Consider the following 53,828-nt stretch of genomic DNA (forward strand, 5'->3'; position numbering starts at 1 on the left):
TGAGTTTCGCAGGCTCGTGGATCGAAAATCACCTCGACGGATTCATTCAGAAGTTGCGTTAGTCACTATCGCGACGGCGTGCCCCTTGCAGATTCCCACCACTGCCGTCGGCAGACGCAGTCGGGCGTTCGCACGGCGAACGCCCGAATTCATCACGAGGTCCTCTTCGTGGAGTATCCCCGACGTAGAATGGGTCCGTGTGATAGGCTGTCTGGCAGACACCGCTGTATGAGGCTATGCGCGCGAGCGGAACGAGCGTCTTTTTTGCCAAGCGTTTGCGAGGAGCGCCCTCCGAAGTGACCCCGACGAAGTAACCGGTCGCGTGCTACCCGAGGTGGAACGACTCCTCCGCTTCGCTTTCGAGGTCGTCAAGATGGACGACGTCGTCGACATCCTCCGCCGCTTCGAGTTCGTCGCGGAGGGCGTTGATGTACGCCTTGTGCTCGTCGAGTTGCTCGCGGAGGTGCTCGGCTTCGAGTTCGAGGCGTTCGTGCTCGCGGACGAAGCTCTTCGGGACTTCGACGTTCGGCGGGAACTCCTCGTCGACGGGCTCGCCGACGTCATCGGTCGGGACGACCTCTACGCGGCCGTCGTTCGCGACGAGCGCGTCGACGTAGTCGCGGAAGACGGCGGACAACGAGAGGTCGCGCTCCTCGGCGATGTCGCGGAGCGCGTCGAAGGTGTCCTCGTTCACGCGGAACGAGACGGTCTTGTTCTTGTTGCCCATACGAACGAAATCCCGTAGAGGCTCTTAATTCTTCGTCAGACGATGGGTTAGACGGACTCGGTGACTTCCGTGTCGGGCGCGTCCTCGTCGTCGCTCTCGTCGAGCGACTCGAGGGCGTCGATGGCGGCCTGTTTGTAGCGCCGAAGCGGGAGGTCGTACTCCTCCTCGGCGCGGCGGGCGTACTCGTTGCCTTCCTCATCGAAGGCACCGATGCGATCGAGGGTGCGCTCGGCCGTCTCGACGACCCAGCGGTCGCGCGTCGCGGTGTCGACCTCGGTGATCGATTCGGGGCGAACGGAGACGTTGACGGTGCCGTCCTCGGTCTCGTAGGCCCGGGGCTTTCCGACGATCGAGACGTACGCGGGCGTCTCGAGTTCGCGCAGGGCGTTCGCGGCGTCCGGCTGGTACTGGCCGGCGTAGACGAAGAACGTCCCGGTCGGATCGACGACGCGGCCGCGCCAGTATTCGGAGTCCTCGCCGACGTCCTCGGTCTCGGTGAGGGTGCCGACGAGGAAGACACGGTTCGCCTTCGCTCCCGTGGGAAGGAGGCTGTAGAGCGGCGCGCGCTCGTCGTCGGACTCTTTGAACGTGAACGTGGCGTCGTTGAACTCGTCGGCGAAGACGCGGCGGGCGACCTCGCGCGTGGGTGCGGATTCGGACATCTTACATCGACCTCGCTTTGATCAGCACGGATTCACCGTCGACCGGATCGTTCAGCTCCTCGATATCGTTCGCGAGAACGTAGCGCCCGAGCGTCGGGCCGCTCACGCGGTAGTACTTCCCGAGCAGCGTCTCGCGCATCTCGTCGGCGACGACGGTCGTGTCGAGGGCGTCCATCGCCTGCTGTTTCGCCTCCTCGAGGGTGACGCCTGTGAGGTCCGTGGTCGCCTCCTCGTTCAGGATGATCTCGTGGACGTCCATCCCGTCGTCGAGGACGCCCTTGATGCGGAGGTCGAACTCGCCCTCGACCTCGCCGTGCTCGCTACATCGGCCGTTCTGGAGGACGCGGGTGCAGTCCTCGTGTGGACAGCGCTTGATGAGGCCGCTCCCGGACTGGATGTCCACGAGCGCGCCCTCGACGGTCGCCTCGTCGTCGCCGACCTCGATGTCCTCCTCACTTTCGGTGATCGTCGTGGTGCGGTTGAGATTCACCGAGTAGCGGCCCTGGTATTCGTCCGTGACGACGTTTCCGAGGTGGTAGACCTGTCCCTCGTCGAGTTCGTCGAGGTCCGAGGCCGCCCACTTCGTGAACTTGATCGTCCCGGACTCGTCGCCGAGCAGGCCGACCTGCGCGACGCTGTCGCTCCGGGGCTCCCAGAGGTCCACGACTTTCGCGGTGATATCGACCCACTCGTCGGGCGCGTCGACGTCCGCGGCCTGTACGGTGGGGTTCCCGCCGCGGCCGAGCTCGTCGCGCTCGATGTCGGCCTCGTCGAGGTAGTGGCTCTCGACGGAGCGCCGTGCCTCGTCAAGCGGGATCTTGTACTCATCGACGTACCGTTCGAGGCGCTCCTCGATCTCCTCGACGTCGACGTCGAGGTGCTCCGAGAACTGATCGTGTAGCTGCTGCGCGGTCTGCTGTATGTCGCTCATGTTCGGGTTTCCGTCTCCGCGTGTGTTTCAGTGGGAGACGCCCCGAAGTATGCCCTACCGCTGTATAAACCCTCGCGTACCGTAGTGAAAGTGAACCGGCTGGCGGGCACAACCCTATGCACTTCGACCCGCTATGGAGGCCTATGAGCGAGGACGACGAGGGGTTCATCGACCGACTCGCGCGTACCGCGGGACGGCGGTACGCGGAGACCGTTACCGCTTACCGTGACGGGCGACGTGACCCGTCGCGGGACGACGCTGGGCGCGTCCGCATCGTCTGCCGTCGACACGCCGAAAAACGCGCCGCCGCGCTCGACGAAGCCGGGAAGCCGGCGTGTTTCGATGCCGACCATCCGGCGTGCGAGGGATGCCTCGAAGACCTCCGCGACGGACAGATCGAGACGTGGTGAGGGCGGTCCTGACCGCTATGCTCACTCCAGCAACACGCCGCCGTCGATCGGAAGCGAGACGCCGTTGACGTAACTCGCACGCTCGCTTGCGAGGAACGCGACGACGTCCCCGAGTTCGCGCGGGTCGCCGACGCGTCCTTCAGGAATTCCCACTCCCCACTCCTCGATGCCGCTCTCGTAGTCTGCGTAGTCGCCGCGTTCGACGCCCTGCTCGACGAGGGAGCCGATCCGCGGCGTTTCGAACGTTCCGGGGAGGACGGCGTTCGCGCGGATCTCGGGCGCGAGTTCGACCGCGAGCGTCTCGATGAGTCCGATGACGCCGCGACGCACGGCGTTCGAGAGCACGAGCCCCTCGATCGGTGTCTCGACACTCGTGGACGTGATCGCCGTGACGGTGCCGGCGTCGCTCTCCGAGAGGTACGGGTGGGCCGCCTTCACGGCGCGGACGACGCTCATCACGAGCAGGTCGTACGCGTCGTACCAGTCGCCCTCGTCGGTGTCGAGGAACGGGCCGGACGGCGGCCCACCAGCGGAGAGCACGAGGTGATCGAGCCCGCCGAAGGCCTCGACCGTTGCGTCCACGAGCGCCGCCATGTCGTCGGGGTCCGTGATGTCGGCGCTGACGCCCTCGACGTTCCCGACCGCCTCCTTGCGGACATCGTCGAGTGCGGCATCGAGTCGTTCCTCGTCGCGCCCGCAGAGCACGACGTTCGCTCCTTCCGCGGCTAGCGCAGTTGCTGACGCCTTGCCGAGGCCGCTCGTGCTCGCCGTCACGAGCGCCGTCTCGTCGTCGAGTTCGAGATGCACGTCCGTTCGATCGATGCCGAAACACAAAAGCGGTTCTCCTGACAGCTGTCGTTCGTTTCCTCCGAAACGCTTGACCCCGTAGGGTCCGTCACGTCCTCCGTGAGCGTTACGTCAGGGGGTCAGACGCGGGCCCGTTGGGCACCGGCGTCTTGGGCCCGTTCCGAATGGCGAGGTGGATGTCGGCGGTGAACGTCGAGTTCCGACCTGTCGACGGCGGACTCCGGGTCCACGACCACATCGAATCCGTCACGTACGAGATCGGATTCGATTCCGATACAGCGGTCGAACCCGCCGGAACGGACGTCTTCCGCGTCCCTCTGACACGCGCCGTCGCCGTGACGGCGCGTGAACTCGTCTTCCCTTCTCTCACCGGTGTCTTCGTCCACGAGAACGATCGATTGGCTCTCGATGTGCCCCCCGGCGAGCGAGGCAATCGGGGACCTGGTGCGTACGAGATCGACGTCTCCGCCGTCCCGTTGAAACTCTTCTTTCGCGTCGAGAACGCGCCGATCAACGTTGACTCGACGGCCGACGTGACGGTCGTCGACTTTGGAGAGTCGACGCGCGTTCGGATTGGCGTCCGTTCGCTCCACGAGCACCCTGCGGACACGGTGACGATCACAGATACGCCTAAGGACCTGATGCACGCGGTCTCGACGTTCGGCTCCGCGATGAAGACGACGAGCCCTGAGCGGTCCTTCCCGACGATGCGGGGCCATCCCCCGACGATCGACCGCGGCGACGCGCTCGACATTCCGGACAATCTCGCTCCACCCGACACCGACATCCGCATCGAGGTGCCGGCGCGCTACGACGATGTGTACGCCGTCTCGACTCTCGCCTACTACCTCTGTGCAAGGGTCGTTCCGGGATCGACTCCCTGCGTCGTCGCCGATGGCCACTCGTTTTCCTTCCCGTACGACGATGTCTCGCGCTCGGCGAACGCGTTCCTCAGACATTGTTTCACGCTCGACTGTGTCGTCCGGACGGAGGGGCTCTATCCGGTCGACCTCGCGGAGCGCGACACCGTCACTGAGCGTGCTGACCTCGATCTCGCCGCGCTCTACGAGCGCCCGCTCGCGGCGCGGACCGCCGCGTACCTCAACGTCCCGCTCGCCGTCACTGACGGCGTCTTCGCGTGGCATCTCACTGCGGATGTCGAGCCGTCGATCGAGCACGCCGAGTTGCTTCCGTACCTCGTCAACGACCTCCCCTTTGTCCGCTCTCCGGCACCCGACACGGGCGTCGCCGCGACTGCACCGGATCCGGCGACCGTCTCCGAGTTCTTCCGAGGAACCGATGTCGACGCGTTCGTCCGCTCCACGCGCCCTAACGACACGGATGACGCCCGTGGGGCCGACTTGGATCTTGACGGCGGCGGGCGCGTCGTCTCGCCCGTCGATGCCGAGACGGTGGGGCACGCGTGGGTCGGCGAGGATTATCCCCGCGGTGCCTCGAAACCGACCGTCGAGTCGTATCGTCGCCGGATCGACCGAACGGTGGCCGAGGACACCGTCATCGACGTCACCGTTGTCTGCAACGATTCGGAGATGCGCAAGGAGGCCGCAAACCTCTATGGATTTCGCGACATGATCGACTTCGATATCGAGACGCACTTCGACCTCACGGCCGCCGAGACCCGCGCGGCGCTCGAATCCGAGACCGACCTCATCCACTTCATCGGCCACATTACGGAGGACGGGATCCGTTGTCGCGACGGCACCCTCGACGTACGAAGTCTGCGTGGGGTGTCCGCCGACGCTTTCATCCTGAACGGCTGTCGATCGTACGCGCAGGGGATGGCGCTCGTGGACGCGGGCGCGCTCGGTGGCGTCGTCACGCTCGCGGACGTCTACGATCACGTCGCGACGCCGGTGGGTCGATCGGTTGCGCGCCTCCTCGACAACGGCTTCGACCTCCACGGGGCCCTCCACGTTGCTACGGAGAACGTCGCCACCGGCTCGCAGTACACGATCGTTGGGAACGGTGGAGTTACGCTCTGCCAGCACCATATGGGCTGTCCGAAAGTCGCTGTCGTCGACACAGACGAGATCGGCCCAGAGAGACTCACCGTCTCGATCCGCGACTACGTCACCCGCGACATCGGTCCGGGGACGATTACGTCACCGATCGTTTCAGACTCCCCAATACGGTATCTATCCAGTCCGTCGAATCACGAGTTCGAACTGTCCCATGCGGATCTCGATTCGGTCCTCTCGTCGGGACGCGCGCCAATACTCGTCGACGGGGAGCTTCTCTGGAGCGATGAAATCGATGTCGCGACGCTCAGGGAGTAGTCGCAATCCTAGCTTGGATTGACTAGCAATCAGAAAGATACCGAACAGCCGCTCCTTAAGCTCTTTCCGAGCCGATTTACGGCCCGTAGAATGTGGTACCCCAGCCAGCCGCCGAGTTGCCGGCCTGCGTGAGCAACAGGACGAGGGTGAACAGCGCGCCGATCTTTCGCGGGTTCTCTGCCAGGTACGTCGTGATGTCTTTGTCAGACATACACGGGTCGAGGACCGCGCCGATTGAGAATTTATCTCATAGGTTATGGAATAAAATCAAGACAATTTTCGGCCGATATTCAACGAACGTCGGCGCAGCAGCTGTCTGGTCGGCGTGTACAGCAGAAAAACCCCGAGACGTGCCCACTCGCGCCGACGTTACTGTCCCCAGAAGTTTTCGCGACTCCCCAGCCGCTCGCGGGCAGGGCTGGAGTCGTCGCTCTCGTCCGCCGCGTCCGCCTCCTCCGCGTCGTCACCCTCCTCGTCGGCGTCGTCGCTCTCCTCCTCGATCCGCTCGACGAGGTCCGCGCGGGCGTAGTTCGATTTCACGGTCGTGACCTCGACCTTCACGCGTGCCGGGGGGAGGACGCCGTCGACCATCACGATGAAGCCGGTCCCCTCGTGGCGGCCGACACCGGCACCCGACTCGTGCATGTCGTCGACGTCGACGACGATCTCCTCGCCCGGCACGACGGGTGCGGTCTTCAGGTCCTCGATCGGCTGGTTGTACTGCTGACACCAGTCCATCCCACCGCGATCACCGAGGTGCTGGCATCCCATGCCCGAGATGCGCTCTTGGAAGTTCGGACATTCGTCCGCGAGTGGACACTCTGCCATGCGGATAGCTAGCCCCGGCGAACGCAAAACGCTATCGGAGGCCCGGAGACGTGATCGCCGACGACGCTACGATTCCTCCGCGTCCGGGAGTGAGATCAGGTTCTCCCGGCCGATACGGAGTTTCTCCACCCGCCCCTCCTCCGCCATCGACGAGAGGAGTTGCGAGACCTTCGCGTCCGACCACTTCGTCTCCGTGACGATGTCCCCCTGTTTCATCCGGCCGCCGTTCTCCCGCAGGAGCCGCTCGACGCGCTCCTCGTCACTCAGTAGCTCCGCCGACTCCTCGTCCGCCGCGCTCTCCGCCGCCGTCGTCTCGCCGGCCGCTTCGGACGCCTCGCTGACCGCTTCCGCCGTGGTCGTCGTCTCCGTTCCGTCGACGGCGTCGGTCGCACCGGCCGTGGGTTCCGATGGCGATTCGGTTGAGGCCACCGTTTCCTCCGTGCCGTCCCCGTTTCGGCCCCGGACTTCGAGGCTCCCGCGACCGCCGAACCCGCGCCAGACGTACGCGCCGAGGACACCGACGACGAGCGCGAGCACGACGAGCCCGCCGACGAGGTACCACGGGAGCCCGGCGTCCCTGACGAACACCATCTGCGGGCCGTCGTCCGTGAACGTCTGGGGGCCGCGCCACATGAGCGCACCGTCAGCGCGCTGTGCTGACGGTTGCCAGCTCTCGGCCTGGTAGCTCTCCGGGGGGTAGACGCGGAGGGTCTGCCCGGCGTCGAGTCCGCCGAGCCACCCCGACGTGAAGACGTCGTCGACGACGACGCGTCCCTCGGTGACGTTCGCGAAGCTCGTCCATGTGAACGCGAGCGTCAGCGTCCCGACCGCTGTCCCGTCGTCGCGCTGGGTGACGTCGTGGCGTCGCGTTACATCGGTGATCTCCATCGACCGGTTCGTCCGGGCGGCAGCGACATCGGCGGCCGTCCGGAACACCGTGACCGACGGGCCGACGTCACCCGCCTCGAACTCGCTCGCCACTTGCTCGAACCCGTCTCGCTCCGCGGACTCGTTGAGGACGTATCGAATCGAGACCTGCCACCGCGCGTCGCCGTCCGACTGGACGTGCGCGCCGAGGACGGCGTTCGTGGTCTCGGTGTTGTCACTCTGTGCAGCGACGGTCCCCACGGGGGCGACGGCCGCGAGGGGAGCGACGGACGCGAGGAGGACGACGGCGAGCACGAGGAGGGCGGCGTGCCGCATAGTCAGTTTCGGGTGGAGTCCGTGGTGGCAAAACGCTTTCCATACCCCTATCGAAAGCGTCCGCTACACGCGCTCCCGCGAGTGCGAGACATAGAGGAGTTCGCGACACGCGAGTAAGAGTCCGCGACACGCGAGTTCTTCACGGAGCACGACGCGACGCCCGACCGTGATAGACCGAACCCGTGCGCTCGCTCCCGTCGTGGGGACGATCGTCCTCCTCGCGTGCTGCGTCGCCGTCGGCGGCGTCGCCGCGGCGTCTCTCGCCGACACCGGCACGGACCTCGCGGCCCCGACGCCCGCGGCGTTCGATCTCACCGCGTCGGCAGACGGGACGGTACGGCTCGTCTATGTGACCGGCCCGCCTCTCGACGTCTCTGCTCTCGCCGTCATCGTGACCGTCGACGGCCGCCCGCTTCGCTCTCAGCCGACGCCGCCGTTCGTCGGCCGTCACGGGTTCCACGGTGCGCCGACCGGGCCGTTCAACGCTGCGAGCGATCCGACGTGGGACGTCGGCGAGCGTGTCGCCTTCCGGATCGCCGCGACGAACACTCCTCGGGTCCGGGAAGGGGTTCGTCTCACGGTTCGCCTCACCCGCGACGGCCTTCCCCTCGCGACCGTCCGAACGCGCGTCGCTGCCTCGCCGTAGTGCGCGTGGTCTCGTCGCCCCCAAATCGTCGCCGCGCCACCTCAGTCGTCGTCCGGGACGTGTGCGAGCGTCGTGATGGCGACGTCCGGTTTGTACGCCGGGCCCATCGTCCGGTGTTCGAAGCGCTCGAAGCCGGCCTCACGGAACATCCGGTCGGCCTCGGCCTCGTCGTAGAAGAGCATGATCGCGTCCGCGAGCTTCTGGAAGACGGTCGATCGCGGGTAGTTCGGGCCGACGACGAGCACGTTCCCGCCGGGTTTCACGACGCGACGGAACTCCCGAAGCGCCGTCACGGGATTCGGCCAGTATTCGATCGACCCCGACGACCAAATCGCGTCGAAGCTGTCGTCGGCGAATGGCAGGCGCTCGGCGTCGCCGAACGTGAAGGCGACGTGGTCCGTCTTGCCGAACTTCGCCCACGCCTTCTCCAGTTGCCCTTCGCTCTGATCGAGCCCGTAGACGTGGTCCGTGTGCTGGAGGAGCCCCTCGGTTCCGAAGCCGGTGCCACAGCCGACGTCGAGCACATGGTCGTCGGCGTCGAGCGCGAGCATCTCGAGGGCTTGTGTGCGCATCTCCTCGTTCCAGATGAACGGGTTGATGCGATCGTACACCGTCGAGAGGTACCGGTAGAAGAGCCGGGCCCGCCCTTTGTCTTCGAGGACTCCCATCCCCAACTCGTAGCATCGCGCGGAACATAAGTTCCCATCTTTCGGACGCTCGTTCCTTTCGCAACTACCTTATACGCGTTCGTTCAATTCCCACGCGTTAGCCCATGCCGAGGCCAGAGGTTCTAGAACGAATTCAGGAGGCTGAGCAAGACGCCGACGACATCGTCGCCGACGCCGAGCAGGCCCGCGAGGAGCGCCTCGCCGAGGCCCGGCAACGGGCCGACGAGATCCGTCAAGAGGCCGAAGAACGTGCGAAGGAGCTGAAGGAGGAACGCCTCGCCGAGGCCCGGGAGGAGATCGAGGCCGAGAGCGAGCGAATCATCGAGGAGGGCCACACGGAGCGCAACCGACTCCGCGAGACGGCTGCGGACAACCAGTCCGACGCCGTCGAATACGCCCTCGGCCAGTTCGAGGAGGCGGTAGATGCTCAGACCTGAGCGGATGAGCAAGGTGTCCGTGACGGGCACCAAGAACGTCGTCGAGGACGTCATCGACGTGACGCACGATCAGCGCGTCCTCCACCTCTCCGACTATGACGGCACGATCGAGGGGTTCGACGCTGGGTCACCGCTTGAGGGTGCCGACGCCGCCTCAGAGAAACTCGTCACCGTCCGCTCGCTGATCAACATCCTCGACGTCACCGAGGACGACGCCGGCCCTGCCCGTATCGTCACGGACGAAGCACTCGAAGACGAGTTCGAGGGCGTCCGCCAGCAGGTCAACGAACTCGACGACGAGCGCGCGGCCCTCGAGGACGACCTCGAAGCCATCGACGAGCGAATCGCAGCGGCCGAGCCGTTCGTGACGCTCGGAATCGACCTCGACCTGCTGTGGGGGTACGACACCCTCGACGTCGTCGTGGGCGAGGGCGACTCCGACGCGGTCGGGCACGCGCTCGCCGACGCCGGGTCGATCCGGTCCTACGAGGTGTTCACCGAGGGCGACGTCTTCGCGGCCGTCGCCTACCCCGAATCGGGTGCCACGGAGGACGCCCTCTCGGAGGCTCTCGTCGGGCTCGAAACCGAACGTTATGAGGTGCCCGAAGCGGAGGGGTCCCCCACCGATTACCTCGAACGCCTCGAACACCGCAAGCAGCAACTCCAATCCGACCTGGAGAGCGTCGAGAGCGATCTGCGAAGCCTTCGTCTCGAACACGCCGGATTCCTCCTCGCGGCCGAGGAGAAGCTCAGCATCGAGGTCCAGAAGGCCGAAGCGCCGCTCAGCTTCGCGACGACTGAACACGCCTTCTTCGCGGAGGGGTGGATTCCTACCCAGGATTACGAGTCCTACGCGTCGGCGCTGAAGGACGCGCTCGGCGAGCGGATCGAAATCGAGGAGCTCGAACGCGCGGCGTACGAACCGCCGGAACACGCGATCGGCCACGGCGAACAGGAAGCCGTCGCCGACGGCGGCCGGGCCGACCAGCCGCCGGTCGTGCAGGACAACCCAAAGGTCGCGGAACCCTTCGAGATGCTCGTGCGGGTGATCAACCGCCCGAACTACTTCGATCTCGACCCGACGATCATCCTCTTCCTGACGTTCCCGGTCTTCTACGGCTTCATGATCGGTGACGTCGGCTACGGGGTGCTGTACGCCGTCGCCGGCTGGCTGATGTACACGCGCCTCGACAGCGATGCGCTGGCCGCGCTCGGTGGCGTCGCCGTCATCTCTGGAGTCGCGACGATCGTTTTCGGGATCTTCTACGGGGAAGTGTTCGGCTTCCACCTGATCAGCGAGTACGTCTGGAACGGTTCGCCGCCGCTCCACAAGGGACTAATGCCGGCGAACGCGGAGTGGGCGCGCCTCTGGCTCGTCGTCTCCGTGCTCGCGGCGCTGCTCCACCTCACCCTCGGGTACGCCATCGACACGTACAAGCGCCTCCGCCACGGCGCGTGGGAGGCGCTCACCGAGGGCGCATCGTGGGCCATCCTCATGGTCGGGCTGTGGGTCTGGGTCTTCAGCCGTGCCATGGAGACCGCGAAGCCCGAACTGCTGTTCACCTCGCTCTCCGGCCAGCCGCTTGGCTTCACCGGCTTTTCGCCGACCGTCGGCTGGGCGGCACTCGCTGTCGGTCTCGTCGGCTACGCCCTCCTCATCTACGCGGAGGGTGCCATCGGGGCCGTCGAGGGCGCGCTGAACTCCCTCACTCACGTCCTCTCCTACACGCGGCTCGCCGCGGTCATGCTCGCCAAGGGCGGAATGGCGTTCGTCGTCAACCTGCTCTTCTTCGGTGCGTACCAGACCGAGGAGGGCGAGTTCCACTTCATGACCGGGACGACGTGGGACGTGGTACAGACACACCACCATAGCGCCGAGCTGATGTTCGGCGGTCTCGTCCACGGCCCCATCGCGGCGGTCGTCGGCGGCGTCATCATCTTCGTTCTCGGCCACGCCTTAGTGCTTGCCCTTGGCGTCACCAGCGCCGGTCTACAGGCCGTTCGTCTGGAATACGTCGAGTTCTTTGGGAAGTTTTATGAAGGCGGTGGGGAGAAATACGAACCGTTCGGCCACCAGCGAACCTACACCACGCAGGATTAACTAATAATGTACGAAACCCTCGTCGCAGCCATCAACATGCTCGGACTGATCGCACAGCAGACCGCGGAAGCCGGTTCCACGGTCGCGTTCCCCGCGAAGGCGGGCGCGGCACTCGGCGTCGGTATCGCCGCGCTCGGTGCGGGGATCGCGGAGGGTGGCATCGGTGCCGCCGCCGTCGGTGCCATCGCGGAGGACAGCGACTTCTTCGGTATCGGCCTGCTGTTCACGGTCCTCCCGGAGACGCTCGTCATCCTCGCAATCGTCGTCATCTTCATCGTCTAAGCCACGATGAGTCTCGAAACGGTCGCGGAGGAAATCCGATCGGAGGCCGAGGAACGAGCCGAGGCCATCCGTCAGCAGGCGGATGAGCGAGCCGAAGAGATCGTCGCGGAGGCCGAAGCGGACGCCGACGAGATCGTCGCCGACGCCGAAGCCGAGGTCGAGCAGGAGATCGACCAGCTGCGCGAGCAGGAGCTCTCCAGCGCGAAGCTCGAAGCCAAACACGAACGGATGAGCGCCCGTCGAGAGGCGCTCGACGACGTCCGTGACCGTGTCGAGTCGCGTCTCACCGACCTCGACGCAGAGAAGCGCCGTTCGATGACTGACTCGCTCCTCATCGACTCCCTCGCGGAGTTCGACGAGGACGAACAGCTCGCCGTCCACTACGCGCCCGGTGACGAAACGCTCATCGACGAGCTCGTCGCCGAGCGCCCGAACGTCACGACGGCGGGCGAGTACGACTGCCTCGGCGGCGTCGTCGTCGAGAGCGAGTCGTCTCGCGTGCGCGTGAAGAACACGTTCGACAGCGTCCTCGCGGACGTCTGGGAGAACGAACTGAAGCGGATCTCGGACCGGTTGTTCGACGACCGATGAACGTCATCAGCCGCGACGCGTCGAACTACTCGTACGTGAACGCGCGGGTGCGCTCGCGATGGGCGCTCCTGCTCGACGCCGACGAGTACGACACGCTCACCCGAATGGGCCCCAGCGAGATCGCCCGGTTCCTCGGTGATTCCGAGTACGAGCCGGAGATCGACGCGCTGGGCTCTCGCCACTCCGGCGTCGACCTCGTCGAGCACGCGCTCAATCGGAACCTCGCGCGACACTTCGACGACCTTCTGGAGTGGTCACAGGGGACGCTGTACGACCTCATCTCGCGCTACCTTCGGAAGTTTGACGCGTGGAACGTGAAGACAGCGCTCCGCGGCGTCTACTCGGATGCCGAGGCGAGCGTCGTCGACGACGACTTCATCCGCGCCGGGGAGTTCGACGACACGCTTCTCACGACGCTCGAGGAGTGCGACAGCGTCCAAGCGGTCGTCGACGCGCTCGCCGAGACGGTCTTCGGCGACCCGCTCGCCGACGCGATCGGCGACTTCGAGGAGACGGGTGCGCTCGTCCCCCTGGAAAACGCCGTCGACAGGACGTTCTACGACACGCTCCTCCGCGGGCTGAACGCCGCGACGGAGAGCGGCACGCGGGAGTTCGTGAAGTTCCTGCAGGCCGAAGTCGACTTCCGGAACGTCCGCAACGCGTTCCGCCTCGCACGCAGCGGCGCGGACATCGACCCCTCGGAGTACTACATCGAGGGCGGCCGCCTCTTCGAGGCCGCCGAACTCGCGTCGCTCGTCGAGAACCGCGACGAGCTCGCCGCCCGCCTGCGCGAGAGTCGGTACGGCGACGAGCTCGGCCCGGCGCTCGAACGCCTGGAGTCGGCGGACACCCTCATCGGGTTCGAGCACGCGCTCGACGCCGCGTTACTGGGGTACGCCGACCACCTCTCGCACGTCTTCCCGCTCTCGGTCTGTCCCGTCCTCGCGTACGTCCTCGCAAAGGAGCGCGAGGTCGACAACGTCCGCGCCATCGCGCGCGGCCGCGAGGTCGGCCTGAGCGGCGAGGAGATCGAACAGGAACTGGTGATGCTATGAGCCAGGAGATCGCCGTCATCGGCACTGCCGAGTTCACGACCGGCTTTCGCCTCGCGGGCGTCCGCGAGTTCCAGAACGTCCCCGAGGAGGAGAAGGCGGAGCGACTCGACGACGCCGTCGAGGACGTCTTCGCCACCGAGGATATCGGCATCATCGTGATGCACGCGGACGACCTCGACTACCTCTCCCGGGGTGTCCGGGAGACCGTCGAGACGAGCGTCGAACCGACGGTCGTTACCATCGGTGGTGGTGCCGGCGGGAGTAGTGGAATGCGCGAACAGATAAAGCGGGCCATCGGGATCGACCTGATGGACCAAGACGAAGGTGCGAACGAATGAGCCAGACAGACACCGTAACTGACACCGGCGAAATCGCGAGCGTGAGCGGTCCGGTCGTGACCGCCACGGGCCTCAACGCCCAGATGAACGACGTCGTCTACGTCGGCGACGAAGGGCTGATGGGCGAGGTCATCGAGATAGAGGGCGAGACGACGACGATCCAGGTGTACGAGGAGACCTCCGGGATCTCGCCGGGCCAACCGGTCGAGAACACGGGCGAACCCCTGACGGTCGACCTCGGCCCCGGGGTCCTCGACACCATCTACGACGGCGTGCAGCGCCCGCTCGACGTCCTCGAAGACGAGATGGGCGCGTTCCTCGACCGCGGGGTCGACTCGCCCGGGATCGACTTGGAGGAGTCGTGGGACTTCTCCCCGACCGTCTCCGTCGGCGACACCGTCGAACCTGGTGACGTCGTCGGGACCGTCCCCGAGACGGTCAGCATCGAGCACAAGGTTCTCGTCCCGCCGGATTTCGAGGGCGGCGAGGTTGTCGAGGTCAACGACGGCGAGCACACCGTCACCGAATCTATCGTCGTCCTCGACAACGACGAGGAAGTGACGATGCACCAGGAGTGGCCGGTTCGCCAGGCCCGTCCCTCCCAGGAGAAGTTCACGCCAACCGAACCGCTCATCACGGGCCAGCGCGTGCAGGACGGCCTCTTCCCCATCGCGAAGGGCGGGACGGCGGCGATCCCCGGGCCGTTCGGCTCCGGGAAGACGGTCACCCAACAGCAGCTCGCGAAGTGGAGTGACGCGGACATCGTCGTCTACATCGGCTGTGGCGAGCGCGGGAACGAGATGACGGAGGTCATCGAGGACTTCCCCGACCTCACGGACCCAAAGTCCGGTAATCCGCTGATGGCGCGGACGACGCTCATCGCGAACACTTCGAACATGCCGGTCGCGGCCCGCGAATCCTGCATCTACACGGGCATCACCATCGCGGAGTTCTACCGTGACATGGGGTACGACGTCGCGCTGATGGCCGACTCCACCTCCCGGTGGGCCGAGGCGATGCGCGAGATCTCCTCGCGACTCGAGGAGATGCCCGGCGAGGGCGGGTATCCCGCCTATCTCGCCGCGCGTCTCGCACAGTTCTACGAGCGCGCCGGGCGCTTCGAGACGCTGCGCGGCGAGGAGGGGTCCGTCTCCGTCGTGGGCGCGGTCAGCCCGCCCGGGGGGGACTTCTCCGAGCCGGTCACGCAGAACACGCTCCGTATCGTGAAGACGTTCTGGGCGCTCGACGCCGACCTCGCCGAGAGTCGTCACTTCCCGTCGATCGACTGGACGGAGTCGTACTCGCTGTACAAGGACCAGCTCGACCCGTGGTTCGAAGACAACGTCGCTGGCGACTGGCCGGAGGAGCGTCAGTGGGCGGTCGACGTCCTCGACGAGGAGGACGAACTGCAGGAGATCGTCCAGCTCGTCGGGCGTGACGCGCTCCCGGACGACCAGCGCCTGACGCTCGACGTCGCGCGCTACCTGCGCGAGGCCTTCCTCCAGCAGGACGCCTTCCACGACGTCGACACCTTCTCCCCGCCGGAGAAGACGTACGAGATCCTCACCGCGATCCACACGTATAACGACGAGGCGTTCGCCGCCCTCGAGGCCGGTGCGCCCATCGAGGAGATCACCTCCATCGACGCCGCGCCCCGGCTCAACCGGATCGCGACGCAGGAGGAGTACGAGGAGTACGTCGAGGAGCTCGAGGCAGAGATTACGGAACAGCTGCAAGCCCTCTACTAATGAAAGAATACCAGACAATCACCGAGGTTAGTGGCCCGCTGGTGTACGTCGAGACCGACGAACCGATCGGCTACGACGAGATCGTCGAGATCGAGACGCCGGACGGCGAAGTCAAGCGTGGCCAGGTCCTCGAAACTGCACAGGACTACGTCGCGATCCAGGTCTTCGAGGGGACGGAGGGCGTCGGCCGAGACGCGTCCGTCCGCTTCCTGGGCGAGACGCTCAAGCTCCCCGTCACCGAGGACCTGCTCGGACGCGTTCTCGACGGCTCCGGGAACCCGATCGACGGCGGCCCGGAGATCGTCCCGGACGAGCGCCGCAGCATCGTCGGTGCCGCGATCAACCCGACCGCCCGCGAGTATCCCGAGGAGTTCATCCAGACGGGGATCTCAGCGATCGACGGCATGAACACGCTGGTGCGCGGACAGAAGCTCCCGATCTTCAGCGCATCGGGGCTGCCCCACAGCGAGCTCGCACTCCAGATCGCCCGCCAGGCGAGCGTCCCCGAGGACGTCGCAGAGGAGGGCGAGGAGACGGAGTTCGCCGTCGTCTTCGCCGGCATGGGTATCACGCAGGAGGAAGCCAACGAGTTCATGGACGACTTCGAGCGCACGGGCGCGCTCGAACGCAGCGTCGTCTTCCTCAACCTCGCGGACGACCCCGCTGTCGAGCGGACGGTCACGCCGCGGATGGCGCTGACGACGGCCGAGTACCTCGCCTTCGAGGAGGGGTACCACGTCCTCACGATCCTCACGGACATGACGAACTACTGTGAGGCGCTGCGCGAAATCGGCGCGGCCCGTGAGGAGGTGCCGGGCCGTCGTGGCTACCCGGGGTACATGTACACGGACCTCGCCCAGCTCTACGAGCGCGCCGGTCGCCTCCAGGGCGAGGAGGGGTCCGTCACGCAGATCCCGATCCTCACGATGCCGGGCGACGACGACACGCACCCGATCCCCGACCTGACGGGATACATCACCGAGGGGCAGATCATGCTCGGCCGCGAGCTGAACAGCCAGGGCGTCGAGCCCCCGATCGACGTGCTCCCGTCGCTCTCCCGCCTGATGGACGACGGGATCGGTGAGGGAGTCACCCGCGCCGACCACAGCGGGGTCTCCGACCAGCTCTTCGCCTCCTACGCGGAGGGGAAGGACCTGCGTGACCTCGTGAACATCGTCGGTCGCGAGGCGCTCGACGAGCGCGACAACAAGGTCCTCGACTTCGCCGAGGCCTTCGAGGAGCAGTTCGTCGATCAGGGTTACCACACGAACCGCGATATCGAGGACACCCTCGACATCGCCTGGGACATCCTCTCCATCCTCCCGAAGAACGAGCTCTCACGTATCGACGAGGAGTTCATCGCGGAGTACTATGAGAGCGAGGAGTCCGCCGACGCGGCGGACGAGACCGAGGAAGCGGAGGCCTGATCGACGATGGCCGAGGACGTCAAACCGACGCGTAAGAACCTGATGGAGATCGAGGACCGCATCGACCTCTCCGAGCGGGGCCACGACACGCTCGAGCAGAAGCGTGACGGCCTCATCATGGAGTTCATGGACATCCTCGACCAGGCCCAGGACGTCCGCGAGGACGTAGAGCAGGACTACGAGGACGCCCAGCGGACCATCAACATGGCACGCGCCATGGAGGGCGACGTCGCGGTCCGCGGTGCGGCGGCGGCGCTGCAGGAGCACCCCGAGATCACGGTGCGCTCCCACAACATCATGGGCGTCGTCGTCCCGCAGATCGAGGCCTCGCGCGTCTCGAAGAGCCTCGATCAGCGCGGCTACGGCGTCATCGGCACCAGCTCCCGTATCGACGAGGCCGCGGAGGCCTACGAGGACCTCCTCGAAACCATCGTCCTCGCCGCGGAGGTCGAGACGGCGATGAAGAAGCTCTTAGACGAGATCGAGAGCACGAAACGCCGCGTCAACGCCCTCGAGTTCACCGTCCTCCCGGACCTCTACGAGTCCCAGGACTACATCGAGCAGAAGCTCGAAGAGCAGGAACGCGAGGAGATCTTCCGCATGAAGAAGGTCAAAGACAAGAAAGAAGAGGAAGAGGAGCGCGCCGAAGCCGCAGCCGAGGCCGAAACGGCCGACTGACCCCCGCTCCCTTTTCACGACCGCGCGGCAAGTGTGGGTATGACCTGCCCGCGCTGCGACGCCGCGACGATCGCGTTCTCGATTCCGGCCGCTCTCCGCGCCCACCTCCCGGACGACCGGCCGGGCGCGGCGCTCTGCACGCACTGTCTCACCGTGACGCCGCTCGACGACCCGCCGGACGATACGCCGTCATTCGAGCGCGTCAGCGACGCGTTTCCGGCGAACGACGAGGCGGCCGTCGCGTTCGCCTGTGTGCTCGCGCTGCTCGACTCGCTCGTCCTCTACCGGGCGGAACTCGACGCCGTCGCGACGTACGCGGAGACCCACGGGGCGGACGTCCTCCGCGCGCTCGAACGCCTTGATGCGGACGACGGCGTGGACGCGCACTTCGACGTCGCGCGCCGAACGCGACAGCTTGAACAGTTCATTTGAGCGCCGCTATCGACGGGAATGGCTGCGAGAAACGCCGCGAAAAACCTGGTGGAAAACCGCTCAGGCGTAGTGTTCGTCGAGGTACTCCACGATGTCGTCGCTCTCGTACATCGTGACTTCGCGCTCGGTGTCGACGAGGTACGGAACCTGATCCTCGCCGCCGGCGACGAGCTCGTCGTGCGTGACCTCGTTCGTGACGTCGCCGCCCTCGCCGCCGGGGAGGCGCGGATTGTGGATGACGTAGGACGCGCCGATGTCGCTGAGCTTCTGGCGCACCTTCGCGCAGTGCGGGCAGCCTTCGGACTGGTAGAGTTCGAGCATACAGGTACATCGAGGGCGAGGAGCCTCGAAAGCGATTTCGTCGCGGCGAGCGCCTCGGTCCGTCCGTTCCCGGTGCAGAGTGAAAGTGAACGAAGTCGGCTCGATGGCGGCGTAGTCGGGCGGTTTCCACGCGAAGGCATGGGGTCCGATGGAACGTCAGCTACTCGTCGCTGCCGGTTACTCGCCACCCGCCGTGAGGCCGGATCGCTTAGGCGAGGAAGACGTGGCGCGGTGTGTCGTCGAGGACATCCCGACCCCAGCTGACGGTGTCGCTGAACGCGTCGGAACGGAAGAACGCCATGGCGTCTTCCTTGGACTCCCACTGGCTGGCGATGAACATGTCGTTCTCGTCCTCGACGTTCGCGAGGAGTTCGGTCTCGATATGGCCCTCCATGTCGGCGAGGAGGTCGCCGACGTCGCCGAAGGTCTCGACGAACTCCTCGCGGTATTCGGGCTTGACGGTATAGAACATCCCCATCGTTCCCCAGCCGTCCTCCCGCTCGCCGGCCTTCCGCGTCACGCCGGGGAGGTCGGTGAGAAAGCCGGCGGCGGTGTCCGCGGCGGACTGCGTGTCCCAGAGGCTGACGACGGCGTGCTCGCTGCCGCCCTCGTAGACGCTCGTGCGGACGTGCGTGTCGTAGTGATCGAAGCTCTCCGTGAGGGCCTCGACCTCCTCGGTGAGGTCGACGACGTCCTCCTCCGAGTAGACGACGACCGCGTAGACGTCCTCGCCGTGCGGCTGGCCGGCGTACACGTCGAGGTCGTCGAGCTCGTCGCGGATGTCGCCCTCGTCGCCGGTGTGTCCGTCGCCCTCGGCCGCGCCTTCATCACTATGGCCGTGGTGGTCGCTCCCCTTCGCGTGATCGCCATGGCCGCCTTCACTGTGCCCGTGCCCGTGTGTGCCCTCGTCGCCGCCGCGCTCCGACGTCGGCACTGGCTCGCCGGCCAGTACCGCAGGGAGGTCGCTGGGCGGGAAGCGTCGGCCGATGTAGAAGGAGCCGAACTCGCCGTACTTCGACGTCGACTCGTCGAAGCGCATCTCGTAGACGATGTCCTTCAGATCGACGGGGTCGTTGCCGAAGAGCGTCACACCCCACTCCCAGTCGTCGAGGCCGACCGAGGAGGCGATGACTTGCCGGATCTTCCCCGCGTAGTTGCGGCCGATGTCCCCGTGTCCACTCATGAGCTCGGCGCGCTCCTCGTAGGAGAGGTCGTACCAGTTGTGCTCGGGCCCGCGGCGCTTACTCATCGGGTAGAAACAGACGTAGGCGTCGTCAGGCACGTCGGGAGTGAGTTTCCCCTCGATGTAGCGTCGAATGCCGGGATCGACGCTCTCCGGGTCCTCGAAGTACTCGTCGCTGACGTACCCCGACACCTCCGTTACGGAGACGTAGGAGTAGGTCCGCTCCGTGTACTCGGCGAACGCCGTCGACTCGAAGGAGCGCTCGATGGCGTCGAGATCGTCGAGTTCGGGGCGAAAGTGGAGGAACAGCAGGTCGGCCTCGTGGCCGAGTATGCTGAACACGGCGGAATCCCCCTCCTCGGCGTTGACGAGCGCTTCGCGGTCCGCGAGGAACGCCTCGGCTTCCTTGAGGGCGCGTTCGCGCTCGCGCTCGGGGGCGTCCCGCCACGCGTCCCAATCTATCGTCCGGAAGTCGTGGAGGGAGAACCATCCCTCCGCCGTCTCGGGCGCGTCTACCATAGGTGTCCGTTGGGCCAGCGGGCCCAAGGGTCTTTCCAGTCCGCCGCGGCCTCAGCCGAGGAGCCGCGGCCCGAAGACGAGCAACAGGAGGCTGACGCCCATCACGAGTCCGACGCCGGTTGTCACCGTCCGGACGGCGCGGCGTTTGTCGTCGATCGGGAGCCGCGCGATCACGGCCTCCGCGCTCGTGCGCAACAGGTGTCCGCCGTCGAGCGGGAACGCCGGGATGCAGTTGAAGAACGCGAGGTTGAGGTTGATCCACCCGGTCCAGAAGAGGACGTTCGCAAGCAGGAACGTCAGCCCACCGAGCGCCGCGAGCGGCCCCTCGACGACGAAGAAGTTGAGGTTCCACCCGTAGAAGCCGGCGAAGTTGAACGAGAGCGTCGGATCGACGAGGCTGATGAACGGCAGGATGAGCGTCGCCGCGATTGCCCGGATGAACCCGGAGAGGCCGTCACCGCCCACGCTGCCGCTCACGTAGTCGAGGTACGCCCCCGCGTCGTAGAGATGGACGCCGAAGTCGGTGAACGACATGCCGGTCGTACCGTACGTCCCGAGGACGCCGAGATAGCCGACGTCCGCGTTCGGGTTCGTTCCGAGCGTCACTGTCCGCTCGACGAACGCCCCGTTCACGGACGCGGTCAGCGATACGGTGTCGCCGTCTTCGGTATCCGCGAGCGCCGCGCTCACGTCCTCGTACGCCGTGACGCGCCGTCCGTCGAGGCGTGTGATCACGATCGGCTCACCCGTCGGGAGGTCGGTCGACGCCGCGGTCGGGCCCTCGGGCTGCACGACGACGAGCGCCCCGATCGGTCCCGTCACCGTCGTCGTTCCACCTGTCGTCCCGTTTCGCACCGTCAGCGTCGCCATCGATCGGTTCGCGACCGCGGTCGCGAAGCCGGCCCGAGTGTAGACCGGCGTTCCGTTCACCGCGGTGACGGTTGCGTTGCGTGAGACGGTCGCGAACGGCCCGGCGGTCGGGGCTGCCCGCACGAGGAGCGAACGGTTTACCGTCGTCGTCTCGCCCGACGCGAGGCCGACTTGGAGGTGTCGTACCGTCGACGACGTGACCGTCGCGTCGAAGTCGGAGTTGTTCGCGATCGACTCGTTGCCCACGGTGACGATGCGATCGCCCTGTCCGACACCGGCCTGTGCGGCGGGCGACGCTGTGAACGCGCTGCCGACCGCCGCGCCGGACGCCATTGAAATGCTACCTGCGACCGGCCCGAACAGGAGGAGGAAGACCAGCGCCGTCAAAAAGAAGTTGTTCGTCACGCCCGCCGCGAACATCCGCGCTTTCGACCCGCGTGCGGCCTCGCTCTGACTCTCCTCGTCGGGCTCGACGAACGCACCCATCGGAATGATCGCGAGGAGGACGACGCCCATCGAGGCGACGTCGATGTCCTCGACACGGCAGAGGATCCCGTGACCCCCCTCGTGGACGAGCATCCCGATCAAGAGCCCGAAGACGATCTCCGGGGCGACATCGAGCGGCAGGAAGTCGTTCACGCCCGGAATGACGAGGACGTTTCGGGGTTGGGAGACCGGCGACGTCGCCGCCGGCGGGTGTTGGACGATGTTCAGCGCGCTCACGACGAGGAACGCGAACATCGCCACGCCGACCGTCAGCGCCGCGCCGAGCCCGAGGTTCCCCCACGCGCGCCACGCCCGCTTCGGCGTCGCGATCCGATCGAGGAGTACCCGCCCCCGTTTCGTGTGCACGGTCACCATCGGCCCCATCGCCCCGACGTATTCGGGGAGGTGGCCGTTCCGGTCCAGTGACGCCACTCCCATCCACACGACCAATACGGCGGCGAGGACCCACAGCCAGGCGTCCATCGACCCACCCTTTCCGTGCCGCACCGATAAGCCTACTCAACGACCTTTTTCCTTCTCGGGTCGCCTTCGGCGACCACTCGAAGCAAAAAGCTCGACCAAAAAGACCCGCGCGCCGGCGGCGCGCGGTCCGAAAACGGGGACACTCCACGCACCCCCACGACCGCCGCCCACCTCGTCCGACAGCCATCGACCAATCCCCCTCGCTGTCCGATCCGCCCCGTCCCGTTCTTTTCGTCCCCTCTCGTTCAGTCCGCTTCGCCCTGCGCTCGCCCCACGCGCGCGCTCAGATCGCGTCGTCGTCGCGCTCGTCCGCCATTCCGTCCGGCTTCTCCGTCGAGCCGTCACGCTCCTCGCCGTTCTCGTGCTCCGTCTCGTCGAGGTATTTCGAGACGTCGTTCGCCCCGGCCGTGCTGCTGCCGAACCCCGCCGAGAGGACGCGTGTGAGCGCGTCCTCGGCGCTCTCGCCGGTCTCGATGACGTCGTCGGGATCGATCTCGACGACGTACCCCGAGGTGATGTTCGGTGACGTCGGAATGAAGACGATCTCGCGGCCGTCCGGGGCGCGCTGGCCGGTGCGGAAGGCCGTCATCCGCATCCCGTCCCACGGTTCGACCTTTACGGGCTTCTGGAACTCCTCGGTCCCATTCAGCGCCGTCTCGACGGCCATCTTCGAGGCGTTGTAAACGATTCGGAGGCCGGGGAGCCTGTTGATCACGTCGTCGAGGCGATCCTCCAAGAACCGCCCGAGCGCCGTCCGCATCAGATAGCCGACGGCGAACACCACGAGGACGAACACGACGAGCGTCAACAGTACTGCGAGGTACGGGTTCCTGATCTGTGTCGCCACGAGCGCCACGCTCGCGAGTGATCCGAACACCCAGTAGATGATGTAGAGCGTGACGAGGACCGGGATAATGACGATGAGTCCACTCGCCGCGTCCCGCTTCCACGAACTCATTATCGAAGAAATGCGCGAGGACCGGGATAAACCTCTAGCGTCGGCGGTGGCGACGACCGCGTTCGCCGCCGTCGGCCGGGCCGAGATCTAAGGCGTTAAGCACCCGGCGACGCACCGAGGAGCCATGCACGCAGTCGAGGCTGTCGTCGTCGCGTTCTGGACGATGCTGCCCGCGTACGTCCCGAACAACGCGGCCGTCCTCGCGGGCGGTGGCCGCCCCATCGACGGCGGTCGGACGTGGCGCGACGGCAACCGACTCCTCGGCGACGGCAAGACGTGGCGCGGCACCCTCTTCGGGACGCTCGCCGGCGCGGCGCTCGCGCTCGTCCTCAACGCCGTCGCGCCGGCCGTCTCGAGTGGCCTCGGCCTCGCCCTCCCACGGTTCCCGCTGGTCGTCGCCCTCACGCTCCCGTTCGGCGCGATGCTCGGCGACATCCTCGCCTCCTTCCTCAAGCGGCGATCGGGGCGCGAACGCGGTGCCGCCTTCCCCCTCCTCGACCAGCTCGACTTCGTCGTCATCGCTCTCGCGCTCACGGCCGTCGCCGCACCCGGCTGGTTCCGCGATACCTTCACACTTACCGTCGTCGTCGTCGTGCTCGTCCTCACGCCCGCCCTCCACGTCCTCACCAACGGGATCGCGTACCTCCTCGGGCTGAAGGACGAGCCGTGGTAGCCGTCGCGTAATCGCGTCGTTTATCGGCCTCCCCACCCCCTCTTTGGCTAATGACGGACGACGCGCTCATCGCGGCCCTGCAGGACGCCGACGCGGTCCAGTACGGCGAGTTCGAACTCTCACACGGCGGGACCTCCGAGTACTACGTCGATAAGTACCTCTTCGAGACCGACCCCCGTTGTCTGCGCCTTATCGCGGAGGCGTTCGCCGAGCGGCTCGACGCCGACGCGAAACTCGGCGGCGTCGCGCTCGGCGGGGTCCCGCTCGCCGCCGCGACGGCGATCACCGCGGACGTCCCGTACGTCATCGCGCGCAAGAAGGCAAAGGAGTACGGCACCGCGAACCGGATCGAGGGCCGTCTCGTCGAGGGCGAGGAGATCGTCGTCGTCGAGGACATCGCGACGACCGGGCAGTCGGCCGTCGACGCCGTCGAGGCGCTGCGCGACGCCGGCGCGGAAGTGAACCGCGCGCTCCTCGTCGTCGATCGCGAGGAGGGCGGCGAGGAACGCCTCTCGGAGCACGGCGTCGAAATGGACGCACTCGTCACCGCGAGCGACCTCCTCGACGTCGAACGGTAGCACTTCACACGCCCTGTGTGACCGCACGCTCCCGATCGACGGCTCGCCTCACCGATCGGCCCTCACCACCCCTCGCTGGTTGGTCCTCACTGATCGCGCACGCGACCGAAATCGTCCTGCCCTCACTCGCTTCCTACCCCCTCGCTCGTGTACACACTGATCGCGTGACGTCGCCACTACACGTTTGCGCAACACTGACCCTTTCCCCGGGACATTAATTCGAGATATTCATACCTCTGCAATCATGACTAGCTGTATGAACCGCGCAGAGAAGGCCGCCCTCCAACTGCAGGCCGTCTCCGTCCTGCGTACGCTGAAGGAGACGCGAACGTACGACGAACTCGCCGAGGAGACGGACCTCCCGGCGGGCGACCTGAACCGCTACGTGAACGGCCACGTCCTCCCGAGTGCCGACCGCGCCCACGCCGTCGTCTCGGAGATCGGCGAGCGCGTCCTCCGCGACGAACTCGCGGAGCGGGTTCGCCTCGACGACGAGGGGTACGTCGATAACTCCGGCGTCGTCTTCGATCAGGCGTTCCTCGACCTCGTCGCGCCCGTCGCCGCCGAGTCGTTCGACTTCGAGCGGCCGGACGTCGTCCTTACGGCCGCCACCGACGGGATCACGCTCGCCGCCGCGCTCGCCTCGTACTACGACGCGCGCTGTGCGTACGCGAAGAAATCGAAGGAGACGGCGGTCAACGAGTTCATCGAGGCTCGCAAGCGCCTCCAGTCCGGAATCGAACTCACCTACTACCTTCCTGCTGCTGCGATCGACGCCGGCGAGACCGTCCTCGTCGTCGACGACCTCATCCGATCGGGCGAGACCCAAGAGCTCCTCCTCGACATCGTCGCGACCGCCGAGGCCGACGTCGCGGGCGTCTTCGCCCTCATCGCCGCGGGCGACGAGGGGATCGAGCGCGCTCGGGCCCGCACCGACGCCACGACCGGCGCGTTGGCCGAACTCGACTGATCTTCCCGTATTTTCAGCACAAACGTGTCGAACGTATCGAGTGAACCGATCGATACCAACAGTGTCGTGCAAGCGAGGTGGGAACAGTTAAGTCCACACGACGGGGTATCCACGGACGTACCGTATGGGGTTCACCGATTCACTCGCGGACTACTTCGGCTTCGAGGAGCACAACACCGACGTACGAACGGAGGTGATCGGCGGCATCACGACGTTCCTTGCGATGTCGTACATCGTCGTCGTCAATCCGAGCGTCCTTGCGGCTACGCACAATCCGGACGGCTCGCTCGCCAAGCCCGGTATCGCCATCGCCGGCTACACGGACGCGCAGACGGTCCAGATGATCGCGGTCGTCACCCTCGTCGCTTCGGCCGTCGCCATGCTCGTGATGGCGTTCTACGCGAACCGGCCGTTCGGCCTCGCGCCCGGCCTCGGCCTCAACGCCTTCTTCGCGTTCACCGTCGTCAACCCGAACGTCCTCGGCATCTCGTGGCAGACCGCGCTCGCAGCCGTCGTCACCGAAGGCGTGATCTTCATCCTCCTCACCGCGGTCGGTGCCCGTGAGTACGTCATCAACCTCTTTCCCGAGCCGGTCAAGTTCGCGGTCGGTACGGGTATCGGGCTCTTCCTCGCCATCATCGGCCTTCAGGCGATGGGTATCGTGGTGAACTCGGGGGCGACCCTCGTCACGCTCGGCCCCGTTGCCAGCGACCCGCGCGCCCTCCTCGCCGTCCTCGGTCTCCTCCTCACGCTCGCGCTCTACGCCCGCGGCGTCAAGGGGTCCATCGTCATCGGCATTCTCAGCACGACCGCCGTCGCCCTCGTCCTCACGCTCGTCGGCGTCGTCACCCCCACGACGCTCATTGGGGGGTGGGCCCAGCCGGGTGGATTCGACGCCAGCGCCCTCCCACAGGCCCAGTACGATATTAGCCCACTCGTCGGTGCTTTCGCGCAGGGATTCGGGAACATCGAAGCGTTCGGCTTCGCGCTCATCGTCTTCACGTTTTTCTTCGTCGACTTCTTCGACACCGCGGGCACGCTCGTCGGCGTCGGGCAGGCCGGCGGCTTCCTCGACGACGAGGGCGACCTCCCGGACGCCGACAAACCCCTGATGGCGGACGCGATCGGGACGACCGTCGGTGGCATGCTTGGGACCTCCACCGTCACGACGTACGTCGAGTCCGCGACCGGCGTCGAGGAGGGTGGCCGAACGGGGATGGTCGCGCTCGTCGTCGCGCTCCTCTTCCTCGTCTCCCTCGTCGTCGTCCCCCTCGCCGCCGCTATTCCGCAGTACGTGAGTCACATCGCGCTCGTCGTTGTCGCCATCCTCATGCTCTCGAACGTCACCGCGATCGACTGGGACGACCTCACGCACGCGATCCCCGCCGGCCTCACAATCCTCGTGATGCCCTTCACCTACTCCATCGCGTACGGCATCGCCGCCGGTATCATCTCCTACCCCATCGTCAAGACCGCCGTCGGCGACTACGACGAGGTTCGCCTCGGTCAGTGGCTCCTCGCACTCGCCTTCGTCGTCTACTTCTTCGTCCGTACCAGCGGCATCCTCCAGAGCACGGTCTGAGGCGGTCTTCGCGGTCGCATCTCCCCCGTCTATCTAGTGGATGAATCACGAGGAGGAGGGCAGTCGTAGTACGACACGGGCGGCTAGATACTGTACCGCGAGCCTTCGGCTCGCGGGAGTTTTCCCCTCGCGGGACCTACGGCCGCTAGTCCCGCACTCGCTCCGCTCGCGCGGACCGTGTTTTTGCGGGGAGCGGGTGCGCGGAGCGCACCCGAGCGGGAAAAAGATGGAAATGCACCGGCCGGGAATCGAACAGCGGCAGACGTCTCGCCTCGCGCTGCTCGGCGTTAACAGAACTCTTCGAGTTCTGTTCGCTCGAAAACCGCTCGCGATTTTCGAACGCTGCGACTGCCTGGCTCAATTCCCGGCGGGCGATTTTACTGCTCACCTGCGTTCGCAGTAGAAATGCACCGGCCGGGAATTGAACCCGGGCTATGAGCTTGGGAAGCTCATGTCCTACCACTAGACCACCGGTGCACTCGTTTCCCTCGCGCACCGTGCTCCGCGGAACGCCGTTCCGCACAACACCAGTGCCCGATGCACGCTTTCGTAATCCGTTCTCCCACTTGAACGTAGCGTTTCGCTACTGGACGCGTGTCCACCGTTTCGCGTCGGCGAGTGGGTTTTAGTCGTCGCCGGGTGTAGCAGCGTACATGTCCGACATCGAGCCGCTCGACCTGCGGTTCTCGGAGAAGGAACTCGACGCACAGCGCGCCCACATCGAGACGTTCATCGAGGGGCAACTGGCGGACGCCGACGCCGAGCGCGCGGTCATCGGGCTTTCGGGCGGCGTGGACTCGACGACGACGGCGTACCTCGCGGTCGAGGCCCTTGGCGCGGAGAACGTCCACGGCCTCGTGCTGCCGGGCGAGGTGAGCGACGCGGACAACATGAGCGACGCCGAGCGCGTCGCCGAGTCGCTCGGGATCGAGTACGATGTCCTCGAGATCAACCCCATCGTGGACGAACTCCTCGACGCCGTCCCCGAGGTGGAAGGTGATCGGCTCGCCGTCGGGAACGCCCGTGCGCGAACGCGGGCAGTCCTCCTCTATCTCGTCGCTAACCACGAGGGGGCGCTCGTCATCGGGACGGGCAACCGCACCGAGGCGGCGATCGGCTACTTCACGAAGTACGGCGACGGCGCAGTCGACTGTCACCCGCTCGGTACGCTGTATAAACAGCAGGTTCGCCAGCTCGCCGCCGACCTCGGCGCGGCGACGGAGCTCGTCGAGAAGACGCCGACTGCGGGCCTCTGGGCCGGTCAGACGGACGAGGAGGAGATCGGGATGGATTACGACACCCTGGACGCGATCATCGCGCTGACGATCGACGGCGGGGTTCCGCCGGGGGCCACCGCGGAGATCGCCGAGACGACCGTCGAGAACGTCGAGCACGTCCGAGAGCTCCACGCGGCGAGCGAGCATAAGCGCCACGTCCCGCCCGCACCGGACGCGCTCTTCTGAGTGCAAAACGGGTCGTGCGGCGTGCGTCCGTGCTTTCCAAAGGCCTTTGCCGTTCGCCGGGCTACATCGGAGTAATGGAAGAGGCCGACCGGGCCCGGGCCGCCGCACGCGATGCGGTTCGGGACGTCGAACCGTCCGACCTCCAGCGCGCGATGGTCGAGCGCCTTTCGGACTGCTCGGCCGTTCCGGGTGCGCTCGTCTTCTTCGCCGCCGACGCGACGTCCGGCCACACTGACGACGGGCTCGCCGAGCGTGCCGCCGGCGTCCTGCTCGTCTACGAGGGACTCGCGCTCACTCGCGAACTCGTGACGGCGGTCCCGTGGACGGCCGACGGTGACGATGCGGACACGCCCGCGGATCTCGACGTGCTCGCCGCGGACGTGCTCGTCGCGAAGGGCTTTCGCCTGCTCGCGCGCACGGAAGCGGCGGACGCGGCCGTCCGCACCGTGCGGGAGTTCGGCCGCGAGCGCACGGACGTCCAGGCGGGTCGCGAGTCGTCGACCCGATCGCTCGAAGCGTCGGTCTTCGACCTCGCCGTCGTCGCGGGCGCGAGTGCCTCCACGACGGACGTCCCGCTCAGCCTCCGGCAGTACGCCGTCGGCCTCGCGGACTCGTGGGGCGAACGCCCGCTCGGCGCGCCCGAGGACGTCCTTCCGGAGCACCCCGCGGAGGTCATGGCGCGCGTCGCCGGCCCGTCCGCGCCCGACGGTGACGACGCGGTCCGCCCTTCGGCGACCGATCACTGACGATCGCGGATCGAAACCCCTAAAGTCGAAACCGGGCTACGGAAGAGTGCCTGCCTGGGTAGCTTAGCGGTAAAGCGCGTCCTTGGTAAGGACGAGACCCCGGGTTCAAATCCCGGCCTAGGCTCTTTCTGGCGTACACCCCTTGTGCGCACACTTTTCTGCCTACACTCGTCTGAACGAAACCCGTTCAAGATTCACTTCTCTCGCTAAACAGGCCATCCCTCGCCGTACTGCGATTCGCTAAATTGTCAGGACACACAAAACAATCCACAGACAGCGGCGGGATTGCCCCCAAATCGACCGGGGGCGCGTCCCCCCAAGTGACACCCCGAATTTCGCTAATCCACACTCACAGGACGGACGATGAACCGTAGTCAGGAATGTGATAGAAAAATCCCCTCGATGCGGCTATCCACGTCGGTCACGCGGTGAGTGATGTTCCGCCGAAACGACTATTGGTAAGACTAACGTATTACGTCTATATGTCCGAAGCGGCCACAAACGGCGACGGCGGGGACGATATCGCCACAGTGAATTTCAAACTCACCGAGTCCTTCCTCGAACAGATAGACGATACGTGGCAGGGACGCGGGTTCAACAGCCGAAGCGAGTTCATCCGGTACACGCTTCGGGACGCCGTCGAGTTCCCGACGTTCGACCGCGACGAACTCGTCGCCCTGCTCGAAGCCGAGGAGGACATCCGCGAGGGACGGACGACGAGCGCGGAGGAAGCCCGCGAGCGGTTCGGCACGAGCGATGAGTGACGACGGGTGGACGTGGGAACTATCCTCGACGGCTGAAGACGACCTCGACGGGCTGTCCCCCGCCGACCAAGACCGGATACTCGACAAGCTCGATGAAATCGTTTCCTCGCCGTGGCGCGACCCGCCGGACTACGGTGAGCCGCTCCAGAACAGCCCGTACAAGAAGATACGCGTCGGGGAGTTCCGGCTCTCAGTGAGCTTCCGGCAGGACGACCGACGGCTCATCGTCGCACGTATCAAGCGTCGGGGCGGCGCATACACCGCTGACGACGACTAAACGACGAACCGCCATCGATGTGGCGAGTACCTTCGGTACGTACAGCGGGAGAGTCTATCGTGGGTCAAACGCATAGTAGACGACCACCGTCGTAACTCCCATCATCACTGCGTGGACAGTGTTCACTCCTTGGAAAAACAGACTCGCAGCAAATACACCGATGAAGCTCGCAATACCCACTGCGATGGCGAATTTCAGTCGTGGGAGGTCTTCGGCCCACGCCTCCAAACGGTAGTATGATTCCAACACCATCGCCGTGATGTTGCTTGAACAGGGGTGTACAAAAATCAGACGCTGATACATATACACGCTCTCCTTTCCAGCTGGTTCACCCCAGTATTTCTGAAACGAACGGGGGTACTCCCCTCGATGAAGTGGGGCCACACATATGAACCACACAACACCCCTCACAATTATGGTGTGTCGAGTAGGGCAACACTCACCCGAACACGTTTGTCGATTTCCGGTGTCCACAGACGGCATACGGGGCCGAATACCCAATTATTTTATAAGTAGGGTTGCTAATGGATAGATAAGAAGCACGCAAAGTGGGCGTTTGCGGCAAAGGTAGCCGCTTTCAGGGCCGAAGGCCTCCTCGGTAAAGCGCGTCCTTGGTAAGGACGAGACCCCGGGTTCAAATCCCGGCCTAGGCTTCCTCCGTTTTGCTACTCCGTATTCCGTCGTTCACGCCTCCCGCGGCGTCGCGCGCGTCGCAGTGGCTTTGAACGACGCGACCACCGACGCTCCCTCCCCGATGCCGAGTCGATCGACGCTGTCCGCCGTGAGCAACGCGTCCAGTGTTTTCCCTGCACCGATGTCCACACCGACGCGGGCGACGGCGTCACCGCGTTCGACGCGTGTGACGACGCCCTCGAAGCGATTGCGCGCGCTCGTGGCGTCGGCGGCCGGCGTCTCGTCAGGATCGTGGAGCGTGACGGCGTCGGCGCGGACACTCACGGCGACGCGGTCGGTCTCGGGTGGGACGAGCGCGCGGATCGGCCCCGCGTCGGTATCGACGACGCCGAGCTCGCCCGTTCGCTCCGTCACGGTGCCGTCGAGAACGGCGACGGTCGTTTCCGCGATGGCGGTGTAGCCGGCGCGGAGGCGCTCGAAGCGCGCGACGAGCGCGCGGCCGCCGTCCGTGAGCGTCGTGCCGCCGCCGCTGGGGCCGCCGCGCGTCCGTTCGACGAGCGGGCCGAAGGCGTCCTCCAGCACGTCGAGGCGCTCGTGGGCGCGCGAGTAGGAGCGCCCGAGTCGGTCGCTTGCGGCGTTCAGCGATCCCGCGGCGTCGATTGCGCGGAGGAGAGCGGCATCACGCGCTCCGAACGCCACGTCGTCGGCGCGAAGACTGGCGTCGAAGCCGGCGTCGGCGTCCATACGCGTCGTACTCGTCGGCCGAGCAAAACCGTTATGTCGATTCGACCACCCGTTATTCCCATGTCGAAACAACGCTCGCGCCGGGACGTCCTGGCGGCGCTCGGAGCGGGAAGCGTCGCGGGGGTCGCGGGCTGTGTGGGCGCGGGCACGGCCGACGTGGGGGGCGATGCCACGGGGACACGAACGGCCGCCGACGCGCTCACGGTCTTCCACGCCGGGAGCCTCACGGCGGCGTTCGCCGACCTCGAGGCCGGATACACCGCGAGTCACAACGTCACGGTGGCACAGGAGTCCGCGGGGTCGGTGCGTTCGACGAAAAAGGTCACGCAGCCGCCACACCGCGCCGCGGACGTCCTCGCAGTCGCGGACTTCCGGCTCCTCCGCGACGGCCTCCTCCCCGACTACGGCGATTGGTACGCGGTGTTCGCGACGAACGCGATGACCGTCGCGTACACCGAGAAATCGGCGTACAGCGAGGAGTTCGGTCCCGAAACGTGGTGGGACATCCTCGCGCGCGACGACGTGGCCGTCGGTCACTCCGATCCCGCGGTCGATCCGAACGGCTATCGCGCCATCATGTCGATGGATCTCGGTGCGATCCCCTTCGAGGGCGAAGCGCTCTACGACGAGGCCACTGCGTCGGCGCTGACGGAAAACGCCACGATCCCCGCGAGCGATGAGGTCGATCTCATCGGCCAGCTTCAGGCCGGCAAACTCGACTACGCGTGGTCGTATCGCTCCTTCGGCGCGACCCACGATGTCGAGACGGTCGATCTCCAGACGGCCGTCGATCTCTCCGGATCGACGAGCGCGTACGCGGACCACTACGCGGAGGTCACGGTCGAGGCCGGCGGGACGACCTACACCGGCGCGCCCATCGCCTACGGCGTCACGGTCCCGAGCACCGCTGCACACCCCGACGCGGGCGCGTCGTGGATCGCGTACATGCTCAGCGACGGCGCGGCGACGCTCGACGCGGACGGCTTTGCGGCCCTCGATACCGCCGCCGTTCCGGCGGCCCACGCCGATGCCGTGCCCGAGCCCGTGATGGCAGCAGCCGAGGCACAGTCCTCGCTCGGCCCGCTCTCCCTCTGAGCCGTGCTCGTCGACCGTGATCGGGTGACGTCGATTTCTCCCCGCGCGCTCGTGCTCGCCGTCGCGGCCGTCCAGCTCACGGCGTTCCTCGTCGCGAGCGCGCTTGGCCGCCCTACTTGGTACGTCGCGTTCGCCGTCGCGAGCGCCGCGTGTCTCGGCGCGCTCGCCGATCGCGGCACCTTCGGTATCGCCGCCGCGATCCTCGGCGGCGCGCTCCTCGTCGCGCTCGTCTACCCGCTCGTCACGCTCGTCAGCTTCACGTCGCCGGGCGCGGTGCTCGCAGCGCTCGCCCGCCCGGACGTCCGTCGGACGCTCTACGTCTCCCTCTATGGCCCCCTGCTCGCGACCCTTCTCGCCTGCCTCCTCGGCGTTCCGCTCGCGCTCCTGTTGCGCCGCGACTTTCCTGGCGGGCCGGTCGTCGAGGCGCTCATCGATCTCCCGCTCGTCGTCCCGCACAGCGTCGCCGGCCTCGCCGTCCTTCTCGCGTTCGGCGAAAGTGGCGCGTTCCCGACGCTCCCCGTGCTTGGTGCCGTCCCGGGCCTCGTCCTCGCGCTCACGTTCGTCAGCGCGCCCTACGCCGTCAACGGCGCGCGCGAGGGGTTCGAGGCGGTCGATCGGGACGCCGAACGCGCCGCCCGCTCGCTCGGCGCGTCGCGCTTCGAGACCTTTCGGCGCGTCACCGCGCCGCTCGCCGTTCGCGGCGTCCTCTCCGGGGCCGTCCTCTCGTGGGCGCGTGCCGTCTCCGAGTACGGCGCGGTCGCCGTCGTCGCCTACAACGTCTCCGTCTTCTACCCGCCCGCTGGCGAGCGCGTGCAGGCGATGTTCGGCTCCGTCTTCGTCGTCCGCGAACTCGACGTGAACTTCGACGCCGCCGTCGCCGTCGCCGTCTGCCTCCTGGCCGTCTGTGTCGCCGTCTTCCTCGTCGTCCGCACGCTCACCCGCGAAACCGGGAGGTGGACCTGATGCTTCGCTTCGACGTCAGCGCCGACTTCCGTGACGACGCGACGACGTTCGACGTCGCCGCCGACCTCTCCGTTGACGACGGCGAGACGCTCTGTCTGCTCGGCCCCTCCGGGAGCGGTAAGACGCTGCTCCTCCGACTCCTCGCGGGGTTCCACGACTACGACGGGACGGTGACGCTTGAGGGCCGCGCGCTCGACGATTCGCCGCCCGAGGATCGCGGGTTCGGCTTCGTCTTCCAGCAGTACGCGCTCTTCTCTCACCTCTCTGTCCGCGAGAACGTCGCCTTCGGGACGAAGTATCACGACGACGCACGCGACCCCGACGCCCTCCTCGCGCGCCTCGGTGTCGCGGATCTCGCCGAGCGCTCCCCCGAGACGCTCTCGGGCGGGGAAGCCCAACGCGTCGCGCTCGCTCGCGCGCTCGCCGTCCGCCCGGACGCCTTCCTCCTCGACGAACCGCTCTCCGCACTCGACGCGCCGACGCGCGAGCGTCTCCGCGCCGACCTCGTCGACGTGCTCGCCGACGAAACCGCGGTGTACGTCACCCACGACCGGACGACCGCGCGCGCCGTCGCCGACCGGATTGCCGTCCTCCGGGACGGTCGCGTCGCACAGGTCGGCCCCACCGACGAGGTCTTCGAGCGCCCCGCGACCCGCTTCGTCGCCGAGTTTACCGGTGCGAGCGTCGTCGACGGACGCGATCTCCCCGCGTCCCTCGACGCCCCCGCTTCTACGCTCGCCGTGCGGCCCGAGCACGTCCACGTCGGGGCTGACACACCCGACAGCGTCCCCGCGCGCCTCATCCGAACCGTCCGCGAACCGGCCGCATACCGGGTTACCCTCGCCGTCGGTGACGCATCGCTCGTCGCGTACACGCAGACGCAACCTGCCACCGAGACGACTGTTGGCGTCCCACCCGAACGCTGGCACGCACTCCCGAACGACGGGGAGCGCGACGGCGGCGGATGAGTTTATCAGCGCGCCGCCCCTCGCCCCGCGCATGGAACGCTGGGACGCGCTGTTCGACCGCGCCGCCGACTACGACGTCGCGATCGACGACATCCGCGACGCGCTCGCCGAGCACCGGAGTGCTGATGACTGACCCGCGCGAGGCGACCGGCCCATGCGACCGCGACGGGTCGCCGGTCACTGACGGCGGACGCGAACCGAACGCCCCCGACGTCTCGCGTGTCGTCGCCGATGCCGACGTCCTCGCCGCGGACCTCCTCGTCGGTGGCAGTGCCCGCGACGCCCTCGACGTCGTTCGTGCCCACTCGTGGGTCACGCTCGTCGCGAGCGAGCCGCTGCTCGACGACGCCGAAGCCACCATCGCGGCGCTCGCCGACGTCGACCTCGCCGCCGACTGGCGTGAGACGGTCGAGACGATGGCGACGCTCGTTGAGCATCCCGTGGGCGATCATCCGGCGCTCGCGTCGGCCGCCCACGGCGATGCCGCACACGTTCTTACACTCGATGAGTCGCTGCGGAGCGCGAAGACGAACGCCACCGTGAAGCAATACGTCACGACGAGTTTCACGCCGCCGGATGGGTTCGCGCGCCTCTTCGACCCCGAGCGCCTCCACCCCGAGATCGTCGGGGGCGACTACCCCGGCCCGGATCACGACCCGCGCGCCTGACTGGCTGTCGGTCCCTACTCGCGTTCCGCCAGCCAGTCCGCGAGCGACGCGAGCGCGCGCCCGCGATGCGAGACCGCATTCTTCGCCGCTGTGTCCATCTCCGCGAACGTCTCCCCGTCGTGCTCGAAGATCGGGTCGAAGCCGAAGCCACCCGTCCCGCGCGGTGCGACGATCCGCCCGGGCACCTCGCCCGTGAACGTCTCGACCGTCTCGCCGTCCGCGTACGCCACCACCGAGCGGAACGCGGCTGCCCGGTCGTCGAGATCTTCGGCGAGTTTCCACACGCGCTCGATTCCGAGCGTGTCCTCGACGTACGAGGAGTACGGCCCCGGGAACCCCTCAAGGCCGCCGACGAACAGCCCCGAGTCGTCGACGATGACTGGCTCGTCGCCGCCCGCGGCCTCGAAGGACTCGCGCGCGCCACGCGCCGCAATCTCGGCGAGCTCATCGCTCTGGATCTCCGCGTAGTCGTAGTCGAACTGCTCGACGTCGGCGTCCAAGTAGTCGCGCGCTTCACGCACCTTCCCGGCGTTCGTCGTCACGAACAGCAGGCTCATGCGCGTATCTACACCGCGGCGCTCAAAGGACGTTCGAAAAGCGAACGGTGAGGTCGCTACTCGTCGACGACGACTTCGACGGCCTCGTCGACCGCGCCGTCCTCGCTCTCGCCCTCGCCCTTCTGTTGCTGCCAGAGGAGGACGCCGGCGACGCCGAGGACGATCCACGAACGCCAGTTCGCGAGGTTCAGCGTGTAGCCGACGCCGAACGGCTTCTCGACGAGCATCCCCTCGCCGGGCTGCCAGTACGCCTTCAGCATGTTCGAGAGCGACGGGCGCTCGAAGTTGTACGGGACGCCGAACAGCTCGCCGGACGTGGGCTTCTCGGGCATATCCCGGGATACGACGGGCGGTGGGAAGAAACTTTCCGCTTTCCTACCTGAATCGAGGAGAGAGTCCCGCCGTTTACGGCGAGGAGGATGTTATTGGTAGCGTCCGCGCTCTTCGATCTCGCGCAGTCGCGCGACGACGTCGGGATCGCCAACCGCCCGATAGGCCGCTTCGATCGCCGCGACGAAGGGTTCGGGGTCGCTCGCTGTCCCACGGATCGACCCCTCGAAGACCCGGAGGTCCATCGCGTAATCCTCGACGTCGTCCGTGTAGTAGCCGAGGCCGAAGTCGATGAGGTGGACGCGATCGCTTTCCGCCGTACGACCCCCGGCCGCCGTGCCGTCGCTCTCCGCCCCGCTTCGCGAAACGCGGGCGTTCCGCGTCGTCGGGTCCCCGTGGACGAACCCTGCGCCATGGATCGCCGCGAGATGTTCGGCGACGGCCGCCACGCGCGCCTCGGTCAGCGCGTCGCGCAGATCGGCGTCGCCGACGCGCTCCAGCGTCAGTGTGCTCTCCGGGACGTCCACGTCGTACACGACCGGCGTCGGTACGCCGACGCGCCGTGCCTCCGAGAGCAGGCGCGCTTCCTGCGTCGTCCGCTCCCGGCGGAGACGCGCGTCGAGCGCGTCGTGGCGATACCCCTTCGGTCGGCGGGTCTTCGTCACCGTCGCGCCCTCGCCCTCGACGATCGCTTCCGCACCGCGCAGGTCGGTGCCGTCCGAGCCGCCGAGTAACACGTCCTCCGCGTCGCCGCGCCACGTCACCGGCACTTCGTCCGGCCGGTAGTCCGGGTTGACCGCCGACTCCGCGATGGCGAGCGTATCGCCCGCCCGGTACATCTTCGCGCCGAGCACCGCGATCATCCCGGCGTTATCCCGCAGGAAACGCGGTTCCGGCGCGTAGAAGTCGGCGTCGCGCTGCTCGCACATCGACGCCAGCATCTCACGGAGGCGTGCGTTCTGCCCGACCCCACCACCCAACACGAGCTCGTCGCGCCCCGTCAACGAGAGCGCGCGCTCGGCGACCTCGGTGAGCATCCCGAACACCGTCTCCTGTAAGCCACAACAGACGTCCTCGACCGGCGTCCCGTCGTCGTAGGCGTCCTTCGCGGCGCTCATGATCCCCGAGAAGGAGAAGTCCATGCCCTTCACGACGTACGGGAACTCGACGTAGTCCCCCCGTTTCGCGTGTTCTTCGACCTTCGGGCCGCCCGGATGCGACCAGCCGACGTGGCGTGTGAACTTATCGAGGGCGTTGCCGACGCCCGTGTCCATCGTCTCGCCGAGCACGCGATAGCGGCCGTTGTGATACCCCAGTACGTGCGCGTTCGCGCCCGAGGCGTTCAGACACACCGGCGAGTCGAACCCCGAGCGGTGTCGCCCTATTTCCAAGTGCGCGACCATGTGGTTCACGCCCACGAGCGGTACGTCGAGACCCTGTGCGAGCGCACGCGCCGCCGATCCGACGATCCGGAGACACGGCCCGATGCCCGGTCCGCGTGCGAACGCTACCGCGTCGATCGGCCCTTCGGCGTTCGCCAGGGTCGCCTCGATCACCGCCGGGATCGCCTCGCGCATGTGCTCGGCCGCCTCCCGCGGATGAATGCCGCCGCTCTCCGGTTCGTACGCGTCCGACTCGATACGGACGCGATCGCGCTCCGTGTCGAACACCGCGGCGCTCGCACACCACGCCGTCCCTTCGATCCCGACGACGCGCATGAAAAGACGTTAGCGCGTTACTTCCACTCGGTGTACCCGCACTTCCCGCAGTGCTCGCGGTCCGAGTGCTCCGCGAGGAAGGTGTCGCCGCAGCGCGGACACTGGTTCTTCTGCGCCTCGCCCTCGTCGTCGTAGTAGTCGGCGCGGGACATTATTCCTCAGCCTCCGCTTCCTCGGCCGCGTCGGCCTCGATCTTGTTCCGCTCGAGCATGTGGCTCTGCTCGACGTCGATCGCGGCGTCCGGGGACTCGTAGACCTTCGCGTAGCCCACGGTCTTACGCATCCCGAACTTCGTGTCGAGGCTGCGGACGACGACCTCGTCGCTGTTCTTATCCAGCGTCGCCGCGAGCGAGTCGCGGACGGAGAGGCGCGACGGCGTCGCCTCATCGTGTGTGATCTCGAACTGGACCTCGTCTCTGTGGAGGAGCGGGTTGCCCTCCTCGCTCAGGATTTCGATTTCCATGGTCAGTTGTCATTCACTAAGGTGCCGAACCGAGTAAAAGCATTACGAACGACCTTTTGCCGCGCTTGAGCGCGCCGGCGGCGCGCTCTGCGCTGGCAAAAGCTCGACCAAAAGCCCCGTCACCCCACCTACGGTGGGGTTCGGGGCCTCGCGGCGTCGCCGCGAGCGGGTACGGAGTGGTCCGCCCCGCCCCGCCCCGCCCCGCCCCGCCCCGCCGCCTCCGCACCGCTTCGCCGCCTCCGCACTGCCCCGCCATCCTCGGTTCCGCACCGCATCCACTTCTGCCTCCGCGTCCACCACCGAACGCTTTTCGCGCCGTCGCCCGTCCCGGTTCGTATGCCCTCCACGGTGGTTCGATGAGTACGGCATCGCTCCAGCGTCTCGGCCTCGGCGTGATCCTCGTCGGTGGCTTCCTCACGACGGGTCGTCCGGGGACGTTCTACGTCATCGGCTTCCTCGCGATGCTCTTCGGGCTCGTCGTCGTCACGATCGCGTGGCTCCACGACTTCGAGTCCCGGGAGTAGAGCCGAGTTGCGGATGACTACCGCTCGACGAGCCGCCAGAACTCTTCGGTCGTCTCCAACTCCGCCGCCAACTCCCGCACCCGCTCGCGGAGGCCCGCGGTGACGTTCGCGCGCACCATCCCCTCACCGGGCTGGCCGTAGACGACCGTCGCATCCGCGGGCGCGAGGAGGACCGCCGGGACCGTCGCGAGATCCTCCTCGCCCTTGACCTCGATCCGCGTCGGGCCCTCGGCGTCGATCGCATCGCGGAGCGCTGCCACTAACTCGGCGGAGAGCGTCCCCGGCTCCGAGGCGACTGTGACGGTTCGTGGCGTCTCGGGGATGTCCGCGAGCACCGCGTCGGCGACCGTCTCGCGCTCGGTCTTCCCGTCGACGACCGTGACGTGCGGCGTGACGCCCGCCCGTCCGAGGTGCGCGCTCACGACGTCGCCGACCGCGACGATCGGCTCGCCCGCGCCATCGAGGAGTTCGTGTGCGTCGGTGAACACGGGGCCGAGCGGCTCCTTGAACGACGCGCGCGCGCTCTTCGGGAGCGTCGCGACGGTCTCCATCGTCGCCTCAGCGGACCTTCAACGCGTATTCGCCCGCCTCGGTGACCTCCATCTTCTCCGCGATTTCGGAGGACTCCGGATGCGTGATGACGACGTATCCCGCCCAGTCCTCCGTGAGGTCGTTCGACCCGCAGTAAGGACAGACGTCCTCGTCGGGCTCGACGATCCGGTGGCAGTCGTGGCAGGCGAGGCGGTTCGACGCCATCTACTCGGCCTCCGGGTTCTCGTCGGCCTTGCGGAGCCACTCGTGCTTGCCGAGGCCGGGCTGTTTGGCGGTGAGGCCGATCTTCGACTCGCGCGGATTGCGTTCGTCGATGCTCTTTGTGACGATCCGCGCGCGGACCGCGTCGTCCACGCCGAGGATGTCGCTCGACTCGCGACTGGCGAGCTGTTGGTTCTGCTCGTCGTACGCGAGATATTCGTCGCTGATCTGACTGACGTGCAGCAGGCCGTCGACGGGGCCGATCCCGACGAACGCCCCGAAGTTCACGACCTCGACGATCTGACCGTCGATGACCTCCTGCATCTCGGGGTCGAACGTGACGGCGTCGAACTCCGCTTCGTAATACACCCCGGGCCGGTTCGGGAGGACCGCACCGTCGCCGATCTCGTGGACCTCCGTCACCGTGACGACGCTGCCGAGATCCTCGTCCATGCGCCCCTCGAGCTTGTCCTGGAGTAAGCGTTTCACCAGGTCCGGCGAGACGTCCGCCAGGTGCTCCGGGGGTACTTCTACCGTGTCCTTCAGGCGTGCGCGCTTGTACATCTATGGATGCGTGCGTGTGAGTCGGTTCCGGCCCCGGAGGTGGATCACCGGGGTCCCGGCCGCGAGCACGCGCTCGCGGAGTGGGCCGTCGTTCGTGCAGACGACGTCGACCGCGCCCGCATCGGCGAGCGCGACGAGTTCATCGTCCGCGTACTGTCCGTCCGTCTCCTGTTCGTCACAGCGGGTCGCGAGGTCCGCGCCGACCGCCGCCGCGGTCGCCGCTTCGCCGTTGCCGGCCGCGAGCGTCGCGAGCTCGTCGGCGACGACGTCGGGTACGACCGGGTCGTAGTCGCCACAGACCCGATCGAGCTCGTCGAAGACGCGAACGCCGACCTCGACCGGCATCATCAGCGCGTTCGCGTCGATTGCGACCCGTTCCGTCATGTTACCCCTGTAGACGGCCGATACCGATGAGCCGCCAGCGAGCGCCGACACGCCGGTTGATGGCGATGACGTCGCCCGTCTCGGCACAGACCGGGCGTTTGAGGTTCACTTCACACTCGCCCTCGCGGGCGGACGTGACCGCGCCGACGGTAGTGGCGGTCCCGACGGTGAGCATCAGCGGTTCCCCGGTGTTGATCTCGTCGATGGTCTCGCCCTCCTCCGCGCCGACGAGGCGTTCGAGGAGGTCGACCTCCATCTCGAAGGACTCCCACGTCGGCGGGAGCGCCTCGGGGTGGCCAGCGACCTGCCCGGCGAGCGCGTCACCCTTCGTCATGCTCGGGTCGAGGCCGGTCCCCACACCAAGCAGGCCGCCGGGCGTCACGGTGTCGACGTCCTCACCGCCCGCCTGCAGCGAGCGGACGGTCGTCGAGATTGACTGCCATTCGGATTGGCCGCCCTCCTCGACCTCCCGGCCGGGGCGGAGTTCGAGGTCGTCGTCGACGTCGAGTTCGCCCGCGACGAGACTGCCGCCGAGGACGCCGCCGGTGAGGCCCTCCCACGTCGTGCCGGGGCGGTTGATGTCGAAGGAGCGCGCGACGTACATCCGCGGGTCGGCGTCGGGGTCGCGCTCCGGCGTCGGGATCTCCTCCTCGATCGTTTCGATGAGGACGTCCAGGTTGATCTCCTGTTCGGCCGAGACCGGGACGATCGGGGCGTCCTCCGCGACGGTGCCCTCGACGAACTCCTGGATCTGCTCGTAGTTCTCGCGGGCCCCCTCGCCGTCCACGAGATCGATCTTGTTCTGCGCGATGACGACGTTCTCGATCCCGATGATGTCGAGCGCCATCAGGTGCTCCTCGGTCTGGGGTTGGGGCACCTCCTCGTTCGCGCCGACGACGAGCACCGCGCCGTCCATCAGTGACGCCCCGGAGAGCATCGTGGCCATCAGCGTCTCGTGGCCGGGCGCGTCGACGAACGACACCGTCCGGGCGACCTCCGTGTCGACGTCGTGTTCGTCGCAATGATCCTCGACTGTGTAACACTCGGGGGCCTCCTCCTCGGGACAGCGCCGGAAGGTCGCGTCCGCGTAACCCAGCCGGATGGAGATGCCGCGCTTCATCTCCTCGGAGTGCTGATCGGTCCATTCACCGGATAGCGCACGTACGAGCGTCGTTTTCCCGTGGTCGACGTGTCCGACCAGACCGATGTTCACCTCCGGTTGGCGATGAGTTCCTGCCATGCAGTAATCTTGCGGGTACTTCGCCCTGCGGAAATGATAAAGCCCCCGATTCGCCGCCGTCGCGACGGTTCTCAGGCCGTGTCGCCGCCTCACACGACCGCGGCTCGTCGCGCGCCGCAAGGACGTCCGTAGGATCCGCCTCGTCGCCCGTATCGGCCGAAACACACCGATGCAGGCGTTCGTCGGCATCGCCGCGCTCGCCCCGTCGGTGCGCTCGGCATCCCCGTCCGACGAGACCCCCACGAGCGCGCGCTCGCCGCCCGAGCCGCCGCGCATCCGACGCGGCGTTTAACCGCACGCGCCCCCTCGACGCCCGTATGCGCGAGTTCGCGTTCGAACTCCGGCTCTGCGCCCACCTCGAACGGGCGTACCCCGTGGTGGCGCGCCAACTCGGGACGAGCGTCCGCGCCGCCGGCGGACGCATCGTTGACATCGTCTGTCTCACCCGCGGTCCCGATTTCGACGCCCGAACGCGACTCACTCCCGACGCGATTCCTGCCGCCGTCGTCGAGGCGGACATTGGTGCCGGCCGGTGGCGGCGCGTCGTCGACGCCTTCGACGGCCCGCCTGCCCGCGCCCGCGACCTTGCCGAGCGCGGCGAGATGGCGGGCTTCCTCGAAACCGAGCGGCGGGACGGCCACGCGGTCGTCCGCCAGACTGCGCGCTACCCGGACTGGGTCGGCGACATCGTCGGCATCGAGAACAAACCGGATCTCGGGACGCCCGGTGACCTCACAGCGCAACTCCGTCACGACGTCTCGCTCTGTGTCCTCGACTACGCGATCCTCGCCACGGAGTCGTACGTGACGCGCGCGCACCTCAATCGCCTTCCCCCGGCCGTCGGCGTCTGGCGCGTCGATTTCGATGCCGCGGAGCCGATCGAGGTCGTTCGCGAGCCGACGCGTCTCGACGCGTCCGGGTGGGGGATCGAACCCGGCGATACCCACCCCGGCCGGCGCGACGTCACCCCGGTCACTCCGGACGAGAAGGCCACCCAGCGCCGCCGCGTCGCCGAACGCGCCTATGGTAAGGGATGGCGAACCTACGGCCTCCCGGCGTGCGTGAACGCCGAGAGCGGGACCGAGGCGGGCGTGACGACACTCCCCGACTGTGCCTACAAGGACCGCCTCGTCGACGCCGCCGGCGAGTGCGGGCCGGACTGTCCGGGCTACGACGCGGCCGACCCGCCGGACGTCGACCTCGACGCCGAGCGCGCCACGCGGCAGGCGTGGGACCCGGACGCGGCGAGCGCGCGCACACAGGTCGGTCTCGACCAGTGGACGAACGACTAACCCCGTTCGGCTCGACGGACTGGTATGCCCCGCACGCGCCACGTCCTCCTCGGTATCGTGATCGGCCTCGTCGCGGCCGGCCTCGGTGCGACCGACACACACGAACCAGTGCTCCTCGGTGGGCTCTTCGTTACGGCCGTCGCCGCGGGCACGCTCATCGCCGCGAACCCGACGCCGGTGCTCTACGACCGCGGGAGTGGCGTTACGGCGGCCTTCACGGGCGTCTCGACGCTCGGCGCGTTCGCGATCGCGTTCGGCGTCGGCGACGGCTTCGCGTACGCTCCCGCGCTCCTCGGCCTCGCGCTAGCGTGGTTCGGCTTCGCCGCTGGCGTCGCGCACGCCTCAGAGTGAGAACGTCTCCCCGTCCACCGCCAGCGGCTCCTCGAACGCCTCTTCCGGCGGATAGCGGTGAGCGACATGCACCACGCGCAGTTCGTCGGCGTTCAGGTCGTCCGCGAGCGCCATCGCACCTTCCTTCGTCATGTGCTTCGTCCCGAACGTTCGCGGGACGCCCGAGGAATCCTCGTCGCGCCCGCCGAGCGGGTGGTAGTCGCAGAGGCTCGCGGGGACGATACCGTCCGCGAGGAGGAGGTCGGCGTCCCGCAGGGCGTCCCGCGACGCCGCGGGCACTTGGTAGCTCGTGTCCCCGGAGAGCGCGAGTTTCGCGCCCGTCTCGGGCTCCTCGACGACGAGGCCGTATGTGAGAAGTGGCGGGTGATCGACGGGGACGAGCGTGACGTCGAAGCCACAGACGCGGAATGACTCGTGGGGCGTCCGCGACTGGACGCTCACGGTGTCGAGGTAGTCGTACTTCCGGGCGATCGTCTCGGCGACGCTCTCGTCGGTTTGCGGGTCGGTCTCGTCCGCGGCGGAGACCGGGAGATGATCGAGCAGTCGGTAGACGTTGCCCAACCCGTCCAGATGGTCGAAATGGATGTGCGTGATGACGGCGGCGTCGGGGAGCGCGACGTCGCGCGTGAGGAACTGCTGGCGGAAATCCGGGCTCGTGTCGATCAGGAGGGCCTCGCCCGTCGATTCGTTGACGACGTGGACGGACGAGCGGGTGCGCTCGACGCCGCGCTCGCGCGCCGCGAGGCAGGTGTCGCAGTCGCATCCCGGCCGCGGCGTGCCCGCGGTGTCGCCGGTGCCGAGCAGCGTCACGCGCATCCCTAGTCGTCCGCGTCCGCCGATGCGTGTTCGTGGTCGTGCTCGTGGCCGTGCGTGCCGTCGTCCGTCTCGACAGCCTCCTCCAGGCTGTCGAGGTTCCGCAGGTGATCGCGCTCCTCGAAGGATTCGACGGCGGCGAGGAGGTCGGCCTGTGAGAGCGTGGTGCGATCCTCGACGAGCGCGTCCAACACGGCCTCGCGGAGGACGAGCCGGAGGTCGCTCCCCGTCAACCCCTGCGTGTTCGCGGCGATCGCCTCGGGGTCGAAGTCCTCGATGTCGATCCCGCGCGTGACGATCCGCAGGATGTCCGCACGCATCGGCTCCGTCGGCTTCGGGAAGCTGAGGATCTCGTCGAAGCGCCGCCACACCGCGGCGTCGAGCTCGTCCGGGTGGTTCGTCGCGCCGACGAGGAGCACGTCGTCCTTTACGAGGCTCATCTCGTCGATGGCCTTCAGCAGGGTGTTGACGGCGCGCTTGATCGCCGCGTGCTCATCTGAGGTCCGGGTCTTCGCCACGAAGTCGAACTCGTCGATGAACAGCACGCATGGAGCGAGGCGTTTGGCCACCTCGAAGACCTTCTCGACGTTCTTCGCCGTCTCGCCGAGATACTGACTCGTGATCATCGACAGCTTCACCTCGACGAACGGCAGGTCGAGGCGGTGGGCGAGCCCGCGCGCCGTCGAGGTCTTCCCGGTGCCCGGCGGCCCGACGAAGAGGAGTTTACCCACCTCCACCAGCCCCACCTGCGCGAGGTAGTCGCGGTGTTCGATGGCCTTCGAGACCTTCTCCGTCTCGGTCTGCTGCTCGTCGGTCAGGACGAGGTCGTCCAGGGTCGTCTCGATCTCCGCGGGGGCCTGCACCTCGACGAGGTCGAGCATCTCCTCGTCGTCCTCGTCGAACATGTCCTCGAGGAGACCGTCGATCCACTGCGGGTCGGCCTGCATGGGGCGGTTGGCCTCGCGTGCGGCTGCGTGGTCGACGTCGTCGAACTCGTCCTCGTAGGCGGCGGCGAGCGCGGGGTTCGCCTGGATCCGCGGGGTGTCGGCGCGGTTCGCGTACCACTCCTTCGCCATCTCGTCGTCCACGAGGCGGATGCGCCCCGAGAACGAGTCCTGTTCGGTGAACATCAGGCTCGCTACCTCGTCCCACGGATCGTCGATGCCGGTCGCGTCGGCGACGGCCGACCCGGTCGCCTGCGGGGGTCGCGGGACGCCGTCGCCGTCCCAGAGCGCGCTCCGGACGGCCGGTGGGAGATCGTTCTCGTCGAGATCGGTGTCGCGCTCGTAGACGCGTGCGGTCAGGAGGAATTCCACGACGTCGAGCGCCCGGTCGGTCATTACCCCTGAATTTGACGCCCCCTCCGCATAAGACCGTCGGACGATCGACAGGCGCGTGTCACGCTGACGCGGTGCTCGCGTTCGTCGTCGATCCCACGTTCGCCGCGCCGGCCATCGACGTGGCGTTCACCTCTCCTGCGCTTGCGTCGTCGCGGACGAAGAAGACGAGCGGCCGCCCGGACTGATACCCTTGGTACGTCCGCTCGGTGTACGCGCTCGTGTCGATGCTCGCCCGGACGTCGTCGGCCGTCCCTTCGAGGGCGATCACGACCGGCGGCTGGCGATCGGCGAGGACGTCCTGCTCGGTCGTGCTCCCGACGCGCGCGCCGTACCGATCGAAGTACCACGGAAGCGGGAGGCGGGCGAACCACCCCTGATACCCTCCGCTGCCGATGTTGAGCGTCGGTGGCTCCTCTAGGTCGTTCGCGTTGTAGAACTCCTCGCCGTAGAACATCACGTCGATCCCGTCGTTCGTCTCGGCGACCGTCTCGATCTCGGCCAGCGTGGGCTTCATCTGGCCGGCCGGCTGGGCGTACTGGACGAGTGGGTTCGTTTCGCCGTCCTGCGGGGCGGCGTAGCTCGTGTACACCGCGGTGCCGCCGACGCCGGCCGCGCTCACCAGTAGGACCGCAGCGGCGAGGCGGAACGCGATCCGGTCGCCCGACGCGTACCCGCGCTTGCCGACGCGGTACACCCACGCGAGGCCGACCGCGGCAGGGAGCGCGAGCGGCGCGACGACGTGCGTCGCGAGCCACCCCGCGAGGATGTCCGTCACGACCGCATAACCGAAGATGCTCGCCGCGCCCCAGTAGAAGCAGAACTCGACGAGGTTCCGTGTCCCGCCGCGCCCGTAGCGCTCCCGGACGAAGCCGACGAGCGCGAACGTGCAGGTGACGGTCGCGGTGAGCCCGAGGATCTTCAGGAGGCGGCCGAGGAAGTCGACCGTGGAGTGGCTGCTCATCCCCGTGTGCGCCCAGGTGTCGACGAACGCGTGCCACGTATCGACCGTTGCGGTTTCGATGACGTGGACGAACGAACCGGGGCTCCCGAAGACCCCGTACACCTCCGGGATCGGTGCGTAGAACGCGACGACGACTACGAGGAAGCAGAGAAGGGCTGCGGCGAGCGAGAGGAGGAACGCGCCGGCGGTGCGCGCCTCGACGGCCCGACCCCATCGCTCAACCGTCCCGGCGACGCTCGCGACGAAGCCCCGGTCGCTCAGCGCGGCGGCGAGCAGGTGTCTGTCGATGACGAGGACGCCCGCGCCGAGCCACGCGACCGGGTAGAGCAGGGCGTTCTCCTTCATCGTGAACGCGAGGGCGAACGGGAGCGTCCCCGCGATGACGTAGCGGACTCGACGGGTCGCGTGTGCCCGCGACCAGCAGCCGAGCGCCGCCATCATGCAGGCGGCGACGAGCAGGTCGTTGCGCATGAAGCGCGAGTAGTAGAGGAGCGCGGGGCTCGCCGCGAGCAGCAGACCGAAGGCGATCACTTCGTCGTCACGTAGGCGGTCACGATAGAGGTAGGCCGCGAGCGGAAGTAGGCCGCCGCCGACGGCGACGACTAGGCGCATCGTGAAATCCGTGGCTCCGAACCACGAGAAGACGACGCCGTTGACGTGGGGGAGGAAGGGGCCGTGGATGATCGGGCGGTACTGCCACTGTCCGACCGTCATGTAGTGGAGAATCCAATCGGCGACGCGCCCCTCGTCCTGGTGGGCGACCCGCGCGCCGAGCGCGACGAGACGAGCGGCGAGCGCGAGCGCGCTGACTGCGAGGAGGACGGGGAGCGGGCGGCTGAACCGGCGGAGACGCGGGTCCATGCCCGTTCACTCGTCCGTCGCTCCTAAACGGTTTTCGACCTCCTGCGGTTCGCCGACCCGCTTCAGCCGTCGCCCGGGACGAGCGACGCGAGGGCATCGTTCCACGCCGCGCGGCTCCGGAGGTCCGTGAGCGACCGCGGCGGCTCCGGGTCGACGGGGCGCTCGTCGAGCACGAGCGACCACCAGCCCACGTCGTGCCACGCTCCGTTCTTGTACCCCATCCCCGCGAACGTCCCCTCGTGCGCGAAGCCGAACGACTCGTGGAGCGCGGTGCTCGCGGGATTCGGGAGCGTCACGACCGCGTAGACGACGACGTACCCCTGTCGCTCGAGGAGCGCGAGGAGCGCCGCGTAGAGCGCGCTTCCGAGCCCGCGCCCTTGTGCCGACTCGGCGACGTAGACGGAGCTCTCGACGGCCCACTCGAAGGCGTCGTACTCGCGGATCGGCCCGGCGCTCGCGTAGCCGACGACATCGCCGTCGAGCTCGCAGACCAGCCACGGGTAGTCGGAGAGCGTCCCCTCGATCCGCTCGCGACATGCCGCAACCGTCGGCGGCGACGTCTCGAACGTGATCGGCGTTTCCTCGACGTACGGCGCGTAGATCCGTCGGACCGCCGCCGCGTCGTCGGGCGTCGCGAGACGGAGCGTCGGGTCGCTCACGGCCGGGATCGCGGTGGACGGCGGTTCCGTCGCTCGTCGCTCACTCCCTGCCGACGGCCGAGGAGGGGTCACAGCGGTCGATGGCCTCGCGGACCGCGTCCTTGCGTCCGAGGAACGTGAGGTGGTCGCCGGCCTGGAGCGTGAAGTCCTCGCTCGGCACGGAGTTCTCGCCGTCGCGGCCGACGAGCGCGATGATGCAGCCGTTCGGGAGCGCCTCGTCGAGTTCGCCGATGGTGCGTCCGACGAGGTCGTCCGCCGTGACCTCGATCTCTTGGACGTCGCCCGAGCGGCCGATCTCGGTCATCCAGTTCGAGAGCGCGGGGCGCTCGATGAGGTTGTCGATGCTCCACGCGGTCGCGAGCGACGAGGAGACGGCGCGAACGCCGAGCTCGCTGAACGCATCGACGTTGTCCGGGTTGTTGACGCGCGCGATGATGGTCTCGGGGTCGAACTTCGAGTCGACGAGTTGGCTGACGAGGAGATTCGCGTCGTCGTCGCCGGTCGCGGTGACGACGATTTTGGCGTTCTCGATGCCCGCGGCGCGCAACACGTCCATGTCCGTCCCGTCGCCGGCGTGGACGGTGAAGCCGCGTTCGCGCGTGAGTTCGATAGTCGGTTCGTCCATTTCGACGATGACGACGTTCTCACCGCGGTCTTCGAGGCGCTCCGCGAGCGCGCGACCGACGGTGCCGCCGCCGACGATGATGACACGCATGGGTATGACGTCGAGGTATTCCGCGATATGCCTCGCGAGGCCGCCCTCGAATACGACCGTGAGGAGGATGGTGAGGAAGACGACACTGACGAGCGCGTTCGCCGCGCCCTCCATTCCGGCGGAGCGCAACTGCACCGCGAACAGCGTCGCGACGGACGCGGGGATGATCCCGCGCGGCCCGACGAAGCTGATGAAGGTCCGCTCGGCCATCGTGAAGCGATCGCCGAACGTGGAGACGAAGACGGCGAGCGGGCGGATAACGAGGGCCGCCCCGGCGGCGACCGCGATGCCCGCGAGCCCGAACCGGAGGAGGTCGCTGAGTGAGAGCAGCGACGCGAGCGCGATGAAGACGAAGGAGAGGACGACGAGCGTGATGTCCCCTTTGAACGTCTCGATCTCCTCCTCGTAGGGCAGGTCCGCGTTCCCGAGGATGATGCCCGCGGTCGCGACCGCCGGGAGGCCGGCTTCGCCGAGCCCGCTGAGTTCGGCGAGCCCGTAGGCGGCCAGCGCGCTCGCGAGCGTGACGAGCCGGGCGTTCTGCACGGCGTTGCCCGGCGAGAGGTCGACCCGTCGGAGGAGCGCCCACGCGACGCCGGCGACGACGAGACCGGCGACGACGCCGACGCCGATGCGCGCGGAGAACGCGGTGACGACCTGACTCGTCGTCGCGGCTTCGGCGGTGACGACCTCGAAGGCGACAACCGCGAGGACGGCCGCGGTGACGTCGTTTACGACGCCCTCCGTCTCCAGCGACGCGCCGACCCGGTCGCGAACGGGGACGACTTCGAGAATCGGCGTGATGACCGTCGGTCCCGTGGCGACGAGGAGCGCACCGATGAGGAACGCGACGTCCCACGGCTGCCCAAGCAGGACCCGAACGAGGATCGCTGTCCCGAGCAACGCCACGGCCGCCCCGAGCGTCACGAGGCGTAAGCTCTCCCGGGGGGCCTCCCGGAGCTTCTCTAGTTTCAGGTGGAACGCCCCCTCGAAGACGATGATGGCGACGCTCACCCCGACGATGCCGGAGAGCGCGCCCCCGAACGTATCGCGTCCGATGACGCCCAACACCGGCCCGACGACGACGCCCGCGAGGATGAGGAACAACACGCTCGGTACGCGGAGCCGCGCGGCTACGAGCTGGGCGAGGACGCCCAACACGAGGATCAACGCGACCAGTGAGATGAGTGACGATCCAGACACGGCTACCGATCGGATATTTTGGGGGATATGCAATAAGTTGCGGTGGTCGCGGGGCCGATCTCCTCAATCGTCCACCATCGACTACGCTAGCCCTCGGTCGAACGCGACGAGAACCCCGCGGACGTTCATCGCGACCTCCTCTCCCGCCTTGTGCGCCGGCCAGACCTCGTCGAGCTCCGTCCGCTCGGCGAAGTAGCGCTCGACATCTTCGTCGTCGTCGAGTTCGGCGTGCTTCTCGCGGACGCGCGCCACCCACTCGGTGAGGGTGTCCGCGTACTCGGCAAGGACGCCGTCGACGTCGTCCGCGACGGGCCCGAAGTGCGGGTACAGGAGGACGTTCGGGTCGCACTCGCGGATCGTCTCGATGTCCGCGAGACACTGCTCCAGGTCGAAGTTCGGCGGCGGGCTCGTCTCGTGGACCTCGCCGAGCGCAGGCACCCAGATCCCCGCGGCGTCCGCCGTGTGGACGAAGCCGTCGCGGTCGTCCGCGAGGACGACTTGGTGGGGCGCGTGGCCAGGCGCGTGATGAACGGTGAGCGTCCGGTCGCCGAGGTCGATCACGTCGCCGTCCGTGACTTCGACAATCCGGGCCTCGGGGACGGGTTCGGGCTCGACGTAGTAGCGCCACTGGTCGCCGACGGCGCGCTTTGTCCCCGCGACGAGGTCCGACGGATCGGCGAGGTGGGACGCGCCGATCTCGTGGACGTAGACGTCCGCGTTCGGGCAGGCGTCGGCGAGGAAGCCCGCGCCGCCCGCGTGATCGAGATGGACGTGCGAGCAGACGATCGCGGCGAGGTCGTCGCGTGCGACCCCCACCTCGTCGAGTGCGTCGAGCACGCGGTCGTGGTGCGTGCCGATGCCGGTGTCGAGCACCGCGGGCCGGTCGCCGTTGAGGACGTACACCGCGCCGTAGCCGGGCGTGTCGTACATTCCCGTGTCGACGTAGTGGACGTCCGTACAGGCGTCGACGCGCGCGACGTCACCGGGCGACGTATCGGCTGGTTGCATACCTCGGCGTGCGGTCGGGAACGCGAAAAAACCGCCGCCGCGTCGCCGCTGCGTCGCCGTCGCCTCGCCGCCCCGGAACTGTCGTGAGCGCGAGACGGATCCCGTCACCGTTTTGCCCGCCGACGGGAACACGTACGTATGCTCAGCCGGCAGTTCGTTCGGGAGAACCCGGACGTCGTGCGCGACGCCCTCGCGAAGAAGGACGTCGACGCCGACCTGGATCGGATCCTCGAGATCGACGAAGCGTGGCGTGAACTGAAGCGGGAGGGCGACGACCTCCGTCACGAGCGCAACGAGGTGTCCTCGAAGATCGGCCAGCTGAAACAGGAGGGCGACGAGGAGGCGGCCCAGGAGGCCATCGAGCGCTCCCAGTCACTCAAGGACGAGCTGGAGGACGTCGAGGAACGCGCGGACGAGCTCGAAACCGAGCTCGAACGCCGCCTGCTGACGCTCCCGCAGATCCCGCAGGACGACGTGCCCGTCGGGGCCGACGAGTCCGAGAACGTCGAGCGCCGCCGCGAGGGGTTCGACGACCTGCGCGAGCTCCCCGACGAGGTGACGCCCCACTACGACCTCGGCGAGGAGCTCGATATCCTCGACTTCGAGCGTGGCGCGAAGGTCTCCGGCGGCGGCTTCTACTTCGCGAAGGGCGCGGGTGCGCGCCTCGAACACGCCCTCGTCCAGTTCATGCTCGACGTTCACCGCGAGCAGGAGTACGTCGACGTCTTCCCGCCGATCCCCGTCAACTCGGCGTCGATGGAAGGGACCGGTCAGTTCCCCAAGTTCGTCGAGGACGCCTACCGCGTCGGCGACGTCAACGAGGCCGACTATGACGACGACGACCTCTGGCTCCTCCCGACCGCCGAGGTGCCGGTCACCAACATGTACCGCGACGAGATCCTGCTCGGCGACGACCTCCCACTCAAACACCAGGCCTACTCGCCGAATTTCCGCCGCGAGGCGGGCGAACACGGCACCGAAACCCGGGGGATCGTCCGCGTTCACCAGTTCAACAAGGTCGAGATGGTGAACTTCGTCCGCCCCGAGGAGAGCGACGAGCGCTTCGAGGGCCTCGTTGACGAAGCGGAGGAGGTCCTCCGACGGCTCGAACTCCCCTACCGCATCCTCGAGATGTGTACGGGCGACCTGGGCTTCACGCAGGCGAAGAAGTACGACCTCGAAGTGTGGGCTCCCGGCGACGACATGGACGAGGGTCCCGCGGAGGGCGGACGCTGGCTCGAAGTCTCCTCCATCTCCAACTTCGAGGCCTTCCAGGCCCGGCGCGCCGGCATCCGGTACCGGCCCGAACCCCACGAGTCCGCCGACTACCTCCACACGCTGAACGGCTCCGGGCTCGCCGTCCCGCGCGTCGTCGTCGCCGTCCTCGAATACTATCAGAACGAGGACGGCACCGTCGACGTCCCCGACGCTCTCCAGCCCTACATGAACGGCCAGGCAGTCATCGAGGGCCACGAGAAGGTCGGGGAGAGCGCGCTCGGTGCCGGCGAGGGCGACGACGCGTAGTGGACCTCCACGTCCGCTACGAGGGCGACGACGACCCCGAGAAGTGTACGGCCCGTAAGCTCGCGCGCTTCGACATGGTCGAGCTACATCGCACGAACCGCGCGACGCCGTACGGGCTCGTTCTCAACCCCCACGCGGATACGGCGCTCTCGCCCGCCGACGCCGACCACTCGACGCTCGTCGCGCTCGACTGTTCGTGGGAGACGGCGGAACGCGCGATGTTCGAGATGGCGGGCGCACACCGTGCGCTCCCGTTCCTCGTCGCCGCGAACCCCGTCAACTACGGCAAGCCCTTCCAGCTCAACACCGCGGAGGCATTCGCGGGCGCGCTCTGCATCCTCGGCGAGCGCGAGCACGCAGAACGCGTGTTGAGCAAGTTCACATGGGGCCACACCTTCCTCGAACTGAACGAGGAGCCCTTACGCCGGTACGCGGACTGTGCGGACTCGACGGAGGTCGTCGCGGTGCAACAGGAGTACCTCGACGCGGGCGAAGCGGAGTAGACCGCGGACCACTCGCGCGTTAGCGCGAGGCCCGAGCACCTCCGCAGGAGGTGCGACGGGCTTTTGCCCGAGCTTTTGCCAGCGAACGTAGTGAGCGCAGCAAAAGGTCGTGGTGCAACAGGAGTACCTTGACGCGTAGTCTGTCGGCTTCGTGTACGGCGTCCGCGAAGCGAGCGGCTCGGGGAGGAATGGAGCAACCGAACGGAGGACCGCAGGCTTTCCGCCGAGCGGTTTGCCAGGGCGCGCGGAGTGGCCCGTCGGAAGCGGTCGTTCTACGTCGCGCGGCGTTCGCGGGCCTTCGGGCGGAGCTTGCCGTAGCCGCACTTGCGGCACTGCGTCGCTTCCTTCGCGTTGCGCGCGTTACAGCGCATACAGATCTGCTTCCCGAGGAGTCGGTCCTCGATGGTTTGCTCGGACATATCCGGTGAGTCGGTGCGGAGGCGGTTAAGGGTTTAGAATTGCCCACGCGAGCGGTGCGTCACCCGACGACAGTCGTGTAGAGGAGCCAGCCGTTGAGCGCGATGATGACGGTGACGATGACCCCGAGGACGCTGCTGGTGCTGGTGCGGTTGACGAACGAGTTCATGAGGCCCTCCTCGCGCGTGAAGTAGAGGAGGGGGATGAGGACGAAGGGGAGTTCGAAGGAGAGCGCGACCTGGCTGGCGACGAGGACGCTCGTGGGTTCGAAGCCGGCGACGACGACGGCGATGCTGGGGACGAGGGTGACGGAGCGGCGCACCCAGACGGAGACGTTCCAGTCGAGGAAGCCGTCCATGACGGTCTGGCCGGCCATGGTCGCGACGAGCGAGGAGGAGAGGCCGGCGGCGATGAGTGCGATGCCGAACGCGAGGCTGGC

61 protein-coding genes and 2 tRNA genes (1 of these 63 running past the window's edge) are annotated in these 53,828 nt (G+C 67.3%); 31 read left to right on the forward strand and 32 right to left on the reverse strand.

The genetic code is table 11. From position 1 onward, the window contains the following. Positions 1–325: 325 nt before the first annotated feature. The 3 genes from ABDZ36_RS13815 to ABDZ36_RS13825 are packed head-to-tail and all read right to left on the reverse strand — an operon-like array spanning position 326 to position 2,320. The gene (locus ABDZ36_RS13815) at positions 326–727 is read right to left on the reverse strand and encodes a DUF8146 domain-containing protein (RefSeq protein ID WP_211312844.1); all 402 of its coding nucleotides are present in this window, start codon (positions 725–727) and stop codon (positions 326–328) included. 47 nt (positions 728–774) lie between these two features. Continuing rightward, positions 775–1,389, reverse strand: a complete 615-nt coding sequence (locus tag ABDZ36_RS13820) for an RPA family protein (protein ID WP_211312843.1) — start codon at positions 1,387–1,389, stop codon at positions 775–777. 1 nt (position 1,390) lies between these two features. After that, entirely contained in the window at positions 1,391–2,320 is a 930-nt protein-coding gene (locus tag ABDZ36_RS13825) for a replication factor A (RefSeq protein ID WP_211312842.1), read from the reverse strand. A gap of 143 nt (positions 2,321–2,463) precedes the next feature. Here ABDZ36_RS13825 and ABDZ36_RS13830 point away from each other — a divergent pair, with 143 nt between their 5' ends. Next, entirely contained in the window at positions 2,464–2,730 is a 267-nt protein-coding gene (locus tag ABDZ36_RS13830; protein ID WP_211312841.1) for a DUF7091 family protein, read from the forward strand. Between the two features lie 21 nt (positions 2,731–2,751). On the opposite strand, the gene ABDZ36_RS13835 is transcribed toward ABDZ36_RS13830, so the two are convergent. Beyond that, entirely contained in the window at positions 2,752–3,537 is a 786-nt protein-coding gene (locus ABDZ36_RS13835; protein WP_211312840.1) for an SDR family oxidoreductase, read from the reverse strand. Positions 3,538–3,722: 185 nt separating this feature from the next. On the opposite strand from ABDZ36_RS13835, the gene ABDZ36_RS13840 reads away from it, so the two are divergent. Next, positions 3,723–5,834, forward strand: coding sequence for a hypothetical protein (locus ABDZ36_RS13840; protein WP_211312839.1), 2,112 nt, complete (start codon positions 3,723–3,725; stop codon positions 5,832–5,834). Positions 5,835–5,910: 76 nt separating this feature from the next. Here ABDZ36_RS13840 and ABDZ36_RS13845 read toward each other — a convergent pair whose 3' ends face one another. From ABDZ36_RS13845 to ABDZ36_RS13855, 3 genes are all read right to left on the reverse strand, one after another. Next, positions 5,911–6,045 (reverse strand): DUF7503 family protein, encoded by a 135-nt coding sequence (locus ABDZ36_RS13845; protein ID WP_343749360.1) that lies wholly within the window; start codon positions 6,043–6,045, stop codon positions 5,911–5,913. A 158-nt stretch (positions 6,046–6,203) separates the two neighbouring features. Continuing rightward, the gene (locus ABDZ36_RS13850) at positions 6,204–6,662 is read right to left on the reverse strand and encodes a TRAM domain-containing protein (protein WP_211312838.1); all 459 of its coding nucleotides are present in this window, start codon (positions 6,660–6,662) and stop codon (positions 6,204–6,206) included. Between the two features lie 66 nt (positions 6,663–6,728). After that, entirely contained in the window at positions 6,729–7,865 is a 1,137-nt protein-coding gene (locus ABDZ36_RS13855) for a helix-turn-helix transcriptional regulator (RefSeq protein WP_343749361.1), read from the reverse strand. A 166-nt stretch (positions 7,866–8,031) separates the two neighbouring features. On the opposite strand from ABDZ36_RS13855, the gene ABDZ36_RS13860 reads away from it, so the two are divergent. Then, on the forward strand, positions 8,032–8,511 hold the full coding sequence (locus ABDZ36_RS13860) for a type IV pilin (RefSeq protein ID WP_211312837.1): 480 nt from the start codon (positions 8,032–8,034) through the stop codon (positions 8,509–8,511). 41 nt (positions 8,512–8,552) lie between these two features. On the opposite strand, the gene ABDZ36_RS13865 is transcribed toward ABDZ36_RS13860, so the two are convergent. Further along, the gene (locus ABDZ36_RS13865; RefSeq protein ID WP_211312836.1) at positions 8,553–9,179 is read right to left on the reverse strand and encodes a methyltransferase domain-containing protein; all 627 of its coding nucleotides are present in this window, start codon (positions 9,177–9,179) and stop codon (positions 8,553–8,555) included. Between the two features lie 104 nt (positions 9,180–9,283). Between ABDZ36_RS13865 and ahaH the strand changes: the two genes are divergently transcribed. From ahaH to ABDZ36_RS13915, 10 genes are read left to right on the forward strand one after another with little or no spacing between them, the layout of a single operon-like run. Continuing rightward, positions 9,284–9,616 carry an ATP synthase archaeal subunit H gene (gene ahaH, locus ABDZ36_RS13870; protein WP_211312835.1) on the forward strand — a complete coding sequence of 111 codons (333 nt, stop codon included), beginning with the start codon at positions 9,284–9,286 and terminating at the stop codon, positions 9,614–9,616. After that, a complete protein-coding gene (locus ABDZ36_RS13875) occupies positions 9,603–11,717 on the forward strand; it encodes a V-type ATP synthase subunit I (RefSeq protein WP_211312834.1) in 2,115 nt (704 codons plus the stop codon). The genes ahaH and ABDZ36_RS13875 overlap by 14 nt, the downstream gene beginning before the upstream one ends. Before the next feature lie 6 nt (positions 11,718–11,723). Continuing rightward, entirely contained in the window at positions 11,724–11,999 is a 276-nt protein-coding gene (locus ABDZ36_RS13880; protein ID WP_211312833.1) for a F0F1 ATP synthase subunit C, read from the forward strand. Between the two features lie 6 nt (positions 12,000–12,005). Beyond that, positions 12,006–12,590 (forward strand): V-type ATP synthase subunit E, encoded by a 585-nt coding sequence (locus tag ABDZ36_RS13885; protein ID WP_211312832.1) that lies wholly within the window; start codon positions 12,006–12,008, stop codon positions 12,588–12,590. Then, positions 12,587–13,645, forward strand: a complete 1,059-nt coding sequence (locus ABDZ36_RS13890; RefSeq protein WP_211312831.1) for a V-type ATP synthase subunit C — start codon at positions 12,587–12,589, stop codon at positions 13,643–13,645. The genes ABDZ36_RS13885 and ABDZ36_RS13890 overlap by 4 nt, the downstream gene beginning before the upstream one ends. Further along, positions 13,642–13,983, forward strand: coding sequence for a V-type ATP synthase subunit F (locus tag ABDZ36_RS13895; protein WP_211312830.1), 342 nt, complete (start codon positions 13,642–13,644; stop codon positions 13,981–13,983). The genes ABDZ36_RS13890 and ABDZ36_RS13895 overlap by 4 nt, the downstream gene beginning before the upstream one ends. Then, positions 13,980–15,731, forward strand: coding sequence for an ATP synthase subunit A (locus ABDZ36_RS13900; protein ID WP_211312829.1), 1,752 nt, complete (start codon positions 13,980–13,982; stop codon positions 15,729–15,731). The genes ABDZ36_RS13895 and ABDZ36_RS13900 overlap by 4 nt, the downstream gene beginning before the upstream one ends. Further along, entirely contained in the window at positions 15,731–17,158 is a 1,428-nt protein-coding gene (locus ABDZ36_RS13905; RefSeq protein WP_211312828.1) for a V-type ATP synthase subunit B, read from the forward strand. The genes ABDZ36_RS13900 and ABDZ36_RS13905 overlap by 1 nt, the downstream gene beginning before the upstream one ends. Positions 17,159–17,164: 6 nt before the next feature. Then, positions 17,165–17,836 (forward strand): V-type ATP synthase subunit D, encoded by a 672-nt coding sequence (locus ABDZ36_RS13910; RefSeq protein WP_211312827.1) that lies wholly within the window; start codon positions 17,165–17,167, stop codon positions 17,834–17,836. Positions 17,837–17,875: 39 nt separating this feature from the next. Next, positions 17,876–18,268 carry a DUF6276 family protein gene (locus tag ABDZ36_RS13915; RefSeq protein ID WP_211312826.1) on the forward strand — a complete coding sequence of 131 codons (393 nt, stop codon included), beginning with the start codon at positions 17,876–17,878 and terminating at the stop codon, positions 18,266–18,268. 60 nt (positions 18,269–18,328) lie between these two features. Here ABDZ36_RS13915 and ABDZ36_RS13920 read toward each other — a convergent pair whose 3' ends face one another. The 4 genes from ABDZ36_RS13920 to ABDZ36_RS13935 form a co-directional block, all read right to left on the reverse strand. Then, positions 18,329–18,589: a glutathione S-transferase N-terminal domain-containing protein gene (locus ABDZ36_RS13920; RefSeq protein WP_211312825.1), complete on the reverse strand. Its 261-nt coding sequence runs from the start codon at positions 18,587–18,589 to the stop codon at positions 18,329–18,331. A 208-nt stretch (positions 18,590–18,797) separates the two neighbouring features. Beyond that, positions 18,798–20,291 carry a heme-binding protein gene (locus ABDZ36_RS13925; RefSeq protein ID WP_211312824.1) on the reverse strand — a complete coding sequence of 498 codons (1,494 nt, stop codon included), beginning with the start codon at positions 20,289–20,291 and terminating at the stop codon, positions 18,798–18,800. 51 nt (positions 20,292–20,342) lie between these two features. Then, complete coding sequence (locus ABDZ36_RS13930; RefSeq protein ID WP_211312823.1) at positions 20,343–22,130, reverse strand: site-2 protease family protein; 1,788 nt, start codon at positions 22,128–22,130, stop codon at positions 20,343–20,345. Between the two features lie 283 nt (positions 22,131–22,413). Continuing rightward, positions 22,414–23,088, reverse strand: coding sequence for a DUF502 domain-containing protein (locus ABDZ36_RS13935; protein ID WP_211312822.1), 675 nt, complete (start codon positions 23,086–23,088; stop codon positions 22,414–22,416). A gap of 124 nt (positions 23,089–23,212) precedes the next feature. Here ABDZ36_RS13935 and ABDZ36_RS13940 point away from each other — a divergent pair, with 124 nt between their 5' ends. The 4 genes from ABDZ36_RS13940 (at position 23,213) to ABDZ36_RS13955 (ending at position 26,891) form a co-directional block, all read left to right on the forward strand. After that, positions 23,213–23,761 carry a CDP-2,3-bis-(O-geranylgeranyl)-sn-glycerol synthase gene (locus ABDZ36_RS13940; protein WP_211312821.1) on the forward strand — a complete coding sequence of 183 codons (549 nt, stop codon included), beginning with the start codon at positions 23,213–23,215 and terminating at the stop codon, positions 23,759–23,761. A gap of 50 nt (positions 23,762–23,811) precedes the next feature. Next, positions 23,812–24,339 carry an orotate phosphoribosyltransferase gene (gene pyrE, locus ABDZ36_RS13945; RefSeq protein ID WP_211312820.1) on the forward strand — a complete coding sequence of 176 codons (528 nt, stop codon included), beginning with the start codon at positions 23,812–23,814 and terminating at the stop codon, positions 24,337–24,339. A gap of 256 nt (positions 24,340–24,595) precedes the next feature. Then, positions 24,596–25,309: a phosphoribosyltransferase family protein gene (locus tag ABDZ36_RS13950; RefSeq protein ID WP_211312819.1), complete on the forward strand. Its 714-nt coding sequence runs from the start codon at positions 24,596–24,598 to the stop codon at positions 25,307–25,309. A 124-nt stretch (positions 25,310–25,433) separates the two neighbouring features. Continuing rightward, positions 25,434–26,891 (forward strand): NCS2 family permease, encoded by a 1,458-nt coding sequence (locus ABDZ36_RS13955; RefSeq protein WP_211312818.1) that lies wholly within the window; start codon positions 25,434–25,436, stop codon positions 26,889–26,891. Positions 26,892–27,297: 406 nt separating this feature from the next. Here ABDZ36_RS13955 and ABDZ36_RS13960 read toward each other — a convergent pair. Next, positions 27,298–27,368 (reverse strand) — tRNA-Gly (locus ABDZ36_RS13960). Between the two features lie 176 nt (positions 27,369–27,544). Here ABDZ36_RS13960 and ABDZ36_RS13965 point away from each other — a divergent pair. The 5 genes from ABDZ36_RS13965 to ABDZ36_RS13985 all read left to right on the forward strand — a co-directional run bounded on the left by ABDZ36_RS13965 (position 27,545) and on the right by ABDZ36_RS13985 (position 30,141). Then, positions 27,545–28,354, forward strand: coding sequence for an NAD+ synthase (locus ABDZ36_RS13965; protein WP_211312817.1), 810 nt, complete (start codon positions 27,545–27,547; stop codon positions 28,352–28,354). Positions 28,355–28,428: 74 nt separating this feature from the next. Continuing rightward, positions 28,429–29,100 carry a DUF7114 family protein gene (locus ABDZ36_RS13970; protein ID WP_211312816.1) on the forward strand — a complete coding sequence of 224 codons (672 nt, stop codon included), beginning with the start codon at positions 28,429–28,431 and terminating at the stop codon, positions 29,098–29,100. 52 nt (positions 29,101–29,152) lie between these two features. Further along, positions 29,153–29,224: transfer RNA gene (locus ABDZ36_RS13975), tRNA-Thr, on the forward strand. 358 nt (positions 29,225–29,582) lie between these two features. Then, complete coding sequence (locus ABDZ36_RS13980) at positions 29,583–29,864, forward strand: ribbon-helix-helix domain-containing protein (RefSeq protein WP_211312815.1); 282 nt, start codon at positions 29,583–29,585, stop codon at positions 29,862–29,864. Then, positions 29,857–30,141, forward strand: coding sequence for a type II toxin-antitoxin system RelE family toxin (locus ABDZ36_RS13985; RefSeq protein ID WP_211312814.1), 285 nt, complete (start codon positions 29,857–29,859; stop codon positions 30,139–30,141). Before ABDZ36_RS13980 ends, ABDZ36_RS13985 begins: the two co-directional genes overlap by 8 nt. A 684-nt stretch (positions 30,142–30,825) precedes the next feature. Here the strand turns inward: ABDZ36_RS13985 and ABDZ36_RS13990 are convergent. Then, a complete protein-coding gene (locus ABDZ36_RS13990) occupies positions 30,826–31,518 on the reverse strand; it encodes a TOBE domain-containing protein (protein WP_211312813.1) in 693 nt (230 codons plus the stop codon). Between the two features lie 60 nt (positions 31,519–31,578). Here ABDZ36_RS13990 and ABDZ36_RS13995 point away from each other — a divergent pair, with 60 nt between their 5' ends. The 4 genes from ABDZ36_RS13995 to ABDZ36_RS14010 all read left to right on the forward strand — a co-directional run bounded on the left by ABDZ36_RS13995 (position 31,579) and on the right by ABDZ36_RS14010 (position 35,212). Next, positions 31,579–32,613, forward strand: a complete 1,035-nt coding sequence (locus tag ABDZ36_RS13995; protein ID WP_211312812.1) for an extracellular solute-binding protein — start codon at positions 31,579–31,581, stop codon at positions 32,611–32,613. Positions 32,614–32,616: 3 nt separating this feature from the next. Then, positions 32,617–33,576, forward strand: coding sequence for an ABC transporter permease (locus ABDZ36_RS14000; protein ID WP_211312811.1), 960 nt, complete (start codon positions 32,617–32,619; stop codon positions 33,574–33,576). Continuing rightward, a complete protein-coding gene (locus ABDZ36_RS14005; RefSeq protein ID WP_211312810.1) occupies positions 33,576–34,544 on the forward strand; it encodes an ABC transporter ATP-binding protein in 969 nt (322 codons plus the stop codon). Before ABDZ36_RS14000 ends, ABDZ36_RS14005 begins: the two co-directional genes overlap by 1 nt. Before the next feature lie 125 nt (positions 34,545–34,669). Next, entirely contained in the window at positions 34,670–35,212 is a 543-nt protein-coding gene (locus tag ABDZ36_RS14010) for a DUF7384 family protein (protein WP_343749362.1), read from the forward strand. A gap of 14 nt (positions 35,213–35,226) precedes the next feature. Here the strand turns inward: ABDZ36_RS14010 and ABDZ36_RS14015 are convergent, their stop codons facing one another. The 5 genes from ABDZ36_RS14015 to ABDZ36_RS14035 form a co-directional block, all read right to left on the reverse strand. Next, positions 35,227–35,769: an XTP/dITP diphosphatase gene (locus ABDZ36_RS14015; protein ID WP_211312809.1), complete on the reverse strand. Its 543-nt coding sequence runs from the start codon at positions 35,767–35,769 to the stop codon at positions 35,227–35,229. Positions 35,770–35,825: 56 nt separating this feature from the next. Next, positions 35,826–36,101: a DUF5808 domain-containing protein gene (locus ABDZ36_RS14020; RefSeq protein ID WP_211312808.1), complete on the reverse strand. Its 276-nt coding sequence runs from the start codon at positions 36,099–36,101 to the stop codon at positions 35,826–35,828. 90 nt (positions 36,102–36,191) lie between these two features. Continuing rightward, positions 36,192–37,817: a bifunctional N(6)-L-threonylcarbamoyladenine synthase/serine/threonine protein kinase gene (locus tag ABDZ36_RS14025; protein ID WP_211312807.1), complete on the reverse strand. Its 1,626-nt coding sequence runs from the start codon at positions 37,815–37,817 to the stop codon at positions 36,192–36,194. 17 nt (positions 37,818–37,834) lie between these two features. Then, positions 37,835–37,969, reverse strand: coding sequence for a 30S ribosomal protein S27ae (locus tag ABDZ36_RS14030; RefSeq protein ID WP_211312806.1), 135 nt, complete (start codon positions 37,967–37,969; stop codon positions 37,835–37,837). Beyond that, a complete protein-coding gene (locus tag ABDZ36_RS14035) occupies positions 37,969–38,280 on the reverse strand; it encodes a 30S ribosomal protein S24e (RefSeq protein WP_211312805.1) in 312 nt (103 codons plus the stop codon). The genes ABDZ36_RS14030 and ABDZ36_RS14035 overlap by 1 nt, the downstream gene beginning before the upstream one ends. 356 nt (positions 38,281–38,636) lie before the next feature. On the opposite strand from ABDZ36_RS14035, the gene ABDZ36_RS14040 reads away from it, so the two are divergent. Beyond that, positions 38,637–38,804: a hypothetical protein gene (locus tag ABDZ36_RS14040; RefSeq protein WP_211312804.1), complete on the forward strand. Its 168-nt coding sequence runs from the start codon at positions 38,637–38,639 to the stop codon at positions 38,802–38,804. A 17-nt stretch (positions 38,805–38,821) separates the two neighbouring features. Here ABDZ36_RS14040 and ABDZ36_RS14045 read toward each other — a convergent pair whose 3' ends face one another. The 5 genes from ABDZ36_RS14045 to ABDZ36_RS14065 are packed head-to-tail and all read right to left on the reverse strand — an operon-like array spanning position 38,822 to position 41,745. Beyond that, positions 38,822–39,355 (reverse strand): GTP-dependent dephospho-CoA kinase family protein, encoded by a 534-nt coding sequence (locus tag ABDZ36_RS14045; protein ID WP_211312803.1) that lies wholly within the window; start codon positions 39,353–39,355, stop codon positions 38,822–38,824. A 7-nt stretch (positions 39,356–39,362) separates the two neighbouring features. Continuing rightward, a complete protein-coding gene (gene spt4, locus ABDZ36_RS14050; protein WP_211312802.1) occupies positions 39,363–39,560 on the reverse strand; it encodes a transcription elongation factor subunit Spt4 in 198 nt (65 codons plus the stop codon). Next, complete coding sequence (locus ABDZ36_RS14055) at positions 39,561–40,121, reverse strand: DNA-directed RNA polymerase (protein ID WP_211312801.1); 561 nt, start codon at positions 40,119–40,121, stop codon at positions 39,561–39,563. Further along, positions 40,122–40,505: a PIN domain-containing protein gene (locus tag ABDZ36_RS14060; protein ID WP_211312800.1), complete on the reverse strand. Its 384-nt coding sequence runs from the start codon at positions 40,503–40,505 to the stop codon at positions 40,122–40,124. It lies immediately after the preceding gene. A gap of 1 nt (position 40,506) precedes the next feature. Continuing rightward, positions 40,507–41,745 (reverse strand): translation initiation factor IF-2 subunit gamma, encoded by a 1,239-nt coding sequence (locus tag ABDZ36_RS14065; RefSeq protein WP_211312799.1) that lies wholly within the window; start codon positions 41,743–41,745, stop codon positions 40,507–40,509. Between the two features lie 317 nt (positions 41,746–42,062). Between ABDZ36_RS14065 and ABDZ36_RS14070 the strand changes: the two genes are divergently transcribed. Beyond that, positions 42,063–43,037, forward strand: a complete 975-nt coding sequence (locus ABDZ36_RS14070; RefSeq protein ID WP_211312798.1) for a DUF5787 family protein — start codon at positions 42,063–42,065, stop codon at positions 43,035–43,037. 24 nt (positions 43,038–43,061) lie between these two features. After that, complete coding sequence (locus ABDZ36_RS14075) at positions 43,062–43,388, forward strand: hypothetical protein (RefSeq protein WP_211312797.1); 327 nt, start codon at positions 43,062–43,064, stop codon at positions 43,386–43,388. Here the strand turns inward: ABDZ36_RS14075 and ABDZ36_RS14080 are convergent. From ABDZ36_RS14080 to ABDZ36_RS14105, 6 genes are all read right to left on the reverse strand, one after another. Then, positions 43,380–44,204 (reverse strand): MBL fold metallo-hydrolase, encoded by an 825-nt coding sequence (locus tag ABDZ36_RS14080; RefSeq protein WP_211312796.1) that lies wholly within the window; start codon positions 44,202–44,204, stop codon positions 43,380–43,382. The genes ABDZ36_RS14075 and ABDZ36_RS14080 overlap by 9 nt on opposite strands. A gap of 2 nt (positions 44,205–44,206) precedes the next feature. Next, positions 44,207–45,541 (reverse strand): ATP-binding protein, encoded by a 1,335-nt coding sequence (locus tag ABDZ36_RS14085; RefSeq protein WP_211312795.1) that lies wholly within the window; start codon positions 45,539–45,541, stop codon positions 44,207–44,209. Positions 45,542–45,599: 58 nt separating this feature from the next. Then, on the reverse strand, positions 45,600–47,363 hold the full coding sequence (locus tag ABDZ36_RS14090) for a flippase activity-associated protein Agl23 (protein WP_211312794.1): 1,764 nt from the start codon (positions 47,361–47,363) through the stop codon (positions 45,600–45,602). A gap of 62 nt (positions 47,364–47,425) precedes the next feature. Further along, positions 47,426–48,022 carry a GNAT family N-acetyltransferase gene (locus ABDZ36_RS14095; RefSeq protein ID WP_211312793.1) on the reverse strand — a complete coding sequence of 199 codons (597 nt, stop codon included), beginning with the start codon at positions 48,020–48,022 and terminating at the stop codon, positions 47,426–47,428. A 40-nt stretch (positions 48,023–48,062) separates the two neighbouring features. Beyond that, positions 48,063–49,937 carry a cation:proton antiporter domain-containing protein gene (locus ABDZ36_RS14100; protein ID WP_211312792.1) on the reverse strand — a complete coding sequence of 625 codons (1,875 nt, stop codon included), beginning with the start codon at positions 49,935–49,937 and terminating at the stop codon, positions 48,063–48,065. An 81-nt stretch (positions 49,938–50,018) separates the two neighbouring features. Beyond that, positions 50,019–50,945 carry an MBL fold metallo-hydrolase gene (locus ABDZ36_RS14105; protein ID WP_211312791.1) on the reverse strand — a complete coding sequence of 309 codons (927 nt, stop codon included), beginning with the start codon at positions 50,943–50,945 and terminating at the stop codon, positions 50,019–50,021. Positions 50,946–51,083: 138 nt separating this feature from the next. Here ABDZ36_RS14105 and serS point away from each other — a divergent pair, with 138 nt between their 5' ends. Together serS and ABDZ36_RS14115 are read left to right on the forward strand one after the other, a co-directional pair. Beyond that, positions 51,084–52,469, forward strand: a complete 1,386-nt coding sequence (gene serS / locus ABDZ36_RS14110; protein WP_211312790.1) for a serine--tRNA ligase — start codon at positions 51,084–51,086, stop codon at positions 52,467–52,469. Beyond that, complete coding sequence (locus ABDZ36_RS14115; protein WP_211312789.1) at positions 52,469–52,972, forward strand: DUF367 family protein; 504 nt, start codon at positions 52,469–52,471, stop codon at positions 52,970–52,972. Before serS ends, ABDZ36_RS14115 begins: the two co-directional genes overlap by 1 nt. Positions 52,973–53,244: 272 nt before the next feature. Here the strand turns inward: ABDZ36_RS14115 and ABDZ36_RS14120 are convergent, their stop codons facing one another. Both ABDZ36_RS14120 and ABDZ36_RS14125 read right to left on the reverse strand, forming a co-directional pair. Continuing rightward, positions 53,245–53,391 carry a 50S ribosomal protein L40e gene (locus ABDZ36_RS14120; protein WP_211312788.1) on the reverse strand — a complete coding sequence of 49 codons (147 nt, stop codon included), beginning with the start codon at positions 53,389–53,391 and terminating at the stop codon, positions 53,245–53,247. Between the two features lie 59 nt (positions 53,392–53,450). Beyond that, on the reverse strand, positions 53,451–53,828 hold the 3' portion of the coding sequence (locus ABDZ36_RS14125) for an Nramp family divalent metal transporter (RefSeq protein ID WP_211312787.1). Its footprint extends 864 nt past the window's final position; 378 of the gene's 1,242 nt are visible here — the last part of the coding sequence; the start codon falls outside the window, past its right edge; it ends in the stop codon at positions 53,451–53,453.

The organism is Halarchaeum salinum (assembly GCF_039520965.1).
In the GTDB taxonomy this organism is placed as follows: Archaea; Halobacteriota; Halobacteria; order Halobacteriales; family Halobacteriaceae; genus Halarchaeum; species Halarchaeum salinum.

Coding starts and splice junctions, on each gene's coding strand:
- ABDZ36_RS13815 (WP_211312844.1), bottom strand. CDS start 727: ATGGGCAACAAGAACAAGACCGTCTCGTTCCGCGTGAACGAGGACACC.
- ABDZ36_RS13820 (WP_211312843.1), bottom strand. CDS start 1,389: ATGTCCGAATCCGCACCCACGCGCGAGGTCGCCCGCCGCGTCTTCGCC.
- ABDZ36_RS13825 (WP_211312842.1), bottom strand. CDS start 2,320: ATGAGCGACATACAGCAGACCGCGCAGCAGCTACACGATCAGTTCTCG.
- ABDZ36_RS13830 (WP_211312841.1), top strand. CDS start 2,464: ATGAGCGAGGACGACGAGGGGTTCATCGACCGACTCGCGCGTACCGCG.
- ABDZ36_RS13845 (WP_343749360.1), bottom strand. CDS start 6,045: ATGTCTGACAAAGACATCACGACGTACCTGGCAGAGAACCCGCGAAAG.
- ABDZ36_RS13850 (WP_211312838.1), bottom strand. CDS start 6,662: ATGGCAGAGTGTCCACTCGCGGACGAATGTCCGAACTTCCAAGAGCGC.
- ABDZ36_RS13855 (WP_343749361.1), bottom strand. CDS start 7,865: ATGCGGCACGCCGCCCTCCTCGTGCTCGCCGTCGTCCTCCTCGCGTCC.
- ABDZ36_RS13865 (WP_211312836.1), bottom strand. CDS start 9,179: ATGGGAGTCCTCGAAGACAAAGGGCGGGCCCGGCTCTTCTACCGGTAC.
- ahaH (WP_211312835.1), top strand. CDS start 9,284: ATGCCGAGGCCAGAGGTTCTAGAACGAATTCAGGAGGCTGAGCAAGAC.
- ABDZ36_RS13875 (WP_211312834.1), top strand. CDS start 9,603: ATGCTCAGACCTGAGCGGATGAGCAAGGTGTCCGTGACGGGCACCAAG.
- ABDZ36_RS13880 (WP_211312833.1), top strand. CDS start 11,724: ATGTACGAAACCCTCGTCGCAGCCATCAACATGCTCGGACTGATCGCA.
- ABDZ36_RS13885 (WP_211312832.1), top strand. CDS start 12,006: ATGAGTCTCGAAACGGTCGCGGAGGAAATCCGATCGGAGGCCGAGGAA.
- ABDZ36_RS13890 (WP_211312831.1), top strand. CDS start 12,587: ATGAACGTCATCAGCCGCGACGCGTCGAACTACTCGTACGTGAACGCG.
- ABDZ36_RS13895 (WP_211312830.1), top strand. CDS start 13,642: ATGAGCCAGGAGATCGCCGTCATCGGCACTGCCGAGTTCACGACCGGC.
- ABDZ36_RS13900 (WP_211312829.1), top strand. CDS start 13,980: ATGAGCCAGACAGACACCGTAACTGACACCGGCGAAATCGCGAGCGTG.
- ABDZ36_RS13905 (WP_211312828.1), top strand. CDS start 15,731: ATGAAAGAATACCAGACAATCACCGAGGTTAGTGGCCCGCTGGTGTAC.
- ABDZ36_RS13910 (WP_211312827.1), top strand. CDS start 17,165: ATGGCCGAGGACGTCAAACCGACGCGTAAGAACCTGATGGAGATCGAG.
- ABDZ36_RS13915 (WP_211312826.1), top strand. CDS start 17,876: ATGACCTGCCCGCGCTGCGACGCCGCGACGATCGCGTTCTCGATTCCG.
- ABDZ36_RS13920 (WP_211312825.1), bottom strand. CDS start 18,589: ATGCTCGAACTCTACCAGTCCGAAGGCTGCCCGCACTGCGCGAAGGTG.
- ABDZ36_RS13925 (WP_211312824.1), bottom strand. CDS start 20,291: ATGGTAGACGCGCCCGAGACGGCGGAGGGATGGTTCTCCCTCCACGAC.
- ABDZ36_RS13930 (WP_211312823.1), bottom strand. CDS start 22,130: ATGGACGCCTGGCTGTGGGTCCTCGCCGCCGTATTGGTCGTGTGGATG.
- ABDZ36_RS13935 (WP_211312822.1), bottom strand. CDS start 23,088: ATGAGTTCGTGGAAGCGGGACGCGGCGAGTGGACTCATCGTCATTATC.
- ABDZ36_RS13940 (WP_211312821.1), top strand. CDS start 23,213: ATGCACGCAGTCGAGGCTGTCGTCGTCGCGTTCTGGACGATGCTGCCC.
- pyrE (WP_211312820.1), top strand. CDS start 23,812: ATGACGGACGACGCGCTCATCGCGGCCCTGCAGGACGCCGACGCGGTC.
- ABDZ36_RS13950 (WP_211312819.1), top strand. CDS start 24,596: ATGAACCGCGCAGAGAAGGCCGCCCTCCAACTGCAGGCCGTCTCCGTC.
- ABDZ36_RS13955 (WP_211312818.1), top strand. CDS start 25,434: ATGGGGTTCACCGATTCACTCGCGGACTACTTCGGCTTCGAGGAGCAC.
- ABDZ36_RS13965 (WP_211312817.1), top strand. CDS start 27,545: ATGTCCGACATCGAGCCGCTCGACCTGCGGTTCTCGGAGAAGGAACTC.
- ABDZ36_RS13970 (WP_211312816.1), top strand. CDS start 28,429: ATGGAAGAGGCCGACCGGGCCCGGGCCGCCGCACGCGATGCGGTTCGG.
- ABDZ36_RS13980 (WP_211312815.1), top strand. CDS start 29,583: ATGTCCGAAGCGGCCACAAACGGCGACGGCGGGGACGATATCGCCACA.
- ABDZ36_RS13985 (WP_211312814.1), top strand. CDS start 29,857: ATGAGTGACGACGGGTGGACGTGGGAACTATCCTCGACGGCTGAAGAC.
- ABDZ36_RS13990 (WP_211312813.1), bottom strand. CDS start 31,518: ATGGACGCCGACGCCGGCTTCGACGCCAGTCTTCGCGCCGACGACGTG.
- ABDZ36_RS13995 (WP_211312812.1), top strand. CDS start 31,579: ATGTCGAAACAACGCTCGCGCCGGGACGTCCTGGCGGCGCTCGGAGCG.
- ABDZ36_RS14005 (WP_211312810.1), top strand. CDS start 33,576: ATGCTTCGCTTCGACGTCAGCGCCGACTTCCGTGACGACGCGACGACG.
- ABDZ36_RS14010 (WP_343749362.1), top strand. CDS start 34,670: ATGACTGACCCGCGCGAGGCGACCGGCCCATGCGACCGCGACGGGTCG.
- ABDZ36_RS14015 (WP_211312809.1), bottom strand. CDS start 35,769: ATGAGCCTGCTGTTCGTGACGACGAACGCCGGGAAGGTGCGTGAAGCG.
- ABDZ36_RS14020 (WP_211312808.1), bottom strand. CDS start 36,101: ATGCCCGAGAAGCCCACGTCCGGCGAGCTGTTCGGCGTCCCGTACAAC.
- ABDZ36_RS14025 (WP_211312807.1), bottom strand. CDS start 37,817: ATGCGCGTCGTCGGGATCGAAGGGACGGCGTGGTGTGCGAGCGCCGCG.
- ABDZ36_RS14030 (WP_211312806.1), bottom strand. CDS start 37,969: ATGTCCCGCGCCGACTACTACGACGACGAGGGCGAGGCGCAGAAGAAC.
- ABDZ36_RS14035 (WP_211312805.1), bottom strand. CDS start 38,280: ATGGAAATCGAAATCCTGAGCGAGGAGGGCAACCCGCTCCTCCACAGA.
- ABDZ36_RS14040 (WP_211312804.1), top strand. CDS start 38,637: ATGAGTACGGCATCGCTCCAGCGTCTCGGCCTCGGCGTGATCCTCGTC.
- ABDZ36_RS14045 (WP_211312803.1), bottom strand. CDS start 39,355: ATGGAGACCGTCGCGACGCTCCCGAAGAGCGCGCGCGCGTCGTTCAAG.
- spt4 (WP_211312802.1), bottom strand. CDS start 39,560: ATGGCGTCGAACCGCCTCGCCTGCCACGACTGCCACCGGATCGTCGAG.
- ABDZ36_RS14055 (WP_211312801.1), bottom strand. CDS start 40,121: ATGTACAAGCGCGCACGCCTGAAGGACACGGTAGAAGTACCCCCGGAG.
- ABDZ36_RS14060 (WP_211312800.1), bottom strand. CDS start 40,505: ATGACGGAACGGGTCGCAATCGACGCGAACGCGCTGATGATGCCGGTC.
- ABDZ36_RS14065 (WP_211312799.1), bottom strand. CDS start 41,745: ATGGCAGGAACTCATCGCCAACCGGAGGTGAACATCGGTCTGGTCGGA.
- ABDZ36_RS14070 (WP_211312798.1), top strand. CDS start 42,063: ATGCGCGAGTTCGCGTTCGAACTCCGGCTCTGCGCCCACCTCGAACGG.
- ABDZ36_RS14075 (WP_211312797.1), top strand. CDS start 43,062: ATGCCCCGCACGCGCCACGTCCTCCTCGGTATCGTGATCGGCCTCGTC.
- ABDZ36_RS14080 (WP_211312796.1), bottom strand. CDS start 44,204: ATGCGCGTGACGCTGCTCGGCACCGGCGACACCGCGGGCACGCCGCGG.
- ABDZ36_RS14085 (WP_211312795.1), bottom strand. CDS start 45,541: ATGACCGACCGGGCGCTCGACGTCGTGGAATTCCTCCTGACCGCACGC.
- ABDZ36_RS14090 (WP_211312794.1), bottom strand. CDS start 47,363: ATGGACCCGCGTCTCCGCCGGTTCAGCCGCCCGCTCCCCGTCCTCCTC.
- ABDZ36_RS14105 (WP_211312791.1), bottom strand. CDS start 50,945: ATGCAACCAGCCGATACGTCGCCCGGTGACGTCGCGCGCGTCGACGCC.
- serS (WP_211312790.1), top strand. CDS start 51,084: ATGCTCAGCCGGCAGTTCGTTCGGGAGAACCCGGACGTCGTGCGCGAC.
- ABDZ36_RS14120 (WP_211312788.1), bottom strand. CDS start 53,391: ATGTCCGAGCAAACCATCGAGGACCGACTCCTCGGGAAGCAGATCTGT.